The sequence below is a fragment of the Vibrio sp. Vb1166 genome (assembly GCF_033338695.1).
Taxonomy (GTDB): Bacteria; Pseudomonadota; Gammaproteobacteria; order Enterobacterales; family Vibrionaceae; genus Vibrio; species Vibrio alginolyticus.
Genome location: NZ_JAWOTE010000006.1, coordinates 1 through 57671 on the forward strand (window position 1 = coordinate 1; position 57671 = coordinate 57671).

48 protein-coding genes (1 of these 48 running past the window's edge) are annotated in these 57671 nt (G+C 43.1%); 27 read left to right on the top strand and 21 right to left on the bottom strand.

What is annotated here, in order from left to right:
- Window positions 1–3629: VWA domain-containing protein (locus tag R7E51_RS08440; protein WP_318128204.1), on the top strand; the 3629-nt coding region annotated here is incomplete at its 5' end.
- Window positions 3630–3681: 52 nt separating this feature from the next.
- Here the strand turns inward: R7E51_RS08440 and R7E51_RS08445 are convergent.
- Both R7E51_RS08445 and R7E51_RS08450 read right to left on the bottom strand, forming a co-directional pair.
- Window positions 3682–4875, bottom strand: coding sequence for a class I SAM-dependent methyltransferase (locus R7E51_RS08445; protein ID WP_017821866.1), 1194 nt, complete (start codon window positions 4873–4875; stop codon window positions 3682–3684).
- A 161-nt stretch (window positions 4876–5036) separates the two neighbouring features.
- Window positions 5037–6440, bottom strand: coding sequence for a methyl-accepting chemotaxis protein (locus R7E51_RS08450; protein WP_017821867.1), 1404 nt, complete (start codon window positions 6438–6440; stop codon window positions 5037–5039).
- 90 nt (window positions 6441–6530) lie between these two features.
- Here R7E51_RS08450 and yccX point away from each other — a divergent pair, with 90 nt between their 5' ends.
- Window positions 6531–6803, top strand: coding sequence for an acylphosphatase (gene yccX, locus R7E51_RS08455; RefSeq protein WP_005377386.1), 273 nt, complete (start codon window positions 6531–6533; stop codon window positions 6801–6803).
- 2 nt (window positions 6804–6805) lie between these two features.
- Here the strand turns inward: yccX and R7E51_RS08460 are convergent, their stop codons facing one another.
- Window positions 6806–7135, bottom strand: a complete 330-nt coding sequence (locus R7E51_RS08460) for a TusE/DsrC/DsvC family sulfur relay protein (protein WP_005377396.1) — start codon at window positions 7133–7135, stop codon at window positions 6806–6808.
- Between the two features lie 408 nt (window positions 7136–7543).
- Here R7E51_RS08460 and R7E51_RS08465 point away from each other — a divergent pair, with 408 nt between their 5' ends.
- Window positions 7544–7918 (top strand): chromosome partitioning protein ParB, encoded by a 375-nt coding sequence (locus R7E51_RS08465; protein WP_005377398.1) that lies wholly within the window; start codon window positions 7544–7546, stop codon window positions 7916–7918.
- A gap of 76 nt (window positions 7919–7994) precedes the next feature.
- On the opposite strand, the gene R7E51_RS08470 is transcribed toward R7E51_RS08465, so the two are convergent.
- The 5 genes from R7E51_RS08470 to R7E51_RS08490 form a co-directional block, all read right to left on the bottom strand.
- A complete protein-coding gene (locus tag R7E51_RS08470; RefSeq protein ID WP_005377399.1) occupies window positions 7995–8657 on the bottom strand; it encodes a Bax inhibitor-1/YccA family protein in 663 nt (220 codons plus the stop codon).
- Between the two features lie 249 nt (window positions 8658–8906).
- Entirely contained in the window at window positions 8907–9656 is a 750-nt protein-coding gene (locus R7E51_RS08475) for an amino acid ABC transporter ATP-binding protein (RefSeq protein ID WP_005377400.1), read from the bottom strand.
- 23 nt (window positions 9657–9679) lie between these two features.
- Window positions 9680–10777 carry an amino acid ABC transporter permease gene (locus R7E51_RS08480; protein ID WP_017821868.1) on the bottom strand — a complete coding sequence of 366 codons (1098 nt, stop codon included), beginning with the start codon at window positions 10775–10777 and terminating at the stop codon, window positions 9680–9682.
- Between the two features lies 1 nt (window position 10778).
- Complete coding sequence (locus R7E51_RS08485; RefSeq protein WP_005377402.1) at window positions 10779–11984, bottom strand: amino acid ABC transporter permease; 1206 nt, start codon at window positions 11982–11984, stop codon at window positions 10779–10781.
- A gap of 218 nt (window positions 11985–12202) precedes the next feature.
- On the bottom strand, window positions 12203–13231 hold the full coding sequence (locus R7E51_RS08490) for an amino acid ABC transporter substrate-binding protein (RefSeq protein ID WP_005377403.1): 1029 nt from the start codon (window positions 13229–13231) through the stop codon (window positions 12203–12205).
- A 460-nt stretch (window positions 13232–13691) separates the two neighbouring features.
- Here R7E51_RS08490 and R7E51_RS08495 point away from each other — a divergent pair, with 460 nt between their 5' ends.
- Window positions 13692–14612, top strand: a complete 921-nt coding sequence (locus R7E51_RS08495; RefSeq protein ID WP_005377406.1) for a precorrin-2 dehydrogenase/sirohydrochlorin ferrochelatase family protein — start codon at window positions 13692–13694, stop codon at window positions 14610–14612.
- Between the two features lie 101 nt (window positions 14613–14713).
- Here R7E51_RS08495 and R7E51_RS08500 read toward each other — a convergent pair whose 3' ends face one another.
- Entirely contained in the window at window positions 14714–15196 is a 483-nt protein-coding gene (locus R7E51_RS08500; protein ID WP_005377415.1) for a YajQ family cyclic di-GMP-binding protein, read from the bottom strand.
- 21 nt (window positions 15197–15217) lie between these two features.
- Entirely contained in the window at window positions 15218–16276 is a 1059-nt protein-coding gene (locus R7E51_RS08505) for a 3-deoxy-7-phosphoheptulonate synthase (protein WP_005390197.1), read from the bottom strand.
- A gap of 372 nt (window positions 16277–16648) precedes the next feature.
- Here R7E51_RS08505 and R7E51_RS08510 point away from each other — a divergent pair, with 372 nt between their 5' ends.
- The gene (locus R7E51_RS08510; protein WP_005377418.1) at window positions 16649–17146 is read left to right on the top strand and encodes a DUF4442 domain-containing protein; all 498 of its coding nucleotides are present in this window, start codon (window positions 16649–16651) and stop codon (window positions 17144–17146) included.
- Window positions 17147–17179: 33 nt separating this feature from the next.
- On the opposite strand, the gene R7E51_RS08515 is transcribed toward R7E51_RS08510, so the two are convergent.
- Window positions 17180–18532, bottom strand: a complete 1353-nt coding sequence (locus R7E51_RS08515; RefSeq protein ID WP_005377421.1) for a hypothetical protein — start codon at window positions 18530–18532, stop codon at window positions 17180–17182.
- 192 nt (window positions 18533–18724) lie between these two features.
- On the opposite strand from R7E51_RS08515, the gene R7E51_RS08520 reads away from it, so the two are divergent.
- Window positions 18725–19558 (top strand): CvfB family protein, encoded by an 834-nt coding sequence (locus R7E51_RS08520; protein WP_017633794.1) that lies wholly within the window; start codon window positions 18725–18727, stop codon window positions 19556–19558.
- A gap of 282 nt (window positions 19559–19840) precedes the next feature.
- Here the strand turns inward: R7E51_RS08520 and rsmF are convergent, their stop codons facing one another.
- The 4 genes from rsmF to R7E51_RS08540 all read right to left on the bottom strand — a co-directional run bounded on the left by rsmF (window position 19841) and on the right by R7E51_RS08540 (window position 27140).
- Window positions 19841–21277, bottom strand: coding sequence for a 16S rRNA (cytosine(1407)-C(5))-methyltransferase RsmF (rsmF, locus tag R7E51_RS08525; protein WP_047102329.1), 1437 nt, complete (start codon window positions 21275–21277; stop codon window positions 19841–19843).
- Between the two features lie 150 nt (window positions 21278–21427).
- Window positions 21428–24076, bottom strand: coding sequence for an MlaD family protein (locus R7E51_RS08530; protein WP_206957979.1), 2649 nt, complete (start codon window positions 24074–24076; stop codon window positions 21428–21430).
- Window positions 24069–25319 (bottom strand): paraquat-inducible protein A, encoded by a 1251-nt coding sequence (locus tag R7E51_RS08535; protein ID WP_206957980.1) that lies wholly within the window; start codon window positions 25317–25319, stop codon window positions 24069–24071. The genes R7E51_RS08530 and R7E51_RS08535 overlap by 8 nt, the downstream gene beginning before the upstream one ends.
- A 24-nt stretch (window positions 25320–25343) precedes the next feature.
- Window positions 25344–27140 (bottom strand): ABC transporter ATP-binding protein, encoded by a 1797-nt coding sequence (locus tag R7E51_RS08540; protein ID WP_005377431.1) that lies wholly within the window; start codon window positions 27138–27140, stop codon window positions 25344–25346.
- Between the two features lie 92 nt (window positions 27141–27232).
- Between R7E51_RS08540 and R7E51_RS08545 the strand changes: the two genes are divergently transcribed.
- From R7E51_RS08545 to rmf, 14 genes are all read left to right on the top strand, one after another.
- Window positions 27233–27706, top strand: coding sequence for a GAF domain-containing protein (locus tag R7E51_RS08545; RefSeq protein WP_005377433.1), 474 nt, complete (start codon window positions 27233–27235; stop codon window positions 27704–27706).
- A gap of 97 nt (window positions 27707–27803) precedes the next feature.
- Complete coding sequence (gene proQ / locus R7E51_RS08550) at window positions 27804–28430, top strand: RNA chaperone ProQ (RefSeq protein WP_206957981.1); 627 nt, start codon at window positions 27804–27806, stop codon at window positions 28428–28430.
- Window positions 28431–28447: 17 nt separating this feature from the next.
- Window positions 28448–30454 carry a carboxy terminal-processing peptidase gene (gene prc / locus R7E51_RS08555; protein WP_033905323.1) on the top strand — a complete coding sequence of 669 codons (2007 nt, stop codon included), beginning with the start codon at window positions 28448–28450 and terminating at the stop codon, window positions 30452–30454.
- A 194-nt stretch (window positions 30455–30648) separates the two neighbouring features.
- Window positions 30649–31314 carry a hypothetical protein gene (locus R7E51_RS08560; protein ID WP_005377438.1) on the top strand — a complete coding sequence of 222 codons (666 nt, stop codon included), beginning with the start codon at window positions 30649–30651 and terminating at the stop codon, window positions 31312–31314.
- 226 nt (window positions 31315–31540) lie between these two features.
- A complete protein-coding gene (pepN, locus tag R7E51_RS08565; RefSeq protein ID WP_054574165.1) occupies window positions 31541–34147 on the top strand; it encodes an aminopeptidase N in 2607 nt (868 codons plus the stop codon).
- Window positions 34148–34212: 65 nt separating this feature from the next.
- The gene (locus tag R7E51_RS08570) at window positions 34213–34431 is read left to right on the top strand and encodes a DUF2835 domain-containing protein (protein ID WP_005377440.1); all 219 of its coding nucleotides are present in this window, start codon (window positions 34213–34215) and stop codon (window positions 34429–34431) included.
- A gap of 201 nt (window positions 34432–34632) precedes the next feature.
- Entirely contained in the window at window positions 34633–39474 is a 4842-nt protein-coding gene (locus R7E51_RS08575) for an NAD-glutamate dehydrogenase (protein ID WP_005377441.1), read from the top strand.
- A 311-nt stretch (window positions 39475–39785) separates the two neighbouring features.
- Complete coding sequence (pyrD, locus tag R7E51_RS08580) at window positions 39786–40796, top strand: quinone-dependent dihydroorotate dehydrogenase (RefSeq protein WP_017634281.1); 1011 nt, start codon at window positions 39786–39788, stop codon at window positions 40794–40796.
- A 168-nt stretch (window positions 40797–40964) separates the two neighbouring features.
- Entirely contained in the window at window positions 40965–41507 is a 543-nt protein-coding gene (locus tag R7E51_RS08585; RefSeq protein ID WP_005377444.1) for a cell division protein ZapC, read from the top strand.
- A 486-nt stretch (window positions 41508–41993) separates the two neighbouring features.
- Window positions 41994–44114, top strand: a complete 2121-nt coding sequence (gene rlmKL, locus R7E51_RS08590; RefSeq protein WP_053350765.1) for a bifunctional 23S rRNA (guanine(2069)-N(7))-methyltransferase RlmK/23S rRNA (guanine(2445)-N(2))-methyltransferase RlmL — start codon at window positions 41994–41996, stop codon at window positions 44112–44114.
- 21 nt (window positions 44115–44135) lie between these two features.
- Window positions 44136–44378, top strand: coding sequence for a glutaredoxin family protein (locus R7E51_RS08595; protein ID WP_017821808.1), 243 nt, complete (start codon window positions 44136–44138; stop codon window positions 44376–44378).
- Window positions 44356–46275: an ABC transporter ATP-binding protein gene (locus R7E51_RS08600; RefSeq protein WP_005377449.1), complete on the top strand. Its 1920-nt coding sequence runs from the start codon at window positions 44356–44358 to the stop codon at window positions 46273–46275. Before R7E51_RS08595 ends, R7E51_RS08600 begins: the two co-directional genes overlap by 23 nt.
- Window positions 46276–46282: 7 nt before the next feature.
- Window positions 46283–48016 (top strand): DUF3466 family protein, encoded by a 1734-nt coding sequence (locus R7E51_RS08605; protein WP_206957982.1) that lies wholly within the window; start codon window positions 46283–46285, stop codon window positions 48014–48016.
- Between the two features lie 181 nt (window positions 48017–48197).
- Complete coding sequence (gene rmf / locus R7E51_RS08610) at window positions 48198–48371, top strand: ribosome modulation factor (protein WP_005377453.1); 174 nt, start codon at window positions 48198–48200, stop codon at window positions 48369–48371.
- 140 nt (window positions 48372–48511) lie between these two features.
- On the opposite strand, the gene fabA is transcribed toward rmf, so the two are convergent.
- Both fabA and R7E51_RS08620 read right to left on the bottom strand, forming a co-directional pair.
- Complete coding sequence (fabA, locus tag R7E51_RS08615) at window positions 48512–49030, bottom strand: bifunctional 3-hydroxydecanoyl-ACP dehydratase/trans-2-decenoyl-ACP isomerase (RefSeq protein ID WP_005390081.1); 519 nt, start codon at window positions 49028–49030, stop codon at window positions 48512–48514.
- A 70-nt stretch (window positions 49031–49100) separates the two neighbouring features.
- Complete coding sequence (locus tag R7E51_RS08620) at window positions 49101–50630, bottom strand: AAA family ATPase (RefSeq protein ID WP_226977269.1); 1530 nt, start codon at window positions 50628–50630, stop codon at window positions 49101–49103.
- Here R7E51_RS08620 and R7E51_RS08625 point away from each other — a divergent pair.
- The 7 genes from R7E51_RS08625 (at window position 50536) to R7E51_RS08655 (ending at window position 54214) form a co-directional block, all read left to right on the top strand.
- Entirely contained in the window at window positions 50536–50778 is a 243-nt protein-coding gene (locus R7E51_RS08625) for a hypothetical protein (RefSeq protein ID WP_021033883.1), read from the top strand. The two genes, R7E51_RS08620 and R7E51_RS08625, sit on opposite strands and share 95 nt — an antisense overlap.
- 173 nt (window positions 50779–50951) lie before the next feature.
- The gene (gene matP, locus R7E51_RS08630) at window positions 50952–51401 is read left to right on the top strand and encodes a macrodomain Ter protein MatP (protein ID WP_005396497.1); all 450 of its coding nucleotides are present in this window, start codon (window positions 50952–50954) and stop codon (window positions 51399–51401) included.
- A gap of 15 nt (window positions 51402–51416) precedes the next feature.
- Window positions 51417–51728, top strand: a complete 312-nt coding sequence (locus tag R7E51_RS08635; RefSeq protein WP_005377468.1) for a DUF3634 family protein — start codon at window positions 51417–51419, stop codon at window positions 51726–51728.
- Window positions 51729–51842: 114 nt separating this feature from the next.
- Window positions 51843–52166, top strand: a complete 324-nt coding sequence (locus R7E51_RS08640; RefSeq protein ID WP_017821804.1) for a hypothetical protein — start codon at window positions 51843–51845, stop codon at window positions 52164–52166.
- A 520-nt stretch (window positions 52167–52686) separates the two neighbouring features.
- Window positions 52687–53061 (top strand): phage protein, encoded by a 375-nt coding sequence (locus R7E51_RS08645; RefSeq protein WP_206957983.1) that lies wholly within the window; start codon window positions 52687–52689, stop codon window positions 53059–53061.
- Window positions 53062–53160: 99 nt separating this feature from the next.
- A complete protein-coding gene (locus R7E51_RS08650; RefSeq protein ID WP_206957984.1) occupies window positions 53161–53931 on the top strand; it encodes a hypothetical protein in 771 nt (256 codons plus the stop codon).
- Window positions 53915–54214: a hypothetical protein gene (locus tag R7E51_RS08655; RefSeq protein WP_206957985.1), complete on the top strand. Its 300-nt coding sequence runs from the start codon at window positions 53915–53917 to the stop codon at window positions 54212–54214. The genes R7E51_RS08650 and R7E51_RS08655 overlap by 17 nt, the downstream gene beginning before the upstream one ends.
- A gap of 360 nt (window positions 54215–54574) precedes the next feature.
- Here R7E51_RS08655 and R7E51_RS08660 read toward each other — a convergent pair whose 3' ends face one another.
- The 4 genes from R7E51_RS08660 to R7E51_RS08675 all read right to left on the bottom strand — a co-directional run.
- Window positions 54575–55717 (bottom strand): zonular occludens toxin domain-containing protein, encoded by a 1143-nt coding sequence (locus tag R7E51_RS08660; protein WP_206957986.1) that lies wholly within the window; start codon window positions 55715–55717, stop codon window positions 54575–54577.
- Entirely contained in the window at window positions 55714–56028 is a 315-nt protein-coding gene (locus R7E51_RS08665; RefSeq protein ID WP_017822026.1) for a DUF2523 family protein, read from the bottom strand. Before R7E51_RS08665 ends, R7E51_RS08660 begins: the two co-directional genes overlap by 4 nt.
- A 1-nt stretch (window position 56029) precedes the next feature.
- Entirely contained in the window at window positions 56030–57505 is a 1476-nt protein-coding gene (locus R7E51_RS08670; RefSeq protein WP_017822025.1) for a methyl-accepting chemotaxis protein, read from the bottom strand.
- A gap of 133 nt (window positions 57506–57638) precedes the next feature.
- A protein-coding gene (locus tag R7E51_RS08675; RefSeq protein WP_015975175.1) for a major coat protein crosses the window boundary here: on the bottom strand, window positions 57639–57671 show its 3' end. The gene runs 201 nt beyond the window's last position; 33 of the gene's 234 nt are visible here — the last part of the coding sequence; its start codon lies off the right edge, out of view — the gene reads right to left on this strand; the stop codon is at window positions 57639–57641.

Consider the following 57671-nt stretch of genomic DNA (forward strand, 5'->3'; position numbering starts at 1 on the left):
CGGGGACGGCAACGATAGTGGATGACGGCAGTGGCCCGGGTCCCGATCCGGATGATGACCGTCCAAGCGTGACTATTTCAGATGCTGGCACCATTAATGAGGGTGAGACAGCCAACTTCAAAGTGACGCTATCGAATGCCTCCGAGTCTACAGTTCAAATCGAGCTAGGCCTCAACTTGGGTGACACCGAAGTTGGAGATTTGGGCACCCTAGAATACAACACGGGAAGTGGTTGGGTGACAGTGCCAAACGATGGTGTAGTAACGGTGCCAGCGGGGCAAACTGAGTTTGATGTGCGTATTGCTTCCATTGATGACGCTGTTTATGAAGGCCCTGAAGATTTCAGCGTGACAGTAACCGGCATTGGTGCAGTGCAAGGCAGCGATACCGGTACGGCAACGATTATTGATAATGATGCTCCTCCTTCTATTTCAAATGTTGTGAATGCAGTTGTTTCGGAAGAAGGTTTAGCTAATGGTATCCCTGATAATACAGGAGCACCTTCAGACACCACTAACTCCGCAAGTTTCTCAGGAACATTCACAGTTGCCGATCCAGACACGGCGAATGTTTCAGTGGTATTGGCAGGCCCTAACAACCTAACATCAGGAGGGGAGCCTATATCGTGGACGTGGGACAACAGTACTCAAACGCTGACTGCGAAAACTGCTCACCTGAGCGTTGTTGCTACTGTTGTGCTGAGCGAGCCTTCAGCTTCAGGTCAAGGCTCTTGGGACTATACTATTACTCTGTTTGAGCCACTTGATCATCCTGTTAATGATGTGGAAGACATCATCAACTTTGATTTACAGATTTCTGTAAGTGATGGACAAACAACAACATCTCAAAGCTTAAATGTGGCCGTTGAAGATGATTGCCCATACGTGCCTGTTGTTGTTCAACCCGTCGATGTGTCGCTTACTGGTGCACCTAACGTTCTGACAGGGCGCATAGATTTTGCAGGAAGTGAGGCAGATGCAACCAGTCGAACATTTGGGGACGTTGTTGTGACTGCAAACGGTTTTGTGTCTGACGAATCTGTGATGCTGGGAACAGCTGAAATCAATCAATCATCAGAAGGGATTGGCGTTAAAAGTTCTGGTAACAACGGCTTCCAATTAGAAAACGAAGTCGATTATCGATTCGCGGGTAATGAGGGTGTATCAGAGCAGTTAATCATAGACTTAGGCAATAAAGTTGCTTACGGAGCAGAAATAGAATTTGAGAAAATGTTTGGTGGTGAACTTGAGAAAGGAATCGCATCTTTTTATAGAGATGGTGTATTAATTGCTCAGCAATCGTTCAGCTCTGACGCAAGCAGTGGTGATTACGCGGCAAATTTCAATGTTCAACAGGGAGGCTTTGATAAAATCATCCTCGAGGCGACCAGTAATGGCAATGGCCCGGATACTGAAGACAACAGTGACTTTACCGTTAAATCAATAACCTTTACAGGTGCGTACTCTGGCGTGCCAATTGCTAGTGCGGATGGGAACCTCGGTGCTGTATATGGAGCTGATGGCCCTGGTTCTATAGTCTTAAATGGAGGTGAGGCTGGTTTAGAGACTCTAGATGGTAAAGACGTGTTGATATACGTCGATCCACAAAACTCTAATAGACTGATTGCAGAGGCTGATGGAGAGCTTGCATTCGAAGTTCAACTTACACCTAGCACTGGAAAATGGGAGTTCTTCCAATACTTGCCTTTGACCTCACCTTATGGCGATGGGGATATCGATTTTAACTACACTATTACTGATAATGATGGCGACAGTAAAACGGGGTACTTTTCTGTCAACCCTTACGCCCCACCAATTGTAGAAGGTGTAACACTAAACGTTTCTGAGGAAGGCTTAAGCAACGCCATTGCTGATGACTCTGCTCTAAACGGCTTTGATGACACAACTGACTCGAGTACTGATGTAGAACAATTGACGCTGGGTCAAACCGTTGATTCTGTTACGCTCAGTGAACCATCTACAGCTCTTACTAGTAACGGTATCTCTGTAACGTGGACGTTATCAAATAACGACCAAATGCTTATCGGTTCAGCGAACGGTGAAGAGGTTATCAAAATATCAGTCAATGATACTGGAGTGGTATCTACGGAGCTTCTTGGTCCGATTGATCACTCCAACCCATCTGGAGAAGACACCTTAAATATTGAGGTGCCTGTGCTTGTCTCGAATGCTCGTGGTCTTACTAACTCCACAACGGTCAACGTTATTGTGGAAGATGACTCACCAGATTCTGCATCTATTATTCACGATGTAGTTGCAGAAACTAAAGAAAGTGCCAACGTTCAGCTCATAATGGATGTCTCGGGTTCTATGCGAACGGATAATCGCTTGCAGATAATGAAAGATTCGGCAACTCAGTTATTGAATCAATATGAGTCTATCGGTCAAACGCGAGTTCAAATTATTACTTATAGCAGTACAGCATCCACTTACGCTATAGGTGCTGCGACGTGGCTGACGGTCGAGGAGGCCAAAGCGTATATTGAGACGCTAACTGCGGGTGGCGCGACTAACTATAACAACGCGCTAAATGAAGCAAAACAGTCATGGGATGATGTAGGTAAGTTAACCAGTGCGTCGAATGTTAGTTACTTCTTGTCAGATGGTCAGCCAAACCCTGCGTCATCATTTATAAACGACGCTCGCGAGCAGAGTTGGATTGATCACCTAACCGATCCTGATAATCAGATCACAGCCCTAGCGTATGGTATGGGCGTTAATCTTATGCCGGAGCAATTAGATCGCGTAGCATATGATGGCTTTTTGAATCAAGACCTTGATGGTGTTGTGGTTCCTGACGTAACTCAATTACCTCCGGTTATGTTGCAGTCAGTGATTCAACCTGTTGGGGGGAACTTGATGTATACCACTTCTCCAGATACAGGTATTGGTGCAGATGGTGGTTATATTAGCGAAATAGAACATGACGGTGTCACTTATTCGTTTGATGGTACAGACCTAATAGTAACTGACAATAACGATGGTATTTCGCATGCATTTGACGACACAACGATGCAGCTTACTATCTATATCGACAGCAAACATACTCTGGAAATCGACCTAAACGATGGTGCGTATGCATTTTATGGTGCGGTGGGTGATACAGTTGAAACGTTAGACTTCGATTATGTATTGACGGATAACGATGGCGATCAAAGTGAGAATACCCTGCAATTCGTTATTGATGAAAACGGAGGAGTAAATGCTTCAAGTAATGGCTCTGCAAATATTATTGAAGCTGAAGTAGACGTAAGTCATGACATCTTGATCGGTAATGATAACGAGGCAGATGTCTTTAAATGGGTCAACGACTCCTTGGATACAGGAACAGATCTAATTAGAGGTTTTGAGAGAGATTTGGACACCTTAGATCTGAGTGAAGTCGTTGAAGATGCAGGGCACAATACGATAGAAGAACTTCTTAATAGTATTGACTTGAACATTGATGGCGATGACTTATCTCTAGAAATAACCCATAACGATGGAAACTCAATTCAAACTATCGTAATAGAAAACGGGGCGACAGAGTTTAGTGATTTAATCGTGGGAAATGCGGACTTTGAGAGAGATGTGTTATCCGCACTAACTAAGGTTAACTTAGAGCCATAATGAAAAGGGCCAGTAGGCCCTTTTCTTCTGCTTTGTCTTACTTATTCGTAGCCTAAAGCACTTTACATGCAAAACCTTTTAAGTAGAAGCCTTCTGGATATGCTGTATCGGTTGGGTGGTCAGCGGCTTGCTCAAAACGCTCCACAAACTTTACTTGGCGGTTAGCGTCTACGGCTGCATCAGCGATGATTTTCTGGAACAGAACTTGATCCATCAAGCCAGAGCACGAGTAGGTCAGTAGCGTGCCGCCCGGTTTTAGAATTTGCATTGCTAGCATGTTGATGTCTTTGTAACCACGACATGCACCGTTTAGTTGTGCTTTGCTCTCTGCGAACTTCGGTGGGTCCATAATAACCACATCGAACTGAGTTCCTTGATCGCGATACTCACGAAGTAGCTTAAACACGTCTGCATTTAGGAACACGGCACGCTTCTTCGAAATATCAAACTCGTTTAGCTCTGCGTTGAATTTTGCGGTATCTAAAGCAGGTTGCGACACGTCAGCGTTAATCACACGCTTTGCATCACCTTTTAGAGCGTAAAGTCCGAAGCCACCTGTGTAAGAGAAGCAGTTAAGAACTTCTTTGCCTTTCATATATTTCATCGCTTGCTGGCGACTATCACGTTGATCTAGGTAGAAACCTGTTTTGTGTCCGCCAACGATATCTACACTAATCTTTACGCCATTTTCTTCGATGACGACCGATTGAGGTGGCTCTTCGCCGTGCAAGACGCCCGTGATCTCTTTTAAACCCTCTTTTTTACGAACGGCCACGTCAGAGCGCTCGTACACATTACAATCAGGGAAGCACTCAACCAGAGCGTCAACAATAGCCTGCTTATTGTGTTCTGCGCCAGCACTGAGAAGTTGGCACACAAAGAAATTTTGGTAACGGTCAATCGTAACGCCTGGTAAGCCGTCAGACTCTGCTGCGATAAGGCGATAACCCGTAAGGCCATCACGTTCGATAATGTCTTCACGAAGAAGTTGTGCGTCTTTAAGTCGTTTAACGAAAAACGCGGTGTCGATTTCTTCTTTATCAAAACTCCAAATACGAGCACGAATTTGTGAAGCTGGCGAATATGCCGCCTTAGCTAGCCATTTACCGTCGTGAGTGAATACATCAACCGTTTCGCCAAGAGCAGGTTCGCCCTCAACTTTGTTGATGCCTCGAGAGAAGATCCAAGGGTGCTTGCGCTTGACCGATTTCTCACGACCTTTAACCAAATAGATAGCAGCTGTCATTTCATTAGCTCTTGTTGAATTTTGAAAGGGGCGTATTGTCCGGGATGTGAATGGTAAAAGCAATATCCCTCGGCAATCCAGTACATTGTAGTGACTTTTAAATACAAAAAAGGTCACTAAAGTGACCCTGTTATTTGAATTTGCTGTAACAGATTCCGTTGCTATGCTTTAAGTCCAGTAAGTAGAGCTTCCATTGTGTCGCTTTGCTTACGCAGTTGATCAACGTTTTGTGAAGTCGTGCTTATCATATTGCACACGTTATCTGCTTGAACTCGAATTTCTTCAACGCTTGAGGCGATATTGTCCGCGACTACACCTTGCTCTTCAGCTGCTGTTGCAATTTGAATGCTACTGTCGGAGATAGTTTGATTTTTATCTGCCAAAGAGCCGATTTCGTGATTCACTTCCGTCATGAGGTTTTGTCCCTCATTTGCATTATTAACTGTCACTTCCATCAGCTTAGTAAGCGACTGGCTGTTACGCTGTAACGATTCAATCATCGTTTGGATTTCAACTGTCGCTTGCTGAGTGCGTCCCGCAAGAGCGCGAACCTCATCCGCAACGACCGCAAATCCACGACCTTGTTCTCCAGCACGTGCAGCTTCAATAGCCGCGTTCAGAGCAAGTAGGTTGGTTTGCTCGGAGATCCCATTGATGGTTGTCACGACTTCATCAATTTGTGCGGCATTGGCATCTAACTCGGCAACGGCTTGAGACGCAGATTGAATCTCATTAGAAAGGTTCGAAATCGAGTGAAGCGTATTCTCAACTTTCACTTGTCCAGACTGAGCCACGTTACGTGCATCATCGGTTTGCGTGCTTGAATCGTGAGCTAGTGTCGCGACTTCTCGAATCGTTGATGCCATCTGTTCAGTTGCACTCGCAAGAGAGTTGAGGTGTTCCTGCTGAGTCGCTGAAATATCTGAACTGTGATGAATCGATTGATTCAGGTCTGAGCTAATTTGTTGCATTAACGCCACAGACTCTTGAATCGACAGCACCATTTGTTGCTCTCGTTCTGCAACTTTGTCTATCGTAATAGCAATTTCACTAAACTCGTCGCGAACAGGGAAGAAGTTCATTCTCGCAGTTAGGTCGCCACCAGCAAGAGTGTTTAAGGCTTTGTTCATCGTGAACATCGCGCCGCCAATAAACGTCATGATGTAGTAAACGCCAAGAGCGAGAATAAACAAGCTCACACAGATGATGCTTACTTGAGTCGTTGATAGGGCAGTCCATAAAGAAAGTTCATGGTTCGCAACCAAACTGTACGCACCATTTAAAACAGACACGGATTGCGAACCAGAGCCAATAGAAACGGTTTCTGAACCCGCTATGAGGCTTGCTACTTGAGATTGAGAAAGGTTGCCTGCCTCTATCAGACCTTTCATAAGCATGAGCTCTTCTTGGTACATACTTGAGATCAGTGTATTAGCCGCGCTATTAAGGACGAGAGTGAGAATGACTAAAGCAAGAAGAGGGAGAACGAAGAGCAAATAGAACTTTTCTTGAATCTTTAAGTGAATGAGATACTTATCAATCCAGCGGAATGGAATTTCTTTCATAATTATAATAACCGTGCAAAAACCCACTATCCTTAGTGGGGTGAATAGACGAAAAGAATATATCACTCAGTAAAAAGAAGCGGTACAAAGATGAACGTAAAGTGTGAGAGATTTATAGTAAAAGGTCACGTTCAAGGCGTCGGCTTTCGTTACCATACTTCCCATCAAGGATTGAAGCTAGGGTTAACAGGTTATGCGAAGAACCTAAACAATGGTGATGTTGAAGTGATGGCGTGTGGAACAGACGCGCAAATAGTTGCGTTTTCGGAATGGTTACAAGAAGGACCGCGAACGGCAACAGTAGAGCAAGTGATGCAGGAGCCTGCGTCGTATAAGCCGTTACGCGGTTTTAAAATTTTATGAATCTACAAGCATTTAGCTGGCTTTGGTAGGCCGGCTAATTTGGTTGCTTGTTTGGCTGGTCCCTTTTTAAACAGCTTGAATAGATACTTACTGTTACCTTTTTCCGGGCCGTGCGCTTTTTCCATCGCTTTCACAAGCATACGCACTGCAGGGGAGGTATTAAACTCTTCATAAAAGTCTCGCACAAAATGCACAACTTCCAAATGAGCATCCGTAAGCTCGATGTCTTCTTCTTTTGCTAAAAGCTCAATCATACCTTCTTCCCATTGAGTATGATCCAATAAGTAGCCTTGAGCATCCGTTTCAATTTCTTTGCCGTTGTAAACGAACATAACGTTTTATCCGTTAAGTAAACATGGATGTTTATAGATTAGCGACAGCCGAGAATGTTCTCAACAAAAGAATCTCGAAGTCGTATCGAGCGAAGCAAAAGCGTACAAAATGGTGAGTGCTTTTTGACAGAGCTAGGCACTTTGATATAAATGCTCTTTTATTCAAATAAATAGGAAACTATTCAGTTTGTTAGAAATTTTACGGGGTGAGTACCAACGAAATTGCATGGATACCCAGGCTTATTCGTTTTTGTTTTGGTTTTTTCTTGGCTACTTGTCTGATTATGGGATTTTATGGGTGAATGAATAGCTTAAACGTTGTGTTTGTTTTCATAGACCGATATTCTCATTGGATTAATAAAAGCCTGTATTCAGGTTAGAAACAACAATGATGACAAGGAGTTAGTCATGTCGAAACAACGTTACATTGAGATTAATGACAATGTAAAATCCACTTGGTCCATCGAGCGTATTTGGCAACTTGCAGAATCCTTACCTGTAGAAGAAATTTCGATTGATGATATCAAAGGCCCAAATGAAGTGACTTGGTTTAGTCATGAAGGGCCACAGCCAACCTGCCGTGAAATTGCAAAACATTGCCAACGAATCAACAATGCTGATTTGTCGTATCCGGTAATCTTAACCAGTGACTATCGTGTTTTTGACGGTATGCACCGAATCGCCAAGCAAATCATGTTAGGAGAGGAAACGATCAAAGTGAGACGCTTTAGAGAAAATCCAGAAGCTGACGAAGTTATCGAGTTGTCAGTAGAGCAGGCGTAATACACTGAATTGCACACAAAGAAAAAGCCCGAAGGAATTACCTTCGGGCTTTTTGATTCTACTTAACGAGAAACGATTAATCGTCGTTCATGATGCCTAGAATGCTTAGTAGGCTGATGAAGATGTTGTAGATTGATACATACAAAGTTACTGTCGCAGAGATATAGTTTGTTTCACCGCCACGAATAATGCCTTGTGTTGTCATCAGGATCGCCATAGTAGAGAAAATGATAAACAAGCTGCTCAACGCCAAGTGTAAAAGGGTTGATTGAATAAAGAAGCTTGCAATCATGCCCACAACCAGCACAACAAATAGTGATAGCATTAAGCCACCCATCATCGATAGGTCACGTTTCGTTGTTAGTGCGTATGCCGATGCTGCCATGAAAGATAGTGCCGTACCACCGAGTGCGGTTAATACGATATCGCCCATGCCGGCACCGATGTACATGTTTAGAATAGGGCCAACGGTGTAACCTAAGAAGCCAGTAAATAGGAACGTAAACACAAGGCCAAGACTGTTGTTACGGTTTTTTTCTGTTAAGAATAATAGGCCGTAGAAACCAACCAGCATTAGGATGATACCTGGATGTGGAAGGTTAAATGCCATTGCAACGCCAGCAACGACTGCCGACCATAAAAGTGTCATTGAAAGTAGAGCGTAAGTATTACGCAATACTTTGTTCGTTTGTAGAGCACTTTCTTGAGTTGAAGTGCGGGTAAACATTGGACTGTTCATAATCTTCCTCGATAAGAGACTTTCTTTTAAGTACATTTATGGGATTGAAAGTTCAAAAAATCAAGCCCTAACCATACGTAACTTAGATAAAATAATAATAGAAATAAGATGTTATGTATTTGGCAACTTGTAACACAATATTACTGCCTAGCATAGCTATGTTGATTCTTACACAGATTTTTGAATTTAGTAACAAAAAGCACTGGCTTCATAGAAACCAGTGCTTTTTTATGTCGATTCGGCTAAATCTTAGTGGTGTAAGATTTGCGCTAGGAAATTTTGGGTCCTATCCGATTGAGGATTTTCGAAGAAATCAACAGGGTTGTTTTCTTCGATGATCTCTCCTGCGTCCATGAATATCACGCGATCGGCAACTTCTTTAGCAAAGCCCATTTCATGTGTCACACAAAGCATAGTCATGCCTTCCTCGGCGAGTTCGACCATTACATCCAGTACTTCGCGAACCATTTCCGGGTCGAGTGCAGATGTTGGCTCATCAAAAAGCATGACTTTAGGGTTCATACACAAAGAGCGAGCAATCGCCACGCGTTGTTGCTGACCACCAGACAGCTGACCGGGATACTTCTCCGCTTGGTCTGGAATTTTAACACGTTCCAGATATTTCATCGCAACTGCTTCTGCCTCATCTTTTGGCATCTTCTTCACCCAGATAGGCGCGAGCGTACAGTTTTCCAGTACGGTTAAATGAGGGAAGAGATTAAAGTGTTGAAAGCACATGCCCACTTCTCGGCGTACTGCTTCAATGTTCTTTAAGTCTTCAGTTAATTCCGTACCAGAGACGTAAATGCTGCCTGCTTGGTGCTCTTCAAGGCGGTTAATACAGCGAATCATCGTTGATTTTCCCGACCCAGATGGGCCACAGATAACGATTTTCTCCCCGCGCTTAACGTCGAGGTTAATATTTTTTAGTACGTGAAACTCACCATACCATTTATTCATGTCCTTCAATTGGATCATGTAATCTTGTTGTTGCGTCATAATACGTCCTTGATCTTGATGAGTTATCGTTTGTGACCGGTATGAAGTTTGTTTTCAAGCCATATCGAATAGCGCGACATGCCAAAACAAAATACCCAAAACACTAACGCGACAAATACATAACTTTCTGTAGCAAAACCTAACCATTCAGGGTCGGTGTTTGCTGCTTGCCCTATACCGAGTACGTCAAACATACCAATGATGAGTACCAAACTGGTGTCTTTAAACAAACCGATGAAGGTGTTCACGATAGAAGGAATAGTAATCTTTAGCGCCTGTGGCAAGATAATCAGCCCAGTCTTTTTCCAGTAACTTAACCCAAGCGCATCAGCGGCTTCATATTGACCTTTCGGAATGGCTTGTAGACCACCGCGTACCACTTCTGCCATGTAAGCGGAGGCAAACATAACCACACCGATAAGGGCGCGAATCAGTTTATCTGTCTCTGAACCTTCAGACATAAATAATGGAAGCATAACCGAAGCCATGAACAAAACCGTAATCAGCGGAACGCCACGCCAAACTTCAATGTAGACGGTACAAATGCTGCGAATGATCGGCATCTCTGAACGTCTACCAAGCGCAAGTACCACACCAATTGGCAGTGAAACTACGATACCAACTAACGCAATAATGAGCGTAACGAGTAATCCACCCCATTTGTGTGTATCGACCACTTCTAGTCCAAAGACACCCCCGTACAACAGCCCAGCGATGATGAATGGGTAGATGTTTACGAAGAAAAGCCAAATCCACATCCGTTTCGGTGTCTTCTCATACGCGAGTAAAACAGTAAACATGGCCAATGTGATATAGAAAAGGCGAGGGCGCCATAGTTCGGACTCTGGATAAAAACCATACATGAACTGCTCCCAGCGCACGCTGATAAATACCCAGCAAGCACCATCTCGGCTACAGTCGTCACGCGTTGAGCCAATCCAGTCTGCGTTAATAAACGCCCAATCCACGATATACCATATTGCAGTTACGACAATATACGCAAGAATGACAGTAACAATGGAATTGATAGGGCCATTAAATAGATTTTTCCGCATCCAACCAACGAAGCCTACAGTATTGGCGGGTGGCGGGAGATCCGGTTGAAATTGATGAGTACTCATATTATCTCTCCACCAGCGCGACTTTACGGTTATACAAGTTCATTAATGCAGACGTAATCAGACTTAATGTCAAGTACACGCCCATCGTCATCGCAATGATCTCAATCGCTTGTCCCGTTTGGTTCAGGGTAGTACCAGCAAACACAGAGACAAGATCTGGATAACCAATCGCCATCGCTAACGATGAGTTTTTGGTGAGGTTGAGATATTGACTGGTTAAAGGTGGAATAATAATTCGTAACGCTTGAGGAATGACAACAAGCTTTAAAGTTTTCGAGCGTGGTAAGCCTAGCGACATCGCTGCTTCGGTTTGACCATGGCTAACCGCATTAATACCAGAGCGCACAATCTCAGCAATGAAAGAAGCTGTATAAACACTCAATGCCAAAAGTAGCGCAGCCAATTCAGGAATAATGCTAATACCACCTCGGAAGTTAAACCCTTTTAGTTCAGGATAATTCAGTGAAATTGGCATACCAGCAAGGAAGTACACAACCAATGGAAGGCCAACAACTAAACCCAAAACTATTCTTCCCATTGGGGTTTGTTGCCCAGTGAGACGTTGCTTATTATTCGCCCATACATTAATTAATAAGCTTGCGATTACCCCGAAGATTAACGCGGCAATAACGTAGCTACTGCCAGGTTCCATAGTCGGTGCAGGGAAATATAAGCCACGAACGTTCAGGAAAATAGCTTCACCAAGACTTAAGCTTTGGCGTGGTGAGGGTAATGCTTGAAGAACAGCGAAATACCAGAAGAATATTTGCAGAAGAAGGGGGATATTTCGGAAAGTTTCGATATAAACTGCCGCTAAACGACTAACTAACCAGTTAGAAGAAAGGCGGGCAACCCCCATGGTAAAGCCAATCACAGTAGCCAGAATAATACCTAATACAGAGACTAACGCCGTATTAAGAAGGCCGATGATAAATGTTCTACCGTAAGAGTACGTTTCATCGTATTCAATTAATGTTAACCCAATACCAAACCCGGCTTCTTGATTCAGAAAACCGAAGCCCGTTGCAATACCACGAGCATCTAAGTTATTGAGAGCGTTGTTTACAATCGTGTAAAAGAAAAATACCAGTGCAGCAATGGCAATGATCTGGAAAATAGCAGAACGAAAGGCAGGATTATAAATCAGGCTCTTGCTTCCGCTTGGTTTGGACATCGTACTTGGCGATGCATCTTGTGTCGGTTTCATACAGCGATAACCTCAAACCTTAGTTATAGATATCGGCCTGTATAAAGAAGTTTCGTCCTTGCTGGCTAAAGAATAACGCTCTCATGTCTGGTGACTTACGAACCTTTAAAGCCGTTCCACCAAGCGAGCGCTTTTCGCCATCCAATGAGCGATCCTTACTCATACAGTGAGATATAATCAAGAAAAAGGGCGGCATGAACCGCCCTGATTAACTCTTTCTATCGGATTGGTGGCGCGTACATAAAGCCGCCCGCATTCCATAGCGCATTAACGCCACGAGAGATTTCTAACGGCGAACCAGTACCGACTGTACGCTCGAAGCTTTCACCATAATTACCAACTTGTTTGATAACTTGGTAGCCCCAATCATCACGAATACCCAAACCTTTGCCTTTAGGGCCATCAACACCGAGGATACGTTTGATGTTTGGATCTGTTGACTTCAGCATTTCATCCGCATTCTTCGAACTAATACCGTATTCTTCAGCGTTAATCATCGCAGACAATGTCCACTTAGCGATGTTAAACCATTGATCATCGCCTTGACGAACGACTGGACCTAGTGGCTCTTTAGAGATGATTTCTGGAAGAACGGCCGCAGAGGACGGATCTTTCAAATTCAAACGTAGTGCATAAAGGCCAGATTGGTCAGTTGTTAATACGTCACAGCGTCCCGCATCAAAACCTTTCGAAGTTTGCGCCGCTGTGTCGAATACCACTGGTTTGTACGCCATGCCTTGGTTGCGGAAATAATCTGCAAGGTTTAGCTCGGTTGTTGTACCTGATTGAACACATACCGACGCACCATCAAGCTCTTTAGCACTTGAGATACCAAGTTCCTTCTTCACCATAAAACCTTGACCATCGTAGTAGTTCACACCTACGAAGTTTAGGCCCAGTGCAGTGTCACGGTGGAGAGTCCAGGTCGTGTTACGGGAAAGCACATCAATCTCACCAGATTGAAGCGCAGTGAAACGTTCTTTTGCGGTTAGGGGTACATATTTAACTTTCGTTTTATCCCCAAGAACGGCTGCAGCCAGTGCTTGGCAATATTCTACGTCGATACCTTCCCATTCGCCTTTTGAGTTAGGGTTAGAGAAACCAGGTAGACCGGTACTTACGCCACAAGTAAGAAAGCCTTGTTTTGTGACTTTGTCCAGAGTAGTGTCTGCTGCTTGAGCTGATGTTGCCATCATCGCAGTAGAAGCCGCTACGACGGAAGCAAGAACTGTGAGTTTATTTGCCATTTGTATCCTTCCTGTATGATCCATGTTTAATCAGGAGTGACCTGAAATAACGTGTCCAATTCGTTAGAGTTATCGTCCTACGTGATTGATTTTCGAAGAAACGGCATTCGATAGATCAACCAGTTATAAGCGTAGGAAAGGATCTGTTAATTCTCAAATATATAATTTAAATGAAGTTTTGAGAGAACTTACAAAGTGCCTTGAGATTTAGAATGACGAAATGTTAATTGTTTGTAAATAGTGCAATTCATGGACAATTTGGTGCATCAGAACAATCAATAGAAGAGTGAACAATACAAAAGAATAAAAAGTTGTTATTAAAACTGTCATTAGCTGAGCAAGGTGAAGTTCAGTAAAAATTCAAACAAAAATTATTTGTGATACCGAAACAGGGTGATGAGCTTGCCCCATTTTTGGTAGCATGGTCTACAACAGCTAATTAGAGTAATCATGGATTGAAATGCGATATTTTCCTCTGTTCTTAGATTTAATTAATAAACCCGTTCTCGTCGTGGGTGGCGGTGAGGTGGCAAGCCGAAAGGTGGAAGCGTTGCTAAAGGCTGGGGCGGATGTGACTATCGTTTCTCCGACGTTGGTTGATTTTCTGTCTAAGCTTGCTTCTGAGCATCAACTGCGCTGGGTACAACGTTTCTATTCGAGTGACATTGTCACTAAAAACTTTGTTCAAGTGTGGGCGACGACAGACAATCCTGAGCTAAATCACCAAGTGTACAAAGATGCCAAAGAGCTAGGCATCTTGGTTAACGTTGTGGATGATAAGCCTTATTGTGATTTCATCACGCCGTCTATGATTAATCGTGGCCGCATCCAAATCGCAATCTCTAGTGGTGGAGCTTCGCCAGTTTTAATTCGAAACATCCGTGAAAAACTTGAATCGATACTGCCACAAAACATGGGGTTGATGGCGGACTTTGCTAACTCAAAGCGAAACTCAATTAAAGAGGCGCTGCCTAGTGTCGATTTACGCCGCAAGTTTTGGGAGCAATTCTTCTCGAACCCCGAGGTGGAAAACGCGCGAGATAATCGTGAGTTAGAAGCAATTTACCAAGCGACCATGGCAACACCTTTAGATGAAAAGGGAAGTTGTACTTGGGTTCATGTTGGGAAAGATGTTGAGATGTTGCCAATAAAAGCCGTACGCTATATGCAACAAGCGGAGCTGGCTCTGTACTCAACTCGATGTGAAGCGAATGTGTTAGAACTAATACGAAGAGATGCAGAAAGAGAAGCTTTCTCGAGCGCTGCTGAGCTTTCGGATATGCTGGCCAAGGCTAAAGCTGAAAAGCTTCGAATTTGCGTGTTCATACCACAAGGAACGAGCGAATTCGTATTGCTGCAAGGACAGGACTTAGTTATCTAGCAATGCCAAATGCTAAAGTGGATACGTAGTTCGTTACACTAAAGCCAATAAAAAACGCCAGCGGATTATGCGCTGGCGTTTTTATTTACTTCTCAGATTGATTAATCACGGAAGTTGTTAAACTGGAATGGGATACCCATCTCTGCTTCACGAATCGCTGCCATTGTCGCTTGCAGGTCGTCGCGTTTCTTACCGGTAACACGTACTTTGTCGCCTTGAATAGAAGCTTGTACTTTTAACTTTGCGTCTTTGATAAGTTTCACTACTTTTTTCGCCGTTGGAGTATCAATACCTTGGCGGAAAAGCAGAGTTTGGTGCCAGTTTTTACCAGTAACGTCTGGGTCTTGTGCATCCATTGCGTTCGCGTCAATGTTACGCTTCGCTAAGTGGCCGCGTAAAATGTCGCGCATTTGCTTAAGTTGGAAGTCACCTTCCGCAGACATTTTTACGTTTTCTTCTACTAGCTCAAAGCTCGCATTTACGTTGCGGAAATCGAAACGAGTAGACAATTCACGGTTAGCATTATCAACGGCGTTACGTAGTTCAACCGTATCGATTTCAGAAACAATATCAAACGATGGCATGAAGATTCCTTGATTATTTTGTTATAGGGACTTTCGGGACTTAACAGCGCTTGCCAGCATATCTAGCATTGTAGCAGTGTCTTCCCAACCTAGGCATGGATCTGTAATAGACTGACCATACGTTAGGTTATTGATGTCAGTCATTGGCTGATTGCCTTCAAGAATAAAGCTTTCTGCCATGATACCCGCAATACGAGTGCTGCCTGACTTAATTTGGTTACAAATGTCTTGAGCTACGTCGATTTGTTTTCTGTGTTGCTTCTGACAGTTTGCATGGCTGAAATCCACAACCAAACGTTGTGGCAATCCAAACTCAGCTAAAGCATCACATGCTTGTTTGACTGATGCTTCATCAAAGTTAGGGCCTTTTTCTCCACCGCGCAGAATAATATGACCGTAAGGGTTGCCACTTGTGCGGTAAACCGTCATTCGACCGTTCTTATCTGGCGAGTAGAAGTAATGCGATGCTTTCGATGCGCGAATTGCATCAATTGCAATTTTTACGTTGCCATTTGTGCCATTTTTGAAACCAACTGGGCAAGATAGTGCCGACGCCATTTCACGGTGAATTTGTGATTCTGTTGTGCGAGCACCAATCGCGCCCCAAGTGATCAAATCCGCGATGTATTGGCCAGTGATCATATCAAGAAACTCAGTAGCAGTCGCAAGACCAAGCTTGTTGATATCCAGTAGTAGTTTACGAGCTTTATGAAGACCAGCTTCAAGTGCGTAAGAACCATCTAGGTTAGGGTCCGTAATCAAACCTTTCCAACCAACTACTGTACGAGGCTTTTCAAAGTAAGTACGCATCACGATAAACAGTTCGTCTTTGTACTTGTCTTGGATTTCACTCAGGCGAGTGGCGTAATCAATGGCAGCTTCAGTGTCGTGAACAGAACACGGACCTACAATCGCAAGAAGGCGATCGTCTTCACCCGATAAAATGTTTTCAATCTGACGACGAGATTGAGCGATACGGTCTGCAACGTCATCCGTAATAGGATGTACACTACCTAGCTCTGCTGGGGTAGGCATTGGACCCAAAGGCTGGGTTCTCAATTCATCTGTTTTTATAGGCATGTTATAGCTTTATTCTCTATTGCGAAGGGGTAAAGATAACGGAATTACAGGCAGGAATAAACCGTTTCACGGGAATCTTCGCCAGGAAATACCGAATTGTATACAAAGGTGTAGGTATTCATTTAAATGACTTATGTATAAATGACAAAACTTGATCATTAAATCAATATATATACATTTGAATTTATAACCATTTTATCTATCTCGCTGTAAGGTAATCTAAGTAACTGCGATAAACTTCATACCTTATGGGTGACGCCGTCACTTTGTGAGGGTTAAATAACTCGTGAGATCGAGCTTTTGTTAACATTTCTTTGACATCTATTTCTTTCGTTGATTAACTGGTCTGACTAGATTGGTAAGGAGACCAAAATGTTATCAGCTCTACGTCGTGCGAATTTGTATCTAAATCTGTTTGGCTTTTCGAAAGTGCCGCTGATTTGGCTTTGCCACCCTAAAATCATTGCGATAGATAGCAAGCATGTTGAGGTTCGTATCCCATTGCGCAGAAGAACGAAAAACCACCTGAATAGCATGTATTTCGGCGCTTTAGCCGTTGGCGCTGATGTTGCTGGTGGTTTTCTTGCTATGAGTAAAGCGCAAGAAAAGGGAGAAGCGATCTCGCTAGCATTTAAAGGTGTGAAAGCCGAGTTTTTAAAGCGCCCGGAAGCCGATGTGCACTTTGTTTGTAACGATGGTCATGTCATTGATGAGATGCTCGAGCACACCTTGGCAACGGGTGAACGAGTAAATCGTGACGTAAAAATTGTCGCGCTGTGTCCTAACTTACATGGTGACGAGCCAATGGCTGAATTCTCGCTTACTCTTTCGATAAAAAAAGCAGCCCAACAAAGAAAAGAGGCTGCCTAGTGGTTTGTGGCTCGTTTGTTTAAAGGCGTTGGCTTAATTGAGTTCAATCTTCTCGATAGAGACGATTTTGGAGCGATTTAAGACCACTTTCCAGCGGTAATAAACAGGCTCATCGGTGTGGTTGTCCTCTTTGACAATCACATTGAGCAAATGACGTTTCTCTACTGACTCTTTGGTTACTTGACCTTCATTTAAACGGTAAACTCGGTTTGAGCTTTTATCCATCAAGCGGATGATAGGGCGTAAACTGATGTTCAATGTTTCTCTCGTTTGTTCGTAACCACTCAAGAAAAGAGAGGTCGCCATTTCGGTTTTCTCGTGATAATGAAGAATCTGCTCTTCACGTTGCACGACGCGCTTTTTCCGTATTCTTTGAATCTTATCCGGCAAGCTACTTAAGGTACGATAATCGAGCCACTCCAATTTTTTGCCAACCACTTTTTTCGTCGTTGGATCAACATACTTCTTACGCCATTTTGGCTTGCCTTTACGGATCCATCGCCACATGGCATCGCGTAAATCATCTTTAAAGATTTCTCGTAAAGCGTAAATAAAAGACATCGCGATAATGAATGAGGCAGAAATTTCCCCCAGATAATCGCGAGCGAGAATCACTGTCGAGGTCACGACAACCATCACTAAACCGGTTGCAATACCTTTGATAGCGCGCTTAATGTTGTTACCCATCGATATGGTTTCTTCACGAAGCACGATAGGGTGTTCAATCAATCGCCTTAGCAAGCGCATTTTGTTAGATAGGCGAGTAACGTCTTCAACGACTCTTGATGAGTTGTATTTGTTGAGTTTACGATGGGCTTGCTCTTTCTCACATAGCGTGATCAGGCGCTTCTTGATCGTGCCATAGTCGCCTTCACGTGGGAGATGAGCCACCAGTGACAGGAACTTTTGCTCGGTATACCAAGACAGATAGTTATCGATGTTAACGTAGTAGCGTTTTAAGTTCTCTTCATAAGGAATAGAACGCCGCAAGCGCTTTAAGATCTCAAGCGTGAGCTCGATAACTTCGTCCACTTCATCTTCCGTTACGGAGTTGTTCTCATGCTTGTTTAAACTTGCTACCGCTTTGTCTAGCGCGATAACGTATTGGTAAGCGAACAAACTCAAACTTACTCGGTATTGCTGATTCGACAGGCGTCCACGTTTGGCAAGTCGACTGTGTACTAGCGGAAGAAGGATTTCAGTACTGTAATAAGATCGTTGCTGTGTGATTGAGGTGTAATAAAATTCGGATTCACTGATGATATCGGCGTTTAAACCAAGCTCACCAGGTATAAAAAAGTAAATATCTAGGTCGACACTTTTGCTCTTTGCGAGTGCATGACTGATTTTTAATGTTATTGAGTCTTGTTTATCGACGGTGACCAAAGAAAGCTCCTGACTTTGCTAAAGCATTCTTAACTTATGCGTTCCGTTGAGAAGATAAGTATAAGAGTGCTAAAAGAGTGACTGGGGCATATAGCTGAACGACAACAGCATAACAGAGCACTATGCTTTTCTCTCTGATTTTCTTGTTAGTTTAGGTATAATTCCACGTAAATTTAAAAAGAGACAAAATCAATGATTAAAATTGGTCAAATTAACAGCTTAGAAGTCATTAAAAAGGCTGATTTTGGCGTATTTCTGGATGGCGATGATTACGGTTCTGTTCTACTACCTAGTAAGTATGTACCAGAGGGTACTGAAATTGGTGAGCATGTAGACGTATTTCTGTACTTCGATTCAGAAAGCCAACTTGCTGCGACCATTGAAAGACCAATTGCCCAAGTGGGTGAATGGGGTTTAATGAAGATTGAGGGTGTGAATGCGACAGGTGCTTTTGTAAATTGGGGCATCAAAGAAAAGGACTTACTGATTCCTTTTAGTGAGCAACGCACTCGCTTCTCTGCCGGACAAACCATTTTAGTGTATGTTTATACCGACAAAGCGTCAGGTCGCATTGTTGGTACGACTAAGTTCAATAAATGGTTAGATAAAACTCCAGCGAATTATGAAGTTAACGAGCAAGTTGATTTGATCATCGCAGAGCGTAGTCAACTTGGTTATAAAGCTATCGTTAACGGTAAGCATTGGGGCATGATTTTCCCATCGGATGTTTTTGGTAAGCTTTACATCGGTAAAAAGCTGAAAGGCTTTATTAAGCACATTCGTGAAGATGGCAAAATCGACCTTGCTCTACAAAAAGTTGGTGTGGCGAAAATGGACGATCTTTCTAGTAAGATCCTTGACCTGCTAGAGAAGAAAGGCGGATTTTTGCCTTTGAATGACAAGTCGTCTCCTGAAGCGATTTTTGATGCTTTCCGCACAAGTAAAGGGACTTATAAAAAGACCATCGGTGGCTTATACAAGCAGGGTAAAATTGTCATTGAGAAAGACGGTATTCGTCTAGCGTAGTCCTAACTCACGTATAGCGGATCTGCAGCCAAAAAAACGGCCCAAACTTTTCCTTTTTTTGGGCCTAGGGGAAACGGCTCCGCAGAGCCTGCGCTAAACTTGTCCAACAATAATTTTGTTGGTGAACATAGAGAGAAATGCCACATCAAAGCATTACTTTGATACAACTAGTTTAGTACAGCGTATCCGGATCGCTAGCGAGCCCAGTTGCTTTCATACTTACGAATTAAAAAGCCATCGCAAATACGATGGCTTTTCATTTATTTATGATTCGCTACTTCTTTAAAATAAGTTCTTATCTCGTACTAATTCGCGAGGAAGACCATTCTTTATTCGGTTGCTTACCCACTTGCCAAGGCCAATAACTGCGCCTTGATAGGTGACAAGTACTTCGCCTTTACCTGTTTTCATTCCCTCAGGAATGGTTTGTGGGCGAACATCACGCCCCATGTACCATTCGCGCGCTTCTTCAATACTGAGTTCAATGGCGTTGCTTTCAGAACCTGTCGCCAGGGCAGTCGCGACTTGGTGTTGCCAACGGTAGCCATTTTTATGGGCTTCCGCGATCTTTATACCCATACGGGAGAAGCGTAATTCGCCGATCATCGGTTCTAAAGCATTAGGGAATAACCAGACATCTTTATCGCGAAGCCATACAGAACTGTCATTTGGAAGTTTAATACCTAACGCGCTTTGGAGTTGTTGAGCAATTTCTGTCGATTCTTTTTTTGAAGTTTTAGCAAAGGGGAATTTCCCCATGCGCTTTTTGACTTCTGGCGCCTCAACAGCAGCCAGTTTGCGAATTCTTGCAACAAAGAACCCTTCACAGTCGTAGACCTGCGGGAAAATATGCAAAAAGCCTTCTTCAGTTAGGGCTGCCTCTGCGTTCTCAAACAAGTTCTCAAGGCTTTCAAACTCTACTGCATCCCCAAAGGTTTCTTTCAAGTGATGACAAACTTGTTGGTTTTCTTCTGTACTGAGCGTACATGTTGAGTAAACCATCACACCACCGGGCTTTAATGCATGGAAGGCGCTTTCAATAAGATCTTTCTGTGTGTCAGCGATGTCGAGTACGGAAGCTTGCGTCCAGTTTTTCATCGCATCTTCGTCTTTGCGAACGGTGCCTTCTCCAGAGCAAGGCGCGTCGAGCAAAACCGCATCAAATTGTTCAGGTAGCCAACCGCCAAAAACGCGTCCATCGAAGTTACTTAGTGCGGCGTTACGTACCCCACAACGTTCCACATTAGCGTGCAGTACTTTTACACGACTTGCGGCGTATTCATTGGCCACAAGTACACCTTCGTTGTTCATTAAAGCTGCAATTTGAGTGGTTTTTGAGCCTGGAGCGGCTGCGGTATCTAACACGGCATCGTAAGATTCATCATTCATAAACAGAGCAGATACCGGCATCATCGAACTGGCTTCTTGAATGTAGAATAAGCCAGACATGTGTTCTGCTGTGTTGCCTAATGGTACAACTGACTCGTCCGCTTCAATCCAAAACCCCGTGTCACACCAAGGCACAGGAGAAAGCTTCCAGCCTTTTGTTTCTGCTCGTTCTAGAAACGCTTCAACGCTGATCTTCAACGTATTAACTCGAATACTTTTGCGCAGTGGCTTTTGGCAAGACGCGATAAAGTCTTCCATGTTGAGGTGAGCAGGAAGGATAGTTTGGATTTTTTCCAGAAACGCGTCTGGGATGTAAACATTAGGATGCAATGTGGGATCTCGTTTGCAGAATTTGTGGCAAATAATATACGAAAGCGAAGCAGAAACGAATAGTGACAAGGGCCGAGCATTAAAAAAGAGCAGCGATTGCTGCTCTTTTAAAGTGATCAAACTTCAATTGTACGTGAATTGAGCTTTATTCTACGGCTTAGGAATCGCTGTACGCCATTGAGTCCAACCTTCTTCAGCTTGTGGATACAAAAAGAAAGATTGCCCACTCTTTGCCGCTGGTGGAATAGTCGATTGCTCTGGCGTTGAAAACGCAATTCCTCCGCGAACTAAACTATCAAAGGTTCCCGCTTTGATGTTAGCGCCGGTAAGCCCGATGGAAACATCTACTCCTGAAACATTCCAGAACACACTGTTTTGACGAACGAGGTAAGCGTATTCAGGCTGTATTTTGATAGTCGTGACGATGCGATCAGCAAATTCTCCTAGGCTTACGTCGGTCACTTGGCCAACTTCCATCTGGCGGTAAAGAATAGGGGTACCGACTTGTACTGAGCCTCTTTGTTCACTTTGTAACGTAAACATGATTCCATGCACGCGTTCTGAACTATTTTCTAATTGAAAATCAAATTTAGCTTTACCTTTACCTGGTTCAACACTGATGGATTTCGACACCAACGCCCCGAGGTTTTTAACGCCACCTAAACCAATTTCTGGTTCAGTTAGCCAAAAATGTGAGCCTTCAACCGCAATGTTTTCTACGTATTCAGGTAGGATCCTTGCAGTGACTTCAACCATGTTACGACGAAAATTCGGTACAACCAGAGTGATTTCACCAACTTTAACACCTTGATATTCAATCGGCATTCCTTTAGCAATCTCTTGCGAACCGTCGGTTTCTAAAGCAATGACGCGCCCAAACTTGCGAGCGGTTTTTTGATCAGAATACAGCTTCCAGTTTTCTCCGATTTTGTTTTCAACGCCTGGCACGGAGTCAAAAGCGATGCCACCTTCGATTAACGATTTTAAAGGGTGCGCTTTCACACTGACTCCGGCTAATGATGCATCTATCTCGATCCCTGAACGATTCCAAAAAACGGTTTGTGGCGTTACAAGATAAGCGAAGCGGTTTTCGATAGTAGCCTTAATTAGTACTCCGCCATCAATTAGTTGGAAATCGGAGACGTTACCAACTGGAAGATTACGATAGAGTAGAGGACTGCCTTTGGAAATCGGCGGCAATTCAGAAGCAAATAGTGTTAGAGCCCTAGAGCCACTTTGATTGTACTGCGCCAATTCAGCCAATGATTCATTTTGGAACAGCTGATACTCTTTTTGAATATCCTGCTTGCCTTCGCTCACAAAACTAATTGACCCGGTTAACAACTGCTTTGCTGGAGGAACGGTAACGCTGAGCCCGGATTCAGTTAACTCTGCTGATGCACTGCCGGTTACATAAAAACGATTGTTTGATTTGATCAGATGTTTGTATTCATGGTCAATCAATACATCCATAAATACTTCGTGTTGTGATTTTTTATCTTCCTTAACTAGGCCCACTTTGATGATTGAACCAACAACGATGCCTTTATAAAGTACATTGGCACCGCTATCTAGGCCAAACGAATTGTCGGACACCAACCGAATCGCGATGGACTTTTCTTGCTGTTGGTTAAACACGTTTTTACGAATGGCAGTAAAGCGGCGAGAGCGTTCACCCGCGCCCGGCACGATCGTTAAGAAGTTTCCTCGCACTAAATTAGCAATGTTTTCAACACCAGAAAGGGACACTTTTGCTTCTTCTAAAACAAATCGAGTACCTGTCGTCAGCATGTCACTAAAAGCGGGTTGAATTGCCGCTGACGCCAATATCACTTCTCGGCCTTCGGAAAGGCTCAAGTCCGTAACTTGGCCAATTTCGATTCCGCGATACATAATTGGAGCGCCTTCTCCGCTGATCTTGCTGTCATCAGGTAGGACGATTTTAACCGCGATGCCTCGACCAGCAGTTTTCAAATCTTTATACAAACGGAACTCGGTGTTCTCTTCTACAGGCTCACCATCATCCGGAGAGTCGACGGCGATGGCGCCACCTAGTAAGGCACTCATGCTTTCTAGTCTTACATCGACACCTTCAAAACCGATGCTGGCACCAATTCCACTGACGTTCCAGAATCGACTGCGGTTGTTAATGATATGTCGGTATTGATCCTGAATGTTGGCTTGAATAGTGATAGATTTTGCATCTTCATCTAGCTGGTAACTGTACACTTCACCGATTGGGATTTTCTTATAAACAATTTGAGAGCCAACCGATACACCACCTAAATCACGGCTTTTGAGCTTAATATTCAAACCTTGAGAAACGCGTAAATCTGTTGGGGCAGAGTCTAACGCATGGAATGTTGTCTCAAACTCTTGACCATCTCCGGGTTGAATCGAGATGTAGTTACCTGAGACGAGCGCATCCAGTCCGGAAACTCCCGTTAGGCTAGCTGTTGGTTTTACTAACCAAAAGCGTGTTTTATCGTTCAGTAACTTTGCAGCTTCAGGATAGATATCAGCATCGACATAAATACTGCCGAGATCTTCGGTGAGGTTAATGTCTCTTACCATGCCGACTTCTAATCCTTGGTAACGGATAGTGGTTCGGCCGGCGACAAGACCAGCGGCATCAGAAAAATGGATTTGCACTCGTTGTCCTGCATCGTGTATCGACTTCACCACAAGCCAGCCAGCTAAGACCATGGTTAAAATTGGCAACAGCCAAAGAGGAGATATGCCTTTACTCCGCTTTACATCTGGTACGTATGACGTTTGAGAACTGTTCTGATCACTCATTCATTGACTCTTTTTCTGATTGTTTTGGGCTTGTTTGGTCCCAGATTAGCCTTGGATCAATACTTTCTGCTGCAAGCATGGTCAATACAACGACAACACCAAATGCTACCGCGCCATATCCTGGTGTGAAATCCAGTATCTGACCACGATCGACTAACGTCATCATGATAGAAATAACAAACAAATCCATCACAGACCATTTACCGATCCATTTAACAACAAAGTAAACCATCATTCGTTGTCTCTTAAACACCGAACGTTTGAATTGGATGCAAAGCATGATGTAGGCGAGCCCAAGTATTTTAATCACCGGGACAACGATACTGGCAACAAAAATGATCGCAGCGATTCCATACATGCCGCTTTTTACCAAACCAGCCACGCCTGAAAAAATAGTGTCCTCCAAACGCTTACCATTGGTAAGCAAGATGGAAATAGGGATCAGGTTAGCGGGGAAGATGGCGACCGTTGCTGCGATGAGGTAAGCCCATGTTTTCTGAATGGAGTTTGGCTTGCGATGATATAACTCGTAATGACAACGCTGGCAATGGTCACCTTCAGGCTGGGACAAGTGGCATTCATGGCAATGCACATCTTTATGCTCAAAAGCATATAAACTTTCTGGTTTCCAAGCTTCCCAATAACGACGCACGCTGATTCTTGAAACTAACAAAACGGTAAATATCTGCAAAAGAACCAGACCAATTAACCCTGGGCCGACGAAAATGTCGGAATAATCTTGGAGTTTAAAACAGGAAATGGCGATGCTAACTAAGAACACATCCAACATAACCCAATGCTTCAAATGTTGAATTAGCCACAGTGAGATACGAAGCCCACGGAACCATCGTTGATGTAAAGAAATATGCGCCGTTACCACTGAAACACAAACCGTCAGTGGCGCTAGAGAGCTACAAAATAGAATGAGCAATGAAAGAAGAACAAATCCTTCTTCCATCAATGTGATCATCCCTGAAGGCAGGGTTGCCGGAATCATCACACCAAAGAGTCGGATGCTAATAAAGTTAAAAAAGTGCGATGGAATAAATAGTAGGATGCAGGTTATCGCGACGGCTAGATTACCAGAGAGGCTAGGGCTACCTCCGCGATATAATTGTGTACCACAACGAGGGCAGTGTGCATTTTTGCCATGGGGTAAGTCGACGATGTCGACAGGCAATTCACAACCTTGGCACAGACGTACGTTATTGGATTGCATGGCGTGCTTAGACAGAGAGGTCATAACGACCTCTCTAGCTTGAACGATTTAAGCGTGGGACTGTATGCCCCCATATAAGGTTTGATATAAGCCTTCTTGCTCAACTAACTCACCATGAGTACCAGTTTGCGTCACTTTCCCATCTTCAAGCACGTAGATCAAATCGGCTTGTTTAACAGCGGATAGTCGGTGCGCAACGATTAATGTTGTTCTACCACGTAAGAACTCGGTCAGTGCTTTGTGTAAAGCCGCTTCAGTAGCGGTATCTAACGCAGACGTGGCTTCGTCTAAAATAACAAATTGAGGATTACTCAGCACCATTCTAGCAATGGCAAGCCGTTGTCGTTGACCTCCTGACAAACGAATGCCATTACGACCAACTTGAGTATCCAAGCCGTGGTTAAGTTGAGAAATTACATCATGCAGCTGAGCCACTTCAAGCGCACGCCAAAGTGACATTTCGTCAAAATTACCACCAAGCGTTAGATTATGCCTCAAGGTGTCGTTAAATAGTATAGGTTGCTGTAATACCACGGCAATTTTGTCGCGAATTACTTCAAAGCCAATATCTTCTGTTAATTCATCATTAAAGCGAATGCTACCGGAGTTTTGACGGTAAACCCCAATAAGTAATTGTATCAAGGTTGACTTACCACCGCCGCTTGCACCAACCAACGCCACTTTCTTTCCTGCCGGCATATGTAAAGAAAGATTATCTAGGACTTTGTTTTCATTATTGTAAGAGAAATTAATGTTTTCTACTTTAACATCAACTTCTCTACCTTCTTTGAAAGGATTTACCTTAGGAACCGGTCTCTGCTCTTCTTCTAACTCTAATAAGTCGTTGATGCGTTTTAATGCCGCTTTAGCGCTATACCAAGAAAACTGAATCCCAAGCAACTCTTGAACAGGAGACAGCATGAACCATAGGTAACCAAAAACGGCAAATATTTGGCCAATAGTAAGGTCACTGAACATGACCATTAACATTGCGACAGCTCTGAATAATTCAAAGCCGATCAAAAAGAGAAGGAAAGAAACGCGACCAGCCGCTTCAGATTGCCAAGCATACTTGTCTGCATCAACGCGAACTTGGTTCGCACTGTCTTTGAGTTGTTGGAGGAATTCTCGCTCTTTATTGGCCGCGCGTAGTTGGTAGATTCCATCTAATGTTTCAACTAAGCGGTTTTGGAAAATTTCAAAAGAATGATTTTCCTTCCGTTTCAGATGTTTAACCATACTGCCTAGTTTACGTGAGAAGTAAATGACAATAGGGTTAACTAACAGGATAAACAGACCAAGTCGCCAATCGAGCCAAAGTAGAACGATAGCAGTACCAATAACAGTCAGAAAACTGATAACGAATTTTGCTAACGTAGAACCAATAAATTTATCAATGGTCTCAATGTCAGTGATAAGGTGTGCGTTGATTCCTCCGCTACCTTTGGTCTCGTATTGTCGGATGCTGATACGGCCGAGTTTGTCGATCATTTTACTGCGCATCTCAAACGTGATGGTTTTTGAAACAAGCGTAAATTGTCGGCTTTGAAGGATATTTAATCCTTGGCTCGCAGCTCGCATAAGAACAACCAAGAACAGGGTGAAGAAAATATAGCCTGTCGGAGTGTGCCACGCTTCAGGGAGAATGGCATTCATGGCATCTAAGCCTTTTGCAGGTTGGTCCAATAAGACCTCATCAACCATCAAAGGCATGAGGAGGGGAATTGGAACACTAATCAAGGTTGCAAGCACCGCTATCAAGTTCGCTATGATCAGCTTGGACTTGTGCTTTTTTACTTGTGTTATCAACCAAGAACGGCTAATAGTGTCATTTTTCAGAAGCATTGTAATTGAGAATAAGTCCTATTATAAAGTAGGGCTGCATTTTAGCGCCATACATTGAGAATGGAAGCTTTTATAGTAAGTAGGAAGTTAATATGAACTTAGAACAATACCAAAGACTAACCAAACAAGCTGTTGCTCTAATTGAGTCTGAACCAGACTTTATTGCGAACCTAGCAAACTTGAGCTCATTGCTTTTCATGGAACTTGACGATCTTAACTGGGCAGGCTTTTACCTAACAAAAGGTGAAGAGCTTGTTCTTGGTCCGTTCCAAGGAAAACCAGCTTGTGTTCGTATCCCAATGGGTCGAGGCGTCTGCGGTACTGCTGCACAAACTAATACTATACAAAGAGTATACGACGTTCACGAATTTGAGGGGCATATTGCGTGCGATGCAGCGAGCAATTCAGAAATTGTGATTCCATTTTCTATTAATGGAAAGGTGGTTGGTGTACTTGATATTGATAGTCCAAGTATTGGCCGATTTAATGAAACAGACGAAGAAGGTCTCACTCATTTCATGGTTGAAGTAGAAAAGCTGCTTAATTCACACGCGAACGACGCATAAATTAGCCTTCGAGTGTGGTTTTTCCTTGGCATGTCACTATAATACGAGAATATTTTTTCTTAATGCTCGCGGAAATCCGCTCAAATCAGGACCCCTCATGACTGAAAAGTTAAAAAACAGCAAAGAAGTTATTGCATATATTGCTGAATGTTTCCCTAAGTGCTTTACTTTAGAAGGTGAAGCAAAACCTCTGAAAATTGGTATTTTTCAAGATCTTGCGGAACGTCTAAATGAAGACGAAAAAGTAAGCAAAACACAGCTTCGTGCAGCGTTAAGACAGTACACTTCATCATGGCGTTACCTACACGGTGTAAAACCAGGTGCAGTACGTGTAGACCTAGATGGCAACCCTTGTGGTGAGCTAGAAGAAGAGCACGTTGAATACGCGAAAGCGACACTTGCAGAAAGCAAGGCGAAAGTTCAGGCTCGTCGTAAAGAACAAGCACAAAAAGCTCGTGAAGAGGGTAAGGCGAAAGCGAAACCTGCGGCTAAAAAGCCTCAACAGCCTCGTCGTACTAATAAACCAAAAGTACAAAAACCAACTAAGCCTGTAGAAACGCGCGCTCTAAATGCTGATGAAATCACAGTAGGTAACGCAGTTAACGTGAACATGGGTAAAGGAAACATGGCAGCGACCATTGTTGAAATCAATAAGGATGATGTACGTGTTCAACTTGCTAACGGCCTACAAATGGTTGTGAAAGCGGAGCACTTGCGCGCATAAAGGAGATACTCCTACGCATGAATTGCCGTTCAAAAGTGACCCTGATTGCTGCTAGCTTATGGCTAGCAGCATCAGCTCAGGCTCTTGAAGCCAAACTACATAAAGATGACCTGCCGGTTCTTTCTCCTGAAGTTCAGCATGAAACAGCTAGCAAACGAGTCACCTCGCGATTTACCCGCTCTCATTATAAGCACTTCAGCCTCAATGATGATTTCTCTAAAGCGATATTTGAACGCTATGTAGAGTTGCTTGATTACAATAGAAATATTTTCACTCAAGCAGACATCGATTCATTTAAAAATTGGTCAGTCGAGCTTGATGATCAGCTTAAATCGGGCAACAACCAAATTGCTTTTGATGTTTACAACCTCTCAATGCAGAAGCGTTTCGATCGTTTTGCTTATGCGTTAACTCTACTCGATGAAGAGATCAAGTTTGATACCGATGACGAGATAGAGTTAGACCGCTCTGAGGCAGCATGGCCAAAAGACGAAGCAGAGCTCAACGAGTTGTGGCGCAAGCGTGTGAAATATGACGCGTTAAATCTGAAACTGACTGGCAAAGAGTGGCCAGAGATTAAAGAAGTTTTAGAGAAGCGTTATAACAACGCGATGAAGCGCATCACACAGACCAACAATGAAGACGCATTTCAGTTGTATATGAATGCCTTCGCGCGACAGGTTGACCCTCATACAAGCTACCTTTCTCCACGTAATGCCGAGCAATTCCAATCGGAAATGAACCTTTCTCTAGAAGGCATCGGCGCCGTTTTGCAAATGACAGACGATTACACAGTAATTCGTTCACTTGTTGTTGGCGGTCCGGCATCAAAGAGTAAGCAACTTGGTGAAGGGGACCGAATCACTGGTGTTGGACAAGACGGTGAAGAAATTGTCGACGTGATCGGTTGGCGTCTGGATGATGTTGTTCAGTTAATCAAAGGCCCTAAAGGCACAAAGGTTAATCTACAGATCTTGCCAGAAGGTAACGATGCGAAGAGTTACATTGTCACAATTGTTCGTGACAAAGTTCGCTTAGAAGATCGTGCGGTTAAGTCAGAAATCATCGAAAAAGACGGTAAGAAGATTGGTATTTTAGAAGTACCAAGTTTCTACGTCGGCTTATCGAAAGACACCGATAAATTACTAGCTGAGTTGAAAACCAAAAACGTTGACGGCGTAATCGTTGATCTACGCAACAATGGCGGTGGTGCGCTAACAGAAGCAACGGCATTGACAGGTCTATTCATTAAAGAAGGCCCTGTAGTTCAAGTCCGTGACAGCTATGGCCGCATCAAGGTGAATGCCGATACCGATGGAAAAGTGAGTTATGATGGCCCATTGACGGTATTGATTAACCGCTACAGTGCTTCAGCATCTGAAATTTTTGCAGCGGCAATGCAAGATTATAATCGTGCAATCATCTTAGGTGAAAACTCTTTCGGTAAAGGTACAGTTCAGCAACATCGTTCACTGAATCATATTTATGATCTTTTCGATAAAGAGCTAGGTTATGTTCAGTACACGATTCAGAAATTTTATCGTATTGACGGTGGAAGTACGCAAAATCGTGGTGTTGCACCAGATATTTCGTACCCAACGCCAATTGAGGCTTCTGAAACTGGTGAAAGTGTTGAAGACAATGCTTTACCTTGGGATCAGATTGATAAAGCACAATATCAAACGTTTCCAAGTAACGACGCCTTAGTTGAAAAACTTACTGCTCTTCATAACAAGCGTATTTCTGATGAGATGGAGTTCCGCTTTATCAATGAAGACATCGAGAAATATCGTAAAGAAAAAGACGATAATACTTTGTCTTTGAACGAGAAAGTTCGTAAAGCTGAATCGGATAAAGCGGAAGCACTTCGATTACAACGCATAAATGAACGTCAAGCTGCTTTGGGTAAAAAAGCATTCAAAACATTGGATGACATACCAAAAGACTACGAGGCTCCTGATGTTTATTTAGATGAGTCTGTCGCGATTATGGTCGATCTACTTAAGCAGGAAAATCAGTCATAATAACTGGCAATTTAGAATAAAAAGAGTGAGTCTTTCAGATTCACTCTTTTTTTATGCCTTTTTGTCTTCCGCTGTCTCGATATCGAGCAAGATATTCGCTTATTTTCCCCCAATAATTTACGTGATCTACATCTAAAATTTCGCGAAAGTGAGGACTACTGGCTAAGCTAAAAGAAAACGATAAGGATGCCGATATGAAGTGGTTCTTTATTTTACTTAGCTTTTGCTGCTTTAGTGTGTTTGGTGGAGAAAACACCAGAGAAGATGAATTAAGTCACTTTGACACGCCGTTTCTCATCGGAGACTGGTATTTGATGAACCCAAACCCCGAAGAGTCGGCTGAAAACTTTCGTGCGATCAAACTCTCATTAGGTTCTGACTACAGCTTTTCTATTGATATTCAAAAGAAAGACTATTCCGTTGACCATTGGGAAGGGCTGTATAACGCAAATGAAGACACCATCGTTCTTGGTTTAAACACCGACGAGCCTCAAATTTATGCCTATCGCAACAACCATAATACGCTTGATCTTAATGGTGTAACATTCACTAAGGGATTATCCAATTCACTTGCAGGTATTTGGTCTAGCTCTCACGTATCTGGCGACGGTCTTGTGGCCAACAACATTAATCAGATGGATTTGATACTTCAACCTGATTTCGTGTTCATGTTTAGGGTTTCGAACGAAGAAGGGGATGAGTCCATCAAACAAGGTGTGTTTTACACAGAAGATGAGTTTTTGGTTCTGTTGTATGAAAATGGCGAGCATGGAACCACGTATAAGCTCAACAAGAATGAGCTAACGATCGAAGATTCCAATGGTGATATGTACGCCGTACTCAATAGAGTTACGCCATGATGCCTTTAACATGCGCCAAATTACGCGTGCGTACGGTAAGTCATTAATGTTGTTTAAATGTTAATCAAAAAACGGAGCTAGAGCACTAAAAGCTCCGTTTTTTGATAGAAAGACTTGTATTCTGATACCACAACCCCTACAAATAGCTTATATAGTGATACCAGAACTGCATTTTTGATCATGCAGTCTGGTATTTTTGTTGTTCGACATACAAGGATTTATGCTCATGTCTCAAGCTCCCCAGGCCAAATATCGTAAAGATTATAAAGAGCCATCTCATGCGATTACTGATATCGATCTTACTTTTGATCTATATGACAATGACACAATCGTTACGGCGGTATCAAAAGTTGCTCAAAAAGGCGATACAACAACGCTAGAACTCGATGGCGAAGGGCTTGAGCTACGCGCTGTAAAAGTAAATGGTGAGGATTGGGCTCATCACGAGGTGAAGGAGTCATCGCTGGTACTGACCGATCTTCCATCCGAGTTTGAACTTGAAATCGTCACCAAAATTGATCCTGAAGCGAATACAGCACTCGAAGGTTTGTACAAATCAGGCGGTGCATTTTGTACTCAGTGTGAGGCTGAGGGCTTTCGCCGTATCACGTACTATCTAGACCGTCCGGATGTTCTAGCAAAATACACAACAAAAGTGATCGCAGATAAAGCTGCTTACCCATATTTGCTGAGCAATGGTAACCGAATTGCAGAAGGCGATGCAGAGAACGGTCGTCACTGGGTTCAATGGCAGGATCCGCATCCAAAACCAGCTTACTTGTTCGCCCTTGTTGCAGGCGACTTTGATGTATTGCGTGACAAATATACAACGATGTCAGGTCGCAGTGTTGATTTAGAAATCTTTGTTGATAAAGGTAACTTAGATCGTGCAGGCCATGCGATGACATCGCTGATCAACTCGATGAAGTGGGATGAGGAACGCTTTGGCCTAGAATACGATCTGGATATTTACATGATCGTTGCTGTTGATTTCTTCAACATGGGTGCAATGGAAAACAAAGGCTTGAACATTTTTAACTCAAAATATGTGCTGGCGAACGATCAAACTGCGACAGATCGTGATTATTTAGGCATCGAAGCTGTGATCGGTCATGAGTACTTCCACAACTGGACTGGCAACCGTGTCACTTGTCGTGACTGGTTCCAACTAAGTCTAAAAGAAGGCTTAACCGTATTCCGAGACCAAGAATTCTCTTCTGACTTAGGCTCTCGTGCTGATAACCGTATTGATAACGTACGTATTATTCGTGGTCCTCAATTTGCGGAAGATGCAAGCCCAATGTCTCACCCGATTCGTCCTGACAAAGTCATTGAGATGAATAACTTCTACACGCTAACGGTGTATGAAAAGGGCAGCGAAGTTATTCGTATGTACCATACACTCCTTGGCGAAGAGGGCTTCCAAAAAGGAATGAAACTTTATTTTGAACGTCACGATGGTACCGCCGCGACGTGTGAAGACTTTGTTTCTGCAATGGAAGATGCCACCGGTGTTGATTTAAAACAGTTCCGTCTGTGGTACAGCCAATCGGGTACACCAACGCTGCGCGTAAATAGCGAATACAACGCTGATGCAAAAACTTACGCACTAACGGTAGAGCAATTTACGGAGCCGACGCAAGACCAAGCAGAAAAACAAGCGCTGCATATTCCGTTCGATATCGAGTTGTATGATTCGAAAGGTCGAGTTATCCCACTGGTGATTAACGGTGAATCAGTTAATAACGTGCTGGATATTAAACAAGATAAGCAAACGTTCGTATTTGAAAATGTCGAAGAACAGCCAGTGCCATCTTTGTTGCGTGAATTCTCGGCACCAGTCAAATTAGAATACGATTACAGCGATGACGAGTTAGTCTTCTTGATGAAGCACGCAACGAACGATTTTGCTCGATGGGACGCTAGCCAAATGCTATTGGCTAAATACATTCGTCAGAATGTGAAAAACGTTCAAGCGGGACAAGAAGTATCGCTTTCTGAAGGTGTGATAGATGCTTTCCGCGGTGTGCTGTTGGATGAAACGCTTGAGCCTGCTTTCATTGCTCAAGTTTTCTCTATGCCTTCAATCAATGAGATTACTGGTTGGTACCAGCAAATTGATATCGATGCCGTAGACAAAGTGCTAAACAGCATTACAGTGTCACTTTCTAAGGAATTAGAAGATGAGCTAAGTGCGACTTATCACACGCTTAAGCAAACAGAGTATACGATCGACCATGCTGCTATTGGCAAGCGTGCTTTACGTAACCGTTGCCTTCAGTACCTAGCATATACGGAAAAAGGTAATGATTTAGTCAACGCGCAGTACGCATCTGCAAATAACATGACAGATACGATTGCTGCGATGAGTGCCGCAAATAACGCTCAGCTCGAGTGTCGTGAAGCACTTATGGCTGATTATAGCGATAAATGGAAGCACGATGGTTTGGTTATGGATAAGTGGTTTGCACTGCAAGGTAGCAATCCTGCAGAGGATGCTCTTGAAAAAGTAAAAGCAACCATGAACCACGAAGCATTTAGTTTGAAAAATCCGAACCGTACGCGCAGCTTAATTGGCTCGTTCTTAAGTGCGAACCCTGTACGTTTCCATGATAAATCCGGTGTAGGTTACCAATTTGCCGGTGAAATTCTTCGCCAACTAAATGATTCGAACCCACAAGTAGCTTCTCGAATGATTGATCCTTTGCTTAAGTTCCGTAAATACGATGAAGCTCGCCAAGCAATGATTCGTGCAGAACTTGAAAAGCTCAAAGCAATGGATAATCTTGCTAAAGATCTATTCGAAAAAGTGACTAAAGCACTAGACGAATAGTAAACAACACAATAGGGTGGTCATTAAGACCACCTTATTTGTTTATGTCACTTAGTTTTCACTTCATGAACTATTACTACTTCAATCTCAACATTTCATATCAAACGTTTTTATCTCATTATTCTGGTGCGGCAAGTGTTGTTCAAGTTGTCACACACAACGGTTTGCGTTTGCAGTTACCCGCCGCGAGATTTAGACCATTTCTTAGTCAATTGGGCGTTAGAGGCCAGTTTAGACTAACAACTGACCAAAATAATAAGTTTCTTAAGTTAGAAACTCTGTGATGTATTGTATTTGCAGAGAGTTAAATAGGAATCTTAGTCACAGAATCGGACATTTCACCTCTTACCACTACGATTAGTTGTTAAACATTTGTAATTATGCTTTTACAATGGGCACATGCATTACCTATGCTTAGTTTCTAAGGTAACAACCTAGCTACTAAGTCCCCCTACAAAACAACAATTCTAATGTGGAGTGTGAATATGACCGCGCGTGAAAATGTAGTGCCGGTTCTGCTTGAAAAGGTTTACCAACTGATTCAAGACAAACTCGAGCTTTCTCACCAAACGCTTGTAACTAAACTTGCTCAACACTTATTCAGTAACATTGCTGATGATGATCTAATTCAGCGAAACGAATCCGACCTTTATGGTGCTGTCGTTAGCCTTTGGCACCATATCAATGAAAAAAAACCAGAAGAGATTTCGGTTCGAGTATTTAACCCGACCGTAAGTCGTCAAGGCTGGCAATCCACACACACAATCGTAGAAATTGTTGTTCCAGATAGTCCATTCTTAGTGGACTCAGTCAAAATGGCTTTAGCACGTTTGGATCTTGTTTGTCACCTAATGTTGAATAACCCAACACAGATTCAGCGTGATAAAAAAGGCCAAGTTACAGACGTAAACGGTGAGGGTGGTGTTCTTCAATCACTTTTCCACATAGAGGTAGACCGCCTTACTAGTAAAGACGAGATGCAAGCGCTTAAAGAAGAGCTGTTAAGAATTCTATCTGATACTCGCTTAGTCGTTGATGACTGGAAGCAGATGGTTGATAAGCTTAAGTTTGTTACTGATGAACTTGAGAAAAATAAAGATCGTGTTTCTATCCAAACTGATCGTATGGATGAAACGATCGCATTTCTTCGTTGGCTAGAAGATCATAACTTTACCTTTATGGGTTATAAAGATTATGACTTAAAAGAGGTCAATGGTGATACCGAACTTGTTCCTGCTAAAGAAAAAGGACTAGGTCTGTTTGCTGATGACAAGCGCGTGCGTAGCGTCAAGCTCTCTGAATTATCAGATTCAGCGCGATTAGAAGCGAAAAAACCATACGCTCTGATCATCACCAAAGGTAACAAAGCATCTCGTATCCACCGTCCAGCTTATACTGATTACATCGGTATTAAGAAGTTTGATGAAAACGGTAAAGTAATAGGTGAGCATCGCTTTACTGGTTTATATACCTCCGCCGTTTACAACCAAGCGGTACAAAGTATTCCTTTGATCCGTGAAAAAGTTGACCGTATCCTTGAAGCAAGTGGATACCGTCACGGATCATACTCATACAAAGCATTGCACAATATCTTAGAAAACTACCCACGCGACGAGTTGCTTCAAGCTAATGAAGAAGAGCTGCTTGAGGTGGGAATGGGTGTTGTACAAATGCAAGATCGTGACTTGCTGCGTTTGTTTGTTCGTAAAGACCCATTTGGTCGTTTCTTCAGTTGCATGGTTTATGTCACTAAAGATCGTTACAACACAGAATTGCGTCGTCAAACTCAACGCATTCTTAAGCAGTACTTTGGTTGCGAGCAAGAGGTTGAATTTACAACGTACTTCTCAGAAAGCCCACTAGCGAGAACACATTACATTGTTCGTGTAGACAATAACAACATTGACGTAGACGTGAAAAAGATCGAGCAAAATCTAATGGAAGTTTCTACCTCTTGGGATGACAGACTAAAAGAATCCATCATTGCTAACTTTGGTGAAAGTAAAGGCCTTCCTCTTTCAAAAGAATATATGAGTGCGTTCCCTCGCTCATACAAAGAGGACATGATGCCAGGTTCTGCGGTTGCAGATATCGAGCGCTTAGAAGCGTTAAGTGATGATAATAAACTTGGTATGTTGTTCTACCGACCTCAAGAAGAGGGAGCAGATTCCAAAGCTGTCCGCTTAAAGTTATATCATCGCGATGAACCAATTCACCTTTCTGACGTAATGCCGATGTTGGAAAACCTTGGTTTGCGTGTGATTGGCGAATCGCCATATGAGATCGAGAAAAACAACGGTCAGACTTTCTGGATCCTTGACTTCTCTATGCTGCATAAGAGCGAGAAAACCGTTGACCTTCGTGAAGCTCGTGATCGTTTCCAACAAGCATTTGCTGCCATTTGGGCGGGTAATCTTGAAAGTGATGGTTTCAACCGATTGTTATTAGGTGCGTCTTTATCTGGCCGTGAGATTTCCATTCTTCGCGCTTACGCACGATACATGCGCCAAGTCGGCTTCCCATTCAGTCAGCAGTACATCGAAGACACGCTAAGCCACTACCCAGACTTAGCGACAGGTCTAGTCAAGCTGTTCACCAAGCGATTTGATCCGAAACACAAAGGCAGCGAGAAAGGCCAAAACGATCTAATTAAAAAGCTAACAGAGCAGTTGGATCGTGTAGAGAGCTTGGATGATGATCGTATTATTCGTCGTTATATTGAAATGATCATGGCGACGCTTCGTACCAACTACTACCAAGTAGACGAGAATAAGCAGCCTAAGCCTTGGTTATCTTTGAAAATGAAGCCAAGCGATATTCCTGAGATTCCGCAGCCTGTACCTGCATTCGAGATCTTTGTTTACGCACCAGATATTGAAGGTGTTCACCTTCGTGGTGGAAAAGTGGCTCGTGGTGGTTTGCGTTGGTCAGATCGTCAAGAAGACTTCCGTACGGAGATTCTTGGCTTAGTAAAAGCGCAACAGGTTAAGAACACTGTAATTGTACCAGTTGGTGCAAAAGGCGGCTTCGTTTGTAAACGCCAGCCATCTCTCACCACTCGTGATGAAATTTTTGCGGAAGGTCAGCGTTGTTACAAACGCTTTATCCGTGCACTGCTAGATGTGTCAGATAACATCATTGAAGGAGAGGTGGTACCACCACAAAACGTTGTTCGTCACGATGAAGATGACCCATATCTAGTAGTGGCTGCCGATAAAGGCACAGCAACCTTCTCAGATTTGGCAAACTCTGTTTCTGCAGAATACAACTTCTGGCTAGGTGACGCATTCGCTTCAGGTGGTTCAAACGGTTACGATCACAAAGCAATGGGAATCACCGCAAAAGGTGGTTGGGAATCTGTTAAACGTCACTTCCGTGAAATGGGCATCAACTGTCAGACCACTGATTTTACTGCAATCGGTGTAGGTGATATGGCAGGTGACGTGTTCGGTAACGGTATGCTGTTATCGAAGCATATTCGATTGCAAGCTGCGTTTAACCACATGCACATCTTTATTGATCCAAATCCAGATTCAGCCAGCAGCTGGGAAGAGCGTAACCGCTTGTTTAATTTGCCAAGATCAAGCTGGGAAGATTACAACAAAGACTTGATCTCTCAAGGTGGTGGCATCTTCTCTCGTCGATCAAAATCGATCCAGTTGACGCCAGAAATTCAGAAAATGTTAGGTACGAAGAAAGCATCTTTAGCGCCTAACGATCTGATAAAGATGATCTTGAAAATGAAAGTCGATCTTCTTTGGAACGGTGGTATCGGCACTTACGTTAAATCATCAACAGAAACTCATACAGATGTTGGTGACCGTGCTAACGACATGCTGCGCATTGACGGCCGTGACTTAAGAGCCAAAGTGGTTGGCGAAGGTGGTAACTTGGGTATGACTCAGCTTGGTCGTATCGAATACGCACTAACTGGCGGTCGAGTGAACACGGACTTCGTTGATAACGTAGGTGGCGTTGACTGTTCGGATAATGAAGTCAACATCAAGATCTTCCTCAATGGACTGGTTTCAAATGGCGATCTTACGGTTAAGCAACGTAACCAAATTCTAGAGTCTATGGAAGACGAAGTGGGTGAAATTGTCTTGGATGATGCTTACCGTCAGTCGGAGTCGATCTCTGTTACTGAACAGCAAGGTGTTGGCATTGTTAAGGAGCAAATTCGATTCATCCACACTATGGAGAAAGCAGGGTACTTGGACCGTGCTCTCGAATACATTCCTGATGATGAAACGCTAATCGAGCGTGAAAAACAGGGACTAGGTCTGACTCGCCCTGAGCTATCAGTGTTAGTTGCCTACGGTAAAATGGTACTTAAACAGCAACTTGTTACGGATGAAATCGCAAATGATGAATTCCATGCAAAACAACTTGTTGAATATTTCCCAAGTGCGTTACGACGTAACTATAAAGATCAAATGGTTAATCACCCACTGCGAGCTGAAATTATCGCTACAGCATTGGCTAACCAGATGGTTAATGAAATGGGCTGTAACTTCGTTACTCGTTTGCAAGAAGAAACTGGTGCAAGTGTTGTCGATATTGCCAACGCTTACAGTGCGGCTAGAGAAATCTTTGATTTAGAAGAAATCCTCAAGCAAACTCGCAAACTTGATAACGTTGCGACAGCGCAAGCTCAATACGAAATTATGTTTTACGTGCGCCGAGCACTGCGTCGAATTGCACGCTGGTTGCTTCGTAACCGTAGCGGCAAATGCACGGTCGGTGAGTTGATTGCTATCTACAAGCAAGATGTCAATGTTATCACTGAAACCCTAGACACTATGTTAGTTGAGTCTGAAGTTGAAGAACACAATGAGTTGGCTCAAGGTTGGATAGAGAAAGGGGTTGAAGAGAAACTCGCTCACCAAGTTGCCCGCTTATCAAGCTTACAATCTGCACTGGATATTTCATCAGTAGCAAGTGAAACAGGTAAAACGGTTGAGCAAGCATCGAAACTCTACTTTAACTTGGGTGACCGTTTATCGTTGCATTGGTTCTTGAAGCAAATTAATAGCCAAGCCGTTGATAACAACTGGCAAGCACTTGCAAGAGCGGCATTCCGTGAAGATCTGGACTGGCAACAACGTCAACTTACCGCTCAGGTACTGACTTGTGGCTGCTCAACCGAAGAGCTTGACGTGATGGCTGCGTTAGAAGATTGGATTGAAACTAACGAGCAATCGTTGCACCGCTGGGAGAGTATCTTAAACGAGTTCAAAGTTGGCTCAGTACACGAATTTGCTAAGTTCTCTGTAGCACTTCGAGAGCTAGTACTTTTAAACCTCAACTGCTCATCGAAAGAGTAGTGGAATAATCAAGTCATAAGTAAAAGCCTCGTTATTTAACGGGGCTTTTTATTATCTATTATTCACATTTGGAACGAAAATAGTTACATTGTCACATTGAGTTGAAATTAAAACAGAGTGAAATCGATTGCTTTTAAGCGGTTAGTTACGATTTTTATCGCAGAAACTTGATTGTAATTGTTTGTTTTATATTTGAAAATCTTATAAAGATATAGGTTTTTACTTATTACGTTCATTTTCATTGAATTACGATGAAAAACGGTAAATAATATTGTCCCGTTTATACGGGGCTTTTTTCTTTCGGAGGCACAATGCTTTACCGTCTAGCCAGAACTGGCTTTTTCCAACTCGATGCCGAGAAGGCACATGATCTTGCAATCAAGAACTTCCAACGCTTTAACGGCACACCACTTGATCTCTTTTACCGCCAACAGTTACCAACTCGTCCAGTTGAGTGTATGGGTCTAACATTCCGTAACCCTGTTGGTCTTGCGGCTGGTTTAGATAAAAACGGCGAATGTATTGAAGCATTTGATGCCATGGGCTTTGGCTTTGTCGAAGTCGGCACTGTAACGCCACGACCACAACCAGGTAATGATAAACCACGCTTATTCCGTTTAGTGGAAGCAGAGGGGATCATCAACCGCATGGGCTTTAATAACCTAGGCGTTGATAATTTGATCGAGAATGTTAAACGAGCAAAATTCAATTGTGTTCTCGGAATTAATATCGGTAAAAATAAAGATACGCCAATTGAAAAAGGGGCAGAGGACTACCTGATTTGTATGGAAAAAGTGTATGAGTATGCTGGCTATATTGCAGTAAACATCTCATCGCCAAACACTCCAGGTCTTCGTTCACTTCAATATGGTGAAGCGCTTGATGAACTGCTTTCCGAATTAAAAGCGAAACAAGCGGAGTTATCAGAGAAATACAACAAGTATGTCCCGTTAGCATTAAAGATTGCGCCAGATTTAAGTGACGATGAAATCTGCCAAATCTGCGATTCTTTATTGAAAAACAATATAGATGGTGTGATCGCGACTAACACAACTTTGGATCGCACGATCGTAGAAGGGATGAAACACGCCAATGAGGCAGGTGGCTTGAGTGGTCGCCCTGTGCAATCACGCTCTACGGAGGTCGTACGTAAGCTTCATGAAGAGCTTGGAGACAAACTTCCAATTATCGGTGTTGGTGGTGTAGATTCCTATGTTGCAGCCAAAGAAAAGATCATGGCAGGCGCTAAACTTGTTCAAGTCTACACTGGCTTTATTTACCACGGCCCAGGTCTCGTACGTGATATTGTTAAGAATCTTTAACATATACATCAAAAACTACTGAAAAATCAGTACCTGTTACATAAAAAAGAGGACTTTGTTTCCTCTTTTTTTTTATCCGTTCGTTTGTAGAATTTAAAAATCACGAGTAGGTAATTAAGCGTCTTACCTCTTTACCACTGATTTAACTAGTCAAGAGAGAACGGAATAATGCTTAAACCCAGCGACAAATGGAATTGGTATTTTGACGAGCAAAAAGCTTGCTTAATGCTGGATCTGGGGGAGGAAATGATTTTCCAAACCAATCTATCCCGAAAATTGTTGGTTAACTGTGCCTTCTCAAACAGTGAATTTACCGTTGATGACGCCAGCGCATTTCAAACGTTTAATGAGCGCATTCGCTGTCTCGATATCAGTGAATATCGCCAAGCTGAATTAACACTGTATTGTGTTGCTGCAAAGCGTTTTCATAAACCTGTACAGCCTAAGAGCTGGTTCTTCGATGCACAGTCCTCTGATTATGAACCTCAAGAAGGGGACATGGTCTTTCTCACAAATCAATATTCTGATGGTATGTTCATCGTTCTAGAACCAGGCGAAACATCGAGCTTATGTGCTTATGTTAACCAAGAAGCCTTTGTTCTTGATGGCAATAAGGCGCTTCAATTTGGGCAGCCGATTAAAGTAATGCATGATCGCATGGCTTGTGCAAACCACCTCTTTGCAATGACCCCTATGGCAATGGTGGGTTAAAGCTGTTTAATTTTTCTTTATTTCGTTCCTTTGTTTGCCTTAATCGACCTTAGTGGGTCGATTTTTTTTGTCCTTTCCTCTGACACTCCAATCCGAAATACCATGAAACTGTTTGTTTTCTATGCATGCAAACATGAAGCTGGTCACTTTTATTTTACTTATTTCAATTTGATTACCCCTTTAACTAGGCAACCTAGCGCCTAAAACAACCCTATTTATTCCCCTATAAAGGGTATTTGTAAGTAATTTACATCAATCAATCCACACTGGTATATACCAAAATGAGCGTAAATAAGTATTCACTTCTTCTAAAGGAAACAAAATACGTTCATGAATGAAAAACATTCAAACTAAAGATGTTGAAAGTTTTAGATCATTTGAGTGGTGATGATTTGAACTAACGGGTGGGAAAATACCTTTAAAAACGAGGCATTGATCGTAAAGTCAGGTATAATTGAAGCCATTTTTTATCAGCGAAAGAACACTATGAATCAATATCTCGCGGTAACTTCAAATGGCATGGAAAATTTGCTTGTTGAAGAACTGACTAAACTAGGCATTGAAAATGCGAAACCAGTACAGGCAGGCGTAAAATTTAAAGCGACAAACGAACAGGTTTATCGCTGTTGTTTGTGGAGCCGTTTAGCGTCTCGATTTGTACGTGTTTTATCTGAGTTCACGTGTAACAACGACATGGACTTGTATCTATCCACTTCCACTATTAACTGGGTTAACCAATTTCATAGCTCTAAACGCTTTGTTGTGGACTTTAACGGCACAAACCGTGAGATTAGAAATAGCCAATACGGGGCTATGAAGGTCAAAGATGGCATCGTAGATTGCTTTGAGAACAAAGGCTTGCCACGTCCTAATATCAGCAAAGAACGCCCAGATATTCGTATTCACGTTCGTTTGCATAAAGATAAAGCGTTGCTTGGGGTAGACATGGTAGGTAGTGGTCTTCATCAGCGTGGTTATCGACCAGAATCGGGTCGTGCGCCATTACGTGAAACGCTTGCTTCTGCGATTATCATGCGTTGTGGCTGGGATGGGCATCAACCATTACTCGATCCAATGTGTGGTTCTGGTACTTTGCTTATTGAAGCAGCAATGATGGCAGCCAACATGGCACCTGGCGTTAAGCGCAAACAATGGGGCTTCGAAGTTTTGGAAGACTTTGAACCGGAGACCTGGGCTGAGATTAAATCAGAGGCTAATGTTCAAGCTAGACGAGGTGTCAAGAAAGTTGACGCTAAGTTTTTTGGATTCGATAACGACCCCAAAGTATTAAAAGTCGCTCAAGAAAACGCCCGCAGAGCAGGTGTTGAAGAGTTGATTGAGTTTGCGCAAGGTGATGCTGCAACTATTACTCGTCCCGCAGGATTTGAACACGGTGTTATCGTTTCAAACCCACCTTACGGTGAGCGTCTAGGAACTGAGCCGGGGCTGATTGCGCTCTATACCGCATTCGGTGGACAGCTAAAATCTGAGTTTGGCGGATGTAAAGCATCTATCTTCTCTAGCTCAGACGAGCTCTTGAGTTGCCTTCGCATGCGCGCTGATAAACAGTTTAAATTGAACAACGGTGCGTTACCGTGTCACCAAAAGAACTACAGCATTGCCGAGCGCAGCGCTGATGAAGTTAAAGGTGCAGATACTAACGTTCAAATCGCACCAGACTTCTCAAACCGTTTGAAGAAAAACATTGGCAAGATTGGCAAGTGGGCTCGTAAAGAGAAACTAGACTGCTATCGTATCTACGATGCAGACCTTCCAGAATACAACGTAGCGATCGACGTGTACGGCGATCAAATTGTGATTCAAGAGTACGCAGCACCTAAGAACATCCCTGAAGAAAAAGCCAAGCGTCGTCTAACGGACATTATCCGTGCGACGATTCAGGTGACCGGTGTCGAAGCGAACAAAGTTGTACTGAAAGTTCGTGAGAAGCAGAAAGGTCGAAGCCAGTACCAAAAATTAGGTCAGGTATCAGAGACGCTCGAAGTAAACGAGTACGGTGTGAAGCTGATCGTGAACCTTCATGACTACCTAGACACAGGCCTGTTCTTGGATCATAAGATCACTCGTCGTCGTCTTGGCGAAATGGCACAGGGTAAAGATTTCCTTAACTTGTTTGCTTACACTGGTAGTGCAACAGTGCACGCTGCAGTTGGTGGTGCGCGTTCCACTACAACTGTCGATATGTCAAACACCTACTTGAATTGGGCGAAAGACAATATGCAGCTTAATGGCTGTGTAGGACGCCAACATAAATATGAACAAGCGGACTGTTTGCAATGGCTAGAAAACGCAAAAGGTGAGTACGACTTGATCTTTATTGACCCACCTACGTTCTCTAACTCTAAGCGTATGGAAACATCATTCGATGTACAACGTGACCACATTAAGCTAATGAAGAACCTCAAACGTTTACTGAGAAGTGAAGGCACAATCGTATTTTCAAATAACAAACGTCATTTCAAGATGGATGAAGAATCACTCGCTGAATTGGGTTTGAAGGCTCAGAATATTTCTTCTCAAACGTTACCATTAGATTTTGCGCGTAATAAACAGATTCATAACTGTTGGCTAGTAACGCACGCGTAGTATAAACAAAAGGATTAATACGTGCTGATATTGTATAGCACGGAGGGATGCCATCTTTGTGAGATGGCATTTGCTCTAGTAGACCAAGTCGGTTTGGCCGAGCAAACAGATATCATCGATATTGCGTTCGATGATGTACTATTTTCTCGTTACGGCGTCACAATACCCGTCTTAAAATATCAAGATTCTGAGTTGAACTGGCCGTTTGACTTAGAACAACTCACACATTGGTTGGATAATAATGGCATTACTTACCATTCATAACGCACAACTTGCATTTGGTGACCACCCATTGCTAGACAAAGCGGAGTTCGCTCTTCAAGAAAACGAACGCGTTTGTTTAGTTGGTCGTAACGGAGCAGGTAAGTCCACGTTAATGAAAGTGCTTGCCGGCGACATTTTGTTGGATGATGGCAAGATTCAAATAACTCAAGACGTAGTAGTTTCTCGGCTTGAACAAGATCCACCGCGCAATCAAGAGGGTACGGTTTACGAATACGTATCTGGCGGTTTGGCTGAAATCGGCGAACAATTGAAGATCTATCACGATCTTCTCGATCTTGTTGCTCAAGACCCAAGTGAGAAGAACATTAACCGTTTGGCGAAAGTTCAAGAGCAACTTGATCATTCTAACGCTTGGCGCTTTGATGACCGTGTTAAGAACGTACTTGGCGCTTTAAAACTAAGCCCAGAAACCAAACTGACCGATCTATCCGGTGGCTGGCAACGTAAAGCTGCTTTAGCTCGTGCGCTGGTTTGTGATCCTGATGTATTGCTTCTTGATGAACCAACAAACCATCTCGATGTGACAACGATCGAATGGTTAGAGAACTTCTTAAAAGACTTCAAAGGCTCGATCATCTTTATTTCTCACGACCGTGCATTCATCAAGTCGATGGCGACACGCATCGTTGACTTAGATCGCGGTCAATTAGCTTCTTTCCCTGGTAATTACGAACAGTATTTGAATGACAAAGAAGAAATGCTTCGCGTCGAAGAAATGCAAAATGCTGAGTTCGATAAGAAACTAGCGCAGGAAGAAGTGTGGATTCGTCAAGGCATTAAAGCACGTCGTACTCGTAATGAAGGCCGTGTTCGAGCCCTTAAAAAACTTCGTGAAGAGCGTCGTGACCGTCGTGAAGTTCAAGGTAAAGTTAACCTAAACATCGATGATGCTTCTCGTTCAGGTAAGATTGTATTTGAAGCAGAAAATGTATCTTTTGCTTACGAAGGCAAGACAATTGTCGACGACTTTAGCTTTAACATCATGCGTGGTGACCGTATTGCACTTATCGGACCAAATGGCTGCGGTAAGAGTACGGTACTTAAATTGCTACTAGGGCAATTGGAAGCGCAGTCTGGTCGTTTACACTGCGGAACAAAATTAGAAGTCGCGTACTTTGATCAGTACCGAGAGATTTTGGATCCAGAAAAGACAGTGATCGATAACTTAGCGGATGGGAAACAAGAAGTAATGGTTGGGGGACGTCAGCGTCATGCGCTGAGTTATCTTCAAGACTTCTTATTTGCACCTAAGCGCGCCAGAACCCCGGTTAAGGCACTTTCTGGTGGTGAGAAAAACCGATTATTGCTAGCCCGTATCTTGTTGAAACCAAACAACTTACTTATTCTTGATGAGCCAACTAACGATTTGGATATCGAAACGTTGGAACTTTTAGAAGAAATGCTTGCCAATTATCAGGGTACATTATTGTTAGTGAGTCACGACCGTGAGTTCGTAGACAACACAGTAACAACCAGCTGGATTTTTGAGGGTAACGGTATAATCGAAGAGTTCGTTGGTGGTTATCATGATGCTAAACAGCAGCGTGACCAAGTTCTTGCTTCGCGCAGTCAGGTTGAAAAACCAACGAAGAAAGAGAAAGTGGTTGAGGAAACTCCCAAAACTACGCAACCTAAGAACAATTCGAAGAAGTTATCGTATAAGCTGCAAAGAGAATTAGAGGCTCTACCAGCTAAACTTGAACAATTAGAGTCGGATATCGAGAGCCTTCAGGAGCAAGTGAACGATCCAGAGTTCTTTGCTAAACCTGTAGAGCAAACTCAGCCGGTATTGGAACAGCTTGCTGCATTAGAGCAGGAGTTGGAAATCGCATTCGAGAGATGGGAAGAACTCGAAGCAATGCAACAGGATAGTTAAGAATTCAATGAATTGTAGTAATAAATTCAAATTGACCGCCATTGCAATGATGGTTGGTACCACAATGAACGCACAGGCGGCATTGTATCAAGTTGTTGAGGTTTCACCTCAGGATCATGGTTCAAACGGTGACTACCAAACGGCTTACGGGGTTGCAATTCAACAGGGCGATGCAGGTACAGATCCTTCAACAGGTTCACCTTTCGCTTTAGGCTGCTTTGATGCAGCAGCAAACTGCACGCCAGAGCAGTTTAAACTTGCAATGGAAACTCGCACTACACCGATTTCAGCGACACAAGCCGTGGATGGGAACAGCTATCGTGAAGAAATCCCATTCGGATTAGACGCTGGCTTTTATTACATCCAAGAACTCAAAGACTTTGAGCGTTACTGTTACAACCAGCTTCGTTATTCCACCTGTGACTCTTGGGCTTCAGTAAACTGGACGCCGTGGAATAAAGAACGTAGTAAAGACTTTACTTCTAATGCGTTAGCGTTCATAGAAGAAGATTCTACTGCTTATAAAAATGAATATAACAATGTTATCAACCAGCTTACCGAGGGTGGTGCAGCTGTCGGTAATCAGAGTAAAGTTAGCACAGAAAATACTTCTACATTAGAAACACGAAATACCGTAGTTGCACCAGTAGAGCCAAATATTCTTACTGGCGATAGTGACGCAAGTGTTGTGCAAAGCCATGCTTGGAGCACAGACGGCATTTTTACTGTTGGCAGTGTTTCTCGAACAGCAAGCAATACCAATGGATCTCACCACACATCAAAAGCAGCGATTTGGGATCAAAGCGGAACCGTCAGTGAATTGGCTTGGCCTAGTGGCACATCTAAAGATGGAGAAAGGTTAGCTCAAGGGAGCATGCGTGACCTTGTCACTGATGGAACAACGGTCTATGGCGTAGGTTACAACACTTACAGTGATGATAACTACCTGAATGCGACTGTTTTTGTCGGAACTCTAGAAGCCGAAGGTAGCGTTGAAAACGCAACTTGGAAAAATAAAGTTGTTGTAGGAGCTAGACAGCGCGAAGGTGATGATACTGTTCATACAAACTCACGCTTAACCGACGTTAACTCTAATTTTGTTGCTATTGGTGAAGCGAAACGTTCGGGCGGATACTTAATGCCAACGGGCTCTGCTCCGAATCGTCTCTTTATCGTAGATGATGTTCGTAAGGATTCTATTAGCGCTTTTTACCCAACTACTGGCATTTTCTTTAGCGGTGCGGGCGGTAAGATGGGCGGTATCAACTCTTACAATGAAATCGTCGGGCAACTTGATGCGGAAACGACTCGTGAAGACGATGGCAAGCCACGTCGTAAGCGCGGTTTTATCTATCCATATAGCGTAGGTGGCGAGACTAGTGAACGTGCTGCAACATTATTCAATGGAAAAGCTTGGTTCCTAGACAGTTTGACTAATGGCGGTGATTACTCTGAACAAAACAATCAGTTCCGTATTATCGACGCAACTGATATCAATGATGCAGGTGTGATCTCTGGTACTGCTATGAAATGTGCAGGTGGTTATAGCACAACAGCAAACAATGCGACATGTAGCTCTGAAGAGCAAATTGTAGCCGTCAAACTAGTACCTATTGCTGACGCAACTAAGGACGACATCGTATCTCGAAGCATTGACTCAACGACGACAGAGCGTCAAGGTGCAGGCCTTGGTTGGTTAGCTTTGACCATGCTTGGATTGTTTGGGTTCCGTAGAAAATAGTTAAAAATCGTCAGTAATTTTTAAATCAAGCAGAGGCTCACACATTTGAGTCTCTGCTTTTTTTATGCCTTGAGAAATTGCCTACTTTGATCGATTCTTATAAGTGGAGTCATAAAAACTCCATCAAAGTTTCACAATAACAGCTGTACGTTAGTAAATGGACCTGTATGAGGAATTAACTATGAAGAGACAAAAGCGTGATCGCCTAGAACGAGCTCAATCTCAAGGCTACAAAGCTGGGTTGAATGGAAGGTCTCAAGAGGCTTGCCCATATCAACAAGTTGATGCTCGGTCGTATTGGTTAGGTGGTTGGCGTGATGCCAGAGATGAAAGACAATCTGGTCTCTACAAATAAACTCTCCACATACAAAAAGAAGGATTCGAAAGGGCTCTACGGAGCCTTTTCTACATTATAGGGACATAGGGAAGTAGGTTAACACTCGACAACAAAAAGGCTCCTAAATAGGAGCCTTAATAAATCGATTAAAATCGTGATTAGAAGCTTGAAGTGTCTTGGAACAAGCCAACTTTCAAATCTTTTGCTACGTAGATTTCTTTGCCGTCCACACATACACGACCGTCGGCCAAACCCATCACAAGTTTACGGTTTACAACGCGTTTCATGTGGATTTCGTACGTCACTTTTTTCGCTGTTGGCAGGATCTGACCTGTAAACTTCACTTCGCCAACACCCAGAGCACGACCTTTTCCTTTGCCACCAACCCAGCCAAGGAAGAAACCAACAAGTTGCCACATCGCATCAAGGCCAAGACAACCCGGCATTACTGGGTCGCCAGGGAAGTGGCAGTCAAAGAACCACAAATCTGGAGTAATATCCAATTCCGCCAAGATCAAACCTTTACCAAAATCGCCTTCAGTCTCAGACATTTTAGTAACACGATCCATCATTAGCATGTTTGGCGCAGGAAGCTGAGGGTAACCAGGCCCAAACAGTTCGCCTTGGCTAGAAGCAAGTAGATCGTCACGGTTATAAGAATCACGTTTGTTTTGCATTATCAATTACTCCAATTTTTGATAGCTGCATCTTAGTGAACACGTGTACGCTAAACAACTCCGATCAGTACTAGACAAACCAGTTTTTGATGCGCTGCACAATTCCTTCTGGATGCTCATGTCTTTCAAAGTTTTCAATACGTTCCGCTATTTTGCCAATAATGCTATCGTCTTCACCTCTAAAAGGTTTATTCATTACAATCGGAATAGCTTCATCTACGGTAGAAACGGACCAAATATGGAACTCACCATTTTTAATGCTTTCTATTACATCTTTATGTAATGCAAGGTGTTTAAGGTTTGATTTTGGCATCACAACACCTTGATTTCCTGTAAAACCTTGATGTTTACAAACCTGATAAAAGCCTTCAATTTTTTCGTTCAAGCCACCGACGGCTTGCACTCGACCAAACTGATCAACAGCTCCTGTAACCGCAACTTGTTGATTAATTGGAGATTCAGATAAAGCACTCACCAAGCAACAAAGTTCTGCAAGAGATGCGCTGTCACCATCAACTTCACTATAAGACTGTTCAAATACGATGGAGGCTGAGTAAGGCAGTGGTTCATCCAGTTTCAGAGCAGAGCTCAAGAAAGCTTGCATAATCATCATGCCTTTTGCATGTAGATTGCCTCCAAGCTCAGCTTTGCGCTCAACATCGGAAACATCGCCATCACCAAAATGAATTACACAAGATATTCGTGCAGGCTCACCATAGCTGACAGGGTGCCCAGCCATATCAATAACGGTTAGGCCATTGATTTGACCAACTTGTTCCCCAGTTGTCTCAATGATGACTTGGCCATCTAAAATATCGTACACGGCACGCTGAGGAAGGTAAGATTCTCGGTAATACTTATCGTCAATCGCTTTATCTAACGACTTGTAATCTAATGCGTGGCCATCACTGAACTGGCTAGCAAGCGTTAGAAGTTGAGAGTGCCACATTACTCCTAAAGGCAGATAATGTTGATCTTCAGTAAATCTCATACCGGCTAGCAACAATCTTCTAAAACCACATTCAGTTAAGTGAGGCAGCTGATATTGAGAACATATCCAGTTCACTAAACCAAAGTAATCTGTCAAATTCTGCTCTGACAGATGAATATCTTCTTCAACTTCCGTATACATGGCAAAGCCAGAACAGAAGTCTTCATCGATGTATTCTAGCTCTGCTAACTGACTTCTTTCTCCTGTTACAATCAGTTTTACATCATAGGCTTTAGCTTGCGGTACTGAAGTAGGTAAACGAGTAGGGCTTAGGTTCAGTGGCTCGATAAGGTTTTGTTGAATTGCAGACTTTATATTTGGCCAAAGCCCTGGGTTAGCCAAAATTAGATTAGCCGGTACTATTAAGTAACCGTTATCTGCCTGTGAAATTAAACCAGGTTGGAAGGCAATATCACCACTTACATCAACACTGTAACGGTCAAATAAACGTTTGGCATCAAGTGATTCCGACAAAACTATCGCAGCGTTAGACTGGCTCTGAAGAGCTTTACTGATGAACTCTCTATATACAGAATTATCTACGCAGTTAATGAGTAGTACTCGCGTCAATCCGGAAATTTTTGAAAAACGAGATATCGTTGCCGACATTCTCGGTTGGAGCTCAGTAAAAGACTTCTTTGGTAACGAAGGTGCAGACTTTAAAAGTGCTTCGTACCGCTCAAGTGAAGGTGTTACGTCTTGCCAATTAAGTTGGTTCATTAAAATTCATCGTAATTCAATCTTGCCGACATTATAACGAAACGGACTATAACACCCTAGCACCAATTTGGTTTGTTCTCGGCATTCAACTCTCAATGAACAATACTTAGACAAATGAGTGATCAACATCGATACTTCTAAGAGTTTTATTTGCCCAAGTAAACCATCTGGGTTACGCTGTCACTAGGTTATGTTTATGGGTCCGAACAAATGAAATATCAGCAGCTTGAGAATCTAGAATGTGGGTGGAAATGGAAGTATCTCATCAAAAAATGGAAAGATGGTGAAGCGATTACCCGACATATTGATACAAGCGAAGCAGATGCAGCGGTCGCAGAACTAAAACGCCTTGAACACGAGCCTACACTTGTCTTGGCTTGGATAGAAAACCACATGTCAGAAGAGTTAGATAATAAACTCAAGCAGGCTATCCGAGCGAAACGGAAACGTCACTTCAATGCAGAGCAAGTCCATACAAAGAAAAAATCCATTGATTTAGATTACCGAGTTTGGGAAAAGCTTTCTAGTAGAGCGAATGAACTTGGTTGTACGTTATCTGACGCAATTGAATATTTGCTTTCCGAAGCGTCGAGAAGTGAAAAAGCGAGTCAAAAAGTTACCTCAATTAAAGAGGATTTGAGTAAATTGCTATCTAGCTAGGATAGGGAGTGCCAAATGTTATATGTAATCTTAATTGCAGCTATCGTGATCTTTTGGTTGATCGCAGTCGATAGGCCGGTGTTAAAAGTAAAGTTCGATAATGGCCATATTAGTAACGTAAAAGGGCATCTACCTCCTTCTTTCAAACACAACTTACAGGATATTAGTGAGCATAACCCGTTTACTGGTGAAATGAAGGTGTATAGCCAACGAACAGGAATGCGCTTAAGCTTTTCCAAAGGCATTCCCAAAAAAGTTCAACAGAGGATTCGTAACGTTTTTCCGCATCAGGGCTTCAAAGCAAACAAAGGCAAGAAGCGCGCTTAATTACATATCAGTTACTTCATCATGTTAAATGGGACGCAATGTGGCGTCCCATTTTCGTATCTACAGAAAAATTACTTATCATCGAACAATCAACAACATAAACGGACCAAAACGATGAGATACGTTGTAACTTTAATGGTATTGATCTTTACAAGTAATTCAGTTTTTGCTGACGATTCAGAAACGAACCTGTTGGCTAAAAAGATTAAGACTAAGCTTCAAAAGAAAGTAGACAATAAGTTTGATGGCTATCAAGGTTATTGTGACGTCATGATAGAAATGGAGCACAAAAGTAAAAACGCAGTAATAAAAAGAGTAACCAGCAGTGGTGACCAAAAAGTGTGTAGGTACGTTAAGTCCAACTTGAAGAAAGGAAAACGCTATCGTTACAAATACCCCGAAAAGTACATTCGCCTCCATATAACCACAGGCTTATAAATGTTTCAGAACGCCTTGATTAAGAGCGAGTGAACTGAGCTCGTGATTTTTGGCAGATTTCGTTGCGGAGCGATTAGAGCGTTTAGCTGATTTTTGCTGTTGTACGAGGCGAGTATGAAAGGCTTTTTTGTTTGGTAGCGCTTAAGTTAGTAATCGTGATGCCATTGAATGGCAAATTCAGTGAGTTGGCCATCATCACCATACATAGATTGATTCAGGTACTTACGGAAGAACACGCCAGTAAGTCGAGGACTACGCGCGCATCAATTTTCAATAAGAGATTTGATTTGCTTCGTAAGCATAACCACAAACCAAACTAGCGATTGCAAGCCCACAGAAACCTCGGTTAAAGCTTCAAAAGAAAACAATGTTGTTAATCTTAGGATGACATTTTAAAGCAGCTAAAACCGGACATTATTGCTTTGAGTTTACCCCCCTTAGTGCGCATTATATCTGCTTATGTTGAATGCGATTGCATATGCTAGTCCTATAAAATGTCTCTCTTTTGAGGGACTATTCAATGAAGTATCACGAAATGACTAAAAACTATATTTTTCGTGAATTTGAATGTGGTTTATCCGTCGAACAAACTGCTGAACTTTGTTTAAAAACCGTGAGGACAGTCAAAGAATGGGATAAAGGGAAAGCAATTCCACCTGAGTGCAAACGGTTAATGCGAATGACAAACGGAAGGGAGTTGAGCCCGTCAAAGCAATGGGACCAATTTAAAATGCATTACGACAAATTAGAACTTCCAACAGGCCAATTGGTTACAGCGCAACAAATATTGACAGGGATTGCGCTGCTTGAAATAGGTGCAGCAAACGATTTAAAGGTCTCCCGTAAACTTCTTAAATACGCTAGGTGTCTTAAGCGCACAATACCAAACAGCTGAAGTAACATCCCCCAAAAATGATTTAACAACTCATTACCCTTTTTAAATACCACTACAAAATGTAATATTACGTAATTGATTGATATTGAGTTACTTATAATGGAAAAGAATAGCAATACTCTTGAAAAGAAAATCCAAAAGCTTGTTGACTTAAGAGCGAAGCTATTGGAAAAAATTGAAGAGTTTAAGCTCTTCATCGGGGAAGACGTTTTTAACTCTGAAACCATTCCTTCAGATCTTGCAGACTGGGACAGAGAAGAAGCTAGAGTGAAATTAAAAGACACTGTCTCACAGCTTAACGTAGAAATTAATCACCTGCGGAAGAATGAAAACTATGTACATGTATTAGAGCACCTCGTAGAAGAGTTAAGTCAAGCAGAGAAAGACGCATGTCATGATATTGAAGTTAAAGTAGAGCGTATCGAACAACAGCTAGCCTTATTACAGTTAGAGATCGCGAGTACTAGTCGAAGAAACTTCAGTATCTATTCAGCGATTATGTCTGTTATCACAACCGTTTTGGCTTATATGGCCTATATCCAAAGAGATATCCCTCCAGTACTTTATGCTCCGATAGTAATCCTTTCGCTTGCACTAATTGTAAAGTTCATTTTTGATAAAAAGAAAATCAAAAAACTAAATAGAAAAAAGCATAAGTTGTTCAACGTGCTTAACAAGCTTTCTAGTTTGAGTATGAAGCTTAACAAAATGGATGAGACTTCTATGCTCGTTAAGGAGCGAGCTGATTCAGTCAGAGTGCATATCAATAAAGTGAGAGAGGTGGTTTATCACCAACTTTCTCTCGTTACTGGACTGCTAGAACAGTTTACAGAAGACAGTGATAAGGGTGGGTATGATGAACAGCTATAATATTCTAACTCTACCACCTGTTACACAAATAACTATACTAGCTATTGTTTTGGCTATCTTTATTGGCTCTAAGGTATTAATTAAAAAGAAAAAACCTAGTGACGCAGACTTCTTCAAATCAACTATTAACTGCCTTTCAATATACTCTATTTTCGTCATCATTCAGCTACCTAGCCAAGTAGAAGGCGGCGGAAACGAGATAATTATTCCAATATTTTTAGCGTTTGCAGTGCAGCTATGGATGACGTTTTCATCAATATACTCATTTTATGCTGATGATTAATCGACAAATCTAAGAATAAAGGCTCCAAAAAGAGACTTGTTATTGTAAGTGCAGAACTAAAACTAGCAGCGATTTAATATTACGAACTCTGAAATTGGACACATTAGATGCAGTGAAAACCTAAAAGGATGGTGGAATTTACCCCCGTAATACAGATTCGGGGGTTTGCTCCGCTTTTAGGTCCCTCCCGCAAAGCGGGCCCCTCCCAAAATGCTCGCAATACCGCGCACGTAATAAAAAAGGGCTCGTATAGAGCCCCATGATTAAGTTCGGTGTGGAAGTGCCAAGGTTTGGTGTCCTACATGTTCCGCTTCCTCGGTCTACGCAGACTGCGCTAGCTTCGACGCTGTGGCGAGCGGTCTAGATATGGACAGGCATGTTTTGCTGCAATATGTCTGATGGCTTTTCTCTTTGGCCGCACGTGAAGATCCTTTCTGTTTCTTCCCAAGTCACTCGATATACGCAGTCGCTCAACACTTCGAACTGATACCCAATCTTTACCAAGTCCAGATGATCGAAACTGAATAGCTTGTCGCGGCCATCGTACACATCGATGTATATCTTGTAGAACGTCAGGTCACGGTCGAGTTCGGCAGCATACTTCAGCCGTTTGGCGTAGGCGATTTGCTTTGCGTATCCGGTGATGTAGAAGTCGTAATCTTCCAAAGGCCCGAACCCTGATGCTTTCTTTTTCTTCTTCGCTTTGGTTTCTGCCGTATCTACCGTTGGCGTTCCGTCAGGCAGCTGCGCTTGTACTGGTTGTGGTGGTTTAACGGGGTCGGGTGGTTGCTCTGGCTCCGGCCACCAAGCCCAGATATTGAAAACTAACCCAAGCGATAACAGCACCACCGTTCCGACGACAGGCCAACGCTTCCAGAACGGGCGAATGTCTTTTGCTTCGGCTTCCTGCACTTGCTTGTTGGATTGCGAATGACTCTTATAGAACGGGAAGTACTCTGACTTGTAAAATCGGGTAGAGGTGTTCACCACTTCACCGGCACAACCATCTTGCACTTTCTTGGTGTAAGAACTGGTTGAACCCATGGCCGTGTTCTTTGTGCATCGGTAGGTCACTTCAATCATGTCCTTAATGTCTCGATGCACTTTGCGGATGTTCTGCGTGAGCAAGATGATATCGACACCGTAGTGACGGTGTATTGAGTACCATTCTAGAATGGGCGCGGCCAAGCCTCGACTTGGCAAGCTCATGTGCGCCTCATCGACCACATAAAGTGGTCCTTGTCCTTTTTCATTGCGCCATTTGTCCGAGTAATCTTCAATCTGACTGAACGGACGCGAGGTTGAACCAAAATCCGTTAAACGGCCATCCACGATTTTGATGAGTTCTCGAACGTCTTCACCAAATACTTTAACGAACCAATCAATGTTTAAGGTGATATTGGTAATGACTTTACGGCCATCCTTAATGGCCGGAATAATGTGGTAGGCAACCGCCTCATAGGTTTTACCGCCACCTGGTCTTCCTGCTATGGCGTATATCATGAGCCTAACCTCGTAAACGGAATCAATTGCAGCATCAAACGCACCGTAATTGCGGCCAGAATGATAGACAGGCATTGAGGCACACCGACCGCCGCCATAACCCAAGCCACCGTAGGCGGAATACTGGTCATGTACTGGCTCATATCGACCGGAGCGAATAGGGAGAACACACCAGAGAGCAACAGGTTCACCATTGCCATGATTTGCTCAACCGCCCAAAAGAACAGGTCTTTGAGCATGTTGACCAGCGAGATTAAAAGCTGATAGAGGAACACCAACAGCTTGTTAAATAAATCGACTAACCAATCCATATTAACCTCCAAAAATAATACGACGCGCCGCAAACACTGACGTCATGATGAGCACCGCACGAATAAAACCGAACACCCAATCAAAGCTGATTTGCTCCTCAAAACTGAAGTCACCGAAGAACGGCACAGGGAGCACGAAAGAAGGGCGCTTGGCACTGGATAAGTCGAGGTCACCAAACGAGTTCACAAAGTTGTCGATGGTGTTGTGTTTAAGATCATCTAACTGACCGGACACCAAACCACCTAAGCCATCGGGATAGCCCGACTCATAAAATCCGGTACAACTTTGGGACTCGATACACGTACCACCCGTACCTGCACCAGACGTATCTGTGTTTGCGATACCGTCTAAGGTGTCAGAAATACCGGAAACTTCATCCGCGATACCATCCATTGCCCCTGCAATTTTCTCTACATCGTCACCCACACCATTAACGGCATTGGTGTTCTTGTTCATGGCCGTGGTGATGTCAGCATTCGCTTGTTGGATAAGGGCCTTAGTGTTTTCGTAAATCTTGTTGTCGTTGATTTGCTGCTTTTGAATGGCTTGCGTGTTGGTGACCATCGACGCATTCAGCGCAATGATTTGGTTTTGAACGTCAGCACTGGCTTGATTGATGTCGATGTTCATGTCGTTTAGTGCTTTGTTGACGTCCTTATTCATTCCAGTAATGGCTTTCAGAACTGCCGTGTCTGTCGATTCATCGGTGTCTGGCTCTTCCACGTCTGGCTCACTGTCGGTATCCGGTGGGTTCACCGTATTGGTTGAGCCATCAGGTAATACGCTAGGGTCTTCGATGTCGCCTGTTGGGTCGTCAGGGTCATGAATGGGGTCATCAGGAATAATAGGGGTGTCAGGGCCATCTTTACCCCAGAAGAGTGTACCGCCTTCACACTGGTTGCCTGTGAATTGAAAGTTACCATGACAGATGGTGTTTTGTGTCCATTGGCCGGAATCAACACCCGTACACAGCGTACTATCACTAGGAGTACGCTCCAATTCACAACGGGTTGCGCCATAATCGCCGTAACATGACCCTGTCACTTGTTCGCCATAGACATAAGCCAACCACTGAAGCGATTTGATTTCATCAATGGACTTTTTAAACTGACACACGTCCATACAAGTGCCGTCAGGGTTCTTGCCATATTCACAAACCGATTTACAACGTAAGGTTGAAGGGTCAAATTCGCTATTTTCTGGACAACGAACCTCAGAATAAGAAAGACCGAGCCCATTATCACAAACTGTTTGATAGGGATCGCGAGCATTAGCATATGATGTCTTCTCAAATGTGCATGAGTCGAAATACCCAGTATCCAAAAAACAAGTATTCACCTTGTAAGGGTCAACCCAATCACCTTGAGAGCCACAACCCCTCATTTGCATATGACTAATACGTGCTTCTAAAGCATACGTATGATGACTAGCGCATAGAATAACAAGGGCAATAAAAAAACGGAGATAGTGATTCATTGTATTAAACCAATAAAAAAGGGAGCCGAAGCCCCCTTATCCTCTAAAGTTTTGGCTGGCCACGTATCCGGCAATGCCACCCAAAAGCACAAAGACGATGAGTTGGACATCGTGGAGAACGGCCAACATAAACTTAAGCCTTGTTCACAGCACGCTTAGCAAGGGT

Bases quoted from the DNA above. Each gene is read 5' to 3' on its own strand.
- prc (WP_033905323.1), top strand. From the start codon at position 28,448: ATGAATTGCCGTTCAAAAGTGACCCTGATTGCTGCTAGCTTATGGCTA.
- R7E51_RS08560 (WP_005377438.1), top strand. From the start codon at position 30,649: ATGAAGTGGTTCTTTATTTTACTTAGCTTTTGCTGCTTTAGTGTGTTT.
- fabA (WP_005390081.1), bottom strand. From the start codon at position 49,030: ATGCAAAACAAACGTGATTCTTATAACCGTGACGATCTACTTGCTTCT.
- R7E51_RS08545 (WP_005377433.1), top strand. From the start codon at position 27,233: ATGAACTTAGAACAATACCAAAGACTAACCAAACAAGCTGTTGCTCTA.
- R7E51_RS08485 (WP_005377402.1), bottom strand. From the start codon at position 11,984: ATGAAACCGACACAAGATGCATCGCCAAGTACGATGTCCAAACCAAGC.
- R7E51_RS08600 (WP_005377449.1), top strand. From the start codon at position 44,356: ATGGCATTACTTACCATTCATAACGCACAACTTGCATTTGGTGACCAC.
- R7E51_RS08635 (WP_005377468.1), top strand. From the start codon at position 51,417: ATGTTATATGTAATCTTAATTGCAGCTATCGTGATCTTTTGGTTGATC.
- R7E51_RS08645 (WP_206957983.1), top strand. From the start codon at position 52,687: ATGAAGTATCACGAAATGACTAAAAACTATATTTTTCGTGAATTTGAA.
- R7E51_RS08510 (WP_005377418.1), top strand. From the start codon at position 16,649: ATGTTATCAGCTCTACGTCGTGCGAATTTGTATCTAAATCTGTTTGGC.
- R7E51_RS08470 (WP_005377399.1), bottom strand. From the start codon at position 8,657: ATGAACAGTCCAATGTTTACCCGCACTTCAACTCAAGAAAGTGCTCTA.
- R7E51_RS08480 (WP_017821868.1), bottom strand. From the start codon at position 10,777: ATGAGTACTCATCAATTTCAACCGGATCTCCCGCCACCCGCCAATACT.
- proQ (WP_206957981.1), top strand. From the start codon at position 27,804: ATGACTGAAAAGTTAAAAAACAGCAAAGAAGTTATTGCATATATTGCT.
- R7E51_RS08475 (WP_005377400.1), bottom strand. From the start codon at position 9,656: ATGACGCAACAACAAGATTACATGATCCAATTGAAGGACATGAATAAA.
- R7E51_RS08520 (WP_017633794.1), top strand. From the start codon at position 18,725: ATGATTAAAATTGGTCAAATTAACAGCTTAGAAGTCATTAAAAAGGCT.
- R7E51_RS08540 (WP_005377431.1), bottom strand. From the start codon at position 27,140: ATGCTTCTGAAAAATGACACTATTAGCCGTTCTTGGTTGATAACACAA.
- rmf (WP_005377453.1), top strand. From the start codon at position 48,198: ATGAAGAGACAAAAGCGTGATCGCCTAGAACGAGCTCAATCTCAAGGC.
- R7E51_RS08530 (WP_206957979.1), bottom strand. From the start codon at position 24,076: ATGAGTGATCAGAACAGTTCTCAAACGTCATACGTACCAGATGTAAAG.
- R7E51_RS08490 (WP_005377403.1), bottom strand. From the start codon at position 13,231: ATGGCAAATAAACTCACAGTTCTTGCTTCCGTCGTAGCGGCTTCTACT.
- matP (WP_005396497.1), top strand. From the start codon at position 50,952: ATGAAATATCAGCAGCTTGAGAATCTAGAATGTGGGTGGAAATGGAAG.
- R7E51_RS08450 (WP_017821867.1), bottom strand. From the start codon at position 6,440: ATGAAAGAAATTCCATTCCGCTGGATTGATAAGTATCTCATTCACTTA.
- R7E51_RS08575 (WP_005377441.1), top strand. From the start codon at position 34,633: ATGACCGCGCGTGAAAATGTAGTGCCGGTTCTGCTTGAAAAGGTTTAC.
- R7E51_RS08665 (WP_017822026.1), bottom strand. From the start codon at position 56,028: ATGGATTGGTTAGTCGATTTATTTAACAAGCTGTTGGTGTTCCTCTAT.
- R7E51_RS08655 (WP_206957985.1), top strand. From the start codon at position 53,915: ATGATGAACAGCTATAATATTCTAACTCTACCACCTGTTACACAAATA.
- R7E51_RS08585 (WP_005377444.1), top strand. From the start codon at position 40,965: ATGCTTAAACCCAGCGACAAATGGAATTGGTATTTTGACGAGCAAAAA.
- R7E51_RS08660 (WP_206957986.1), bottom strand. From the start codon at position 55,717: ATGATATACGCCATAGCAGGAAGACCAGGTGGCGGTAAAACCTATGAG.
- yccX (WP_005377386.1), top strand. From the start codon at position 6,531: ATGAACGTAAAGTGTGAGAGATTTATAGTAAAAGGTCACGTTCAAGGC.
- rlmKL (WP_053350765.1), top strand. From the start codon at position 41,994: ATGAATCAATATCTCGCGGTAACTTCAAATGGCATGGAAAATTTGCTT.
- R7E51_RS08650 (WP_206957984.1), top strand. From the start codon at position 53,161: ATGGAAAAGAATAGCAATACTCTTGAAAAGAAAATCCAAAAGCTTGTT.
- R7E51_RS08495 (WP_005377406.1), top strand. From the start codon at position 13,692: ATGCGATATTTTCCTCTGTTCTTAGATTTAATTAATAAACCCGTTCTC.
- R7E51_RS08605 (WP_206957982.1), top strand. From the start codon at position 46,283: ATGAATTGTAGTAATAAATTCAAATTGACCGCCATTGCAATGATGGTT.
- R7E51_RS08505 (WP_005390197.1), bottom strand. From the start codon at position 16,276: ATGCCTATAAAAACAGATGAATTGAGAACCCAGCCTTTGGGTCCAATG.
- R7E51_RS08620 (WP_226977269.1), bottom strand. From the start codon at position 50,630: ATGTCGGCAACGATATCTCGTTTTTCAAAAATTTCCGGATTGACGCGA.
- R7E51_RS08445 (WP_017821866.1), bottom strand. From the start codon at position 4,875: ATGACAGCTGCTATCTATTTGGTTAAAGGTCGTGAGAAATCGGTCAAG.
- R7E51_RS08670 (WP_017822025.1), bottom strand. From the start codon at position 57,505: ATGAATCACTATCTCCGTTTTTTTATTGCCCTTGTTATTCTATGCGCT.
- R7E51_RS08465 (WP_005377398.1), top strand. From the start codon at position 7,544: ATGTCGAAACAACGTTACATTGAGATTAATGACAATGTAAAATCCACT.
- pyrD (WP_017634281.1), top strand. From the start codon at position 39,786: ATGCTTTACCGTCTAGCCAGAACTGGCTTTTTCCAACTCGATGCCGAG.
- R7E51_RS08460 (WP_005377396.1), bottom strand. From the start codon at position 7,135: ATGTTCGTTTACAACGGCAAAGAAATTGAAACGGATGCTCAAGGCTAC.
- R7E51_RS08640 (WP_017821804.1), top strand. From the start codon at position 51,843: ATGAGATACGTTGTAACTTTAATGGTATTGATCTTTACAAGTAATTCA.
- pepN (WP_054574165.1), top strand. From the start codon at position 31,541: ATGTCTCAAGCTCCCCAGGCCAAATATCGTAAAGATTATAAAGAGCCA.
- R7E51_RS08500 (WP_005377415.1), bottom strand. From the start codon at position 15,196: ATGCCATCGTTTGATATTGTTTCTGAAATCGATACGGTTGAACTACGT.
- R7E51_RS08535 (WP_206957980.1), bottom strand. From the start codon at position 25,319: ATGACCTCTCTGTCTAAGCACGCCATGCAATCCAATAACGTACGTCTG.
- R7E51_RS08570 (WP_005377440.1), top strand. From the start codon at position 34,213: ATGAACTATTACTACTTCAATCTCAACATTTCATATCAAACGTTTTTA.
- R7E51_RS08625 (WP_021033883.1), top strand. From the start codon at position 50,536: ATGAACTCTCTATATACAGAATTATCTACGCAGTTAATGAGTAGTACT.